Source organism: Cupriavidus numazuensis, from assembly GCF_905397435.1.
GTDB classification, from domain to species: Bacteria; Pseudomonadota; Gammaproteobacteria; order Burkholderiales; family Burkholderiaceae; genus Cupriavidus; species Cupriavidus numazuensis.
Map to the genome: position 1 here is coordinate 57,488 of NZ_CAJPVI010000023.1, position 56,637 is coordinate 114,124.

The following is a 56,637-nucleotide window of genomic DNA, read 5'->3' on the forward strand; positions in this document are numbered from 1 at the left end:
CTACCTGTGGCTGTCCAAAACGCACGAGACGGGTTTTGACAAGCTGTCGCTGCTGCCGCAACTCGCTCACGCCTACCAGCGCATTCTTTCCCGCCTGAAGGCCCGTGGCATCGAGTGGGTGCAGATTGACGAGCCCGCGCTGAGCCTCGATCTCGACGCGGCCTGGCTCGACGCCTATGACCAGGCCTACGCGACCTTGGCCCAGTCCGGCGTGAAACTGCTGCTGGCCACCTACTTTGACAGCGCCGCCGACCATACCGCGCGTGCCGTCGCACTGCCGGTGCAGGGCTTCCATATCGACGTGGTGCGCGCGCCGGCGCAGCTCGATGCATGGCGCCAGGCACTGCCGGCCGATGCCGTGCTGTCCGTTGGCGTGATCGACGGCCGCAACATCTGGCGCACCGACCTGCGCCGCGCACTCGATACGCTGAAGCCGCTGCATGCCGAGCTCGGCGATCGGCTGTGGCTGGCGCCGTCGTGCTCGCTGCTGCATGTGCCCGTATCGCTCGAGCATGAAGTCAAGCTCGACGCCGAGCTGAAGTCCTGGCTGGCCTTTGCCACCGAAAAGCTCGGCGAACTGCGTGTGCTGGCCACGGCGCTGAACCAGGGCGAGACGGCCGTGGCCGCGCAACTCGAGGCTTCCGATGCCGTGCAGGCGTCGCGCCGCCAATCGCGCCGCGTGGTCAATCCGCGTGTGCAACAGCGGCTGGCTGCGGTGACGCCTGACATGGCCGAGCGCGACAGCGCGTTCGATGTCCGCATCGAACGCCAGCGCGAGGCCCTGCAACTGCCGCTGCTCCCCACCACGACCATCGGTTCGTTCCCGCAGACCGCCGCTATCCGCCAGACCCGCGCGGCCTACAAGCGCGGGGATCTCGGCGCGCTCGACTACCTGCAGCGCATCCGAGGCGAAATCGAACTGGCCGTACGCAAGCAGGAAGCGCTGGGGCTGGACGTGCTGGTGCACGGCGAAGCCGAGCGCAACGACATGGTCGAATACTTCGGCGAGCAACTGTGCGGCTATGCATTCACCGAGAACGGCTGGGTGCAGAGCTACGGTTCGCGCTGCGTCAAGCCGCCTGTGATCTACGGCGACGTGTACCGTCCCGAGCCGATGACCGTGGACACCGCGCGCTATGCCCAGTCGCTGACCGAGCGCCCGATGAAGGGCATGCTGACCGGCCCGGTGACGATGCTGCAATGGTCGTTCGTACGCGACGACCAGCCGCGTGCCGACACCGCCCGCCAGCTTGCACTGGCCATCCGCGACGAGGTATGCGACCTGGAACAGGCCGGCATCCGCGTGATCCAGATCGACGAGCCGGCGCTGCGTGAAGGCTTGCCGCTGCGTCGCGCGGACTGGGACGCCTACCTGGCGTGGGCCGTCAATGCGTTCCGGCTGTCGGCCGCGGGCGTGGCGGACCAGACCCAGATCCACACCCATATGTGCTATGCCGAGTTCAACGACATCCTGCCGTCGATCGCGGCCATGGATGCGGACGTGATCACCATCGAGACGTCGCGCTCGGCCATGGAACTGCTCGAAGGCTTCGGTGATTTCGACTATCCGAACGAGATCGGCCCGGGTGTCTATGACATCCACTCGCCGCGCGTGCCGTCGGTGGAAGCGATGGAAAAGCTGCTGGACCGCGCCTGCGAGGTCGTGCCGCCGCAGCGCCTGTGGGTCAACCCGGACTGCGGCCTGAAGACCCGCGGCTGGGATGAGACCGAGGCCGCCCTGGCCAATATGGTGTCGGCCGCGCGCAAGCTGCGCGGGCGCCTGGCGGGTCAGGACACGTTGACGTGGAAGCGCGTGGCACGCCCGCAGGCGTCGCAAGCGGCACATCGGCACGGCGCCGATTGCGCCTGCAGCACCCGCGCCGCCTGAGGGCAGCCCCGGCCTGTGACCTGCGCGCCGCCCGTGCGGCGCTGTGTCACATAGCCGCGGCGTGCTGCGCTCCGTATCCTAGCCGGCGATCGAATTACACTCAGAGCACCGGCCCCTGCCAAAATGGGGCGCCGATGTGCCGGCAAAGGGAAATCATGAAACGAGCCAGACAGTGGCGGCGCGCCGCGGCGCTGCCAGCCGCCGCATTGACGGGCGCTGCCATCGCGCAGACCGCCCCCGCTACGGGGCCGGAACCTGTGACACTGCCGACCGTCACCGCCACGGCCAAAGCCGAAGGCTCGCTGACCGTGCCAGGCGTCGCCAAGCAACGGGAATCGCTGTACCAGTCGGCCGGTTCGGTCGGCTTCGTCGACGCCGAGAGCTACGCCAATACCTACGCCAGCAACCTGCGCGACGTTTTGAAGGATGCACCGGGCGTTTACGTACAGGAGCGCTACGGCCAGGAATTGCGCCTGTCCATCCGCGGCTCCGGCATCGCGCGCGGTTTCCACACGCGGGGACTGGAAATCCTGCAGGACGGCGTGCCCACCAATTTCGCCGACGGCAGCGGCGACTTCTACCAGATCGACCCGATCGGCCTGAACGCAGCGGAAGTCTACAAGGGCGGCAATGGCCTGGCCTATGGCAGCACGACGTTGGGCGGCGCGATCAACTTCACCACGCCCACAGCGTTCACCGCCGAAGCGCCAAACCAGGTGCGCGTCGACGGCGGCAGCTTCGGCACGGTCCGCGCGGCCGGCCAGGTCTCGCGCCAGAACGGCAACTTCGATTTCATGGCCAACCTGAGCGTTGACCACTCGGAAGGCTACCGCGACCATGAGCGCGGCCAGTACGAACAGCTCAACGCCAACTTCGGCTATCGCTTCAGCCCGACCGTCGAGACGCGTTTCTACGTCGGCGCCTATGTCGTCGACCAGTTGCTGCCCGGCACGCTGTCGCTGCAGGACGCGCTGAACAACCCGACCAAGGCCTCTGCCAGCGCGCTCGCCGGCGACCAGGCGCGCAATACGCGCACCGAGCGGCTGGCCAACGTCACCACGGTGAAGCTCGACAGCGGCCAGCTCGACTTTTCCACGTGGGTGATCCACAAGAACCTGTACCACCCGATCTTCCAGGTTATCGACCAGGACTACTGGACCTATGGCTTCGCGCCGCGCTACACGGGCACGCAGACCATTGGCGGCATGCGCAACCAGCTCATCGCCGGCGCAAGGTTCTTTGGCGGCAACAACGATGCGCGCCAGTACGTAAACGTCTCGGGCGACCGCGGCGCACAGACGCTCAATTCCCGGCAGGATGCCTACAACTACGAGGCTTACTTCGAAGATCGCCTCTACGTCCTGCCCACCGTGGCGGTGATGGCTGGCGCCAAGGCCTACTACAACCAGCGCCGCTACACGGACTATGGCGGCCTGCCAACCAATCCGGTGCCAAAGTCCGACGACACCACGTACAGCGGCGTGAACCCGAAGTTCGGCGTGCTTTGGGAGCCGGCCAAGGACATTCAGGCGTTTGCCGACATCACACGCAGTGCCGATGTGCCGGACTTCAGCGACCTGAACCAGACCATCAGCACCACGACCCAGTTTGTGCCGCTTTCCGCCCAGCATGGCTGGACGCTGGAACTCGGCACACGCGGACGGCGCGAGCGGCTCGGGTGGGATCTCACGCTGTACCGCTCGCTGGTGCGTGACCAGCTGCTGCAGTACACGACCAATCCCAACGTGCCGGCTGCCACATTCAATGCCAACCGCACTACGTTGCAGGGCGTTGAGCTGGGCCTGAGCGCCGACCTGCTGCAGAACGTCGCTACCACGGCCGACAAGGTCACGCTGTCGCAACTCTGGAACTACAGCGATTTCCGCTTCGACAACGACCCGCAGTATGGGAATAACCGCATCGCGGGCGTGCCCGAGCACGTGCTGCGTACCACGCTGGCCTACAGCCAGGCGTCAGGGCTGCGCATCGCAGGCACCATCGACTGGGTGCCGACCGGCGCCTACGTCGACTACGCGAACACGCTCAAGGTGCCGTCGTATGTGCTGTTCGGCGTGCAGGCTAGCTACGATTTCAAGCAAGGCCTGACGGTGTTCCTTGATGCGCGCAATCTTGGCAACAAGCGTTATGTGAGCGATTTCAGTACGGTTACCGATGCGCGTACTGCCAACACGGCGGTGTTCTATCCCGGGACCGGGCGGGCACTCTATGCTGGGGTGCGGTACAAGTTTTGATGGATTGCTGCGGTTATGGCAAGACAGAAGGTCGAAATTGAGGGGGTGTCGTTCTTGGCTGGCGGCGCTGTTTCGCCGGCATGGCCGGCGGGTTCTGGTTGAGGCCGAGGTGTCGCTCTTGGCGGGCGCCGCTGTTTCGCCGGCGTAGCCGGCGACCTACTCTTTTGTCCGAGCGACAAAAGAGTAGGCAGAAAAGCGCGTCGTTGCCGCTGGCCATCAATTCCACGGTGGCAGGGGTTCAAACGGCTTTGGACGCCTGCGATGGTGGTCGGCCGTTCCAACCTGCTACGCCATGTGAGTCAGAACCTGTGCCTGGCGCGGCACGGCTTTTGGACGATCCCCAAGACGGACTCGGGTACAGCGTTTCAATCAGGTCAGTGGTGGGACGCCTTCGGCTGCGCTGCGCGCACGTCGTAGTTGGGGTGCAAGCTCATCAGCGTCGTGGACGCCCGAGGTCCATTTCCTCTCTTTAATTCGCGCATGTCGCGTGGGCATCTTCACCGAGGCGTGGTTTGCCTTGGGCCTGCGTGCTCAGACTTGAGCTCTGCGCGTAGCGCAGCCGAAGGCGATTACACGATACCGGTAGTAGCAGGGGCCACAGACGCTTGCAGGGCTCGTTCAATCAGCGCTGTAATTCTGACCACCGTGGTGCCCCACGCGGCAGGCAGCGTGAAGAACTCTGAAGCCTATACCCGTACAACACCCCTGGCACACTACGATAAAAATTCGCCCCTTTGGGGCAACCTCTTGACGCGTTTTTGCCTACTTTTGCCGCTCGGGCAAAAGTAGGTCGCCGGCTACGCCGGCGAAACAGCAGCGTCTGCCAAGAACGATAACCCGCCTCAATTCGCCCGCTCAACCGGAGGCGGCATCCACGAGCCATCGAGCAGCGCCTGCTCCGGCCAGTACGCACGCAGGGTCATGTTGAGCCCGTCGGGCGGCGCAGGCAGCCAGTTGGCCATCTTGCCGCGTTCGGGGCGCGCATGCTGGATGTAGATGTCCAGCGAGCCATCGCGGTTGTAGCGCAGGCGGTCGCGGCTGCCGATCGCATAGCGGCCGATCGGGTTGTCGACGAACGCCTGACGCTGGTTGTACAGCGACAGCGACCAGAACGCCCTGGCAGGCGGCAACTGGTCCTTGGCGAAATGCAGGACGTAGCTTGTGCTGCCCTGCAGCGCCTTGCCGGAGGCATCGGTCCGGGTGGAGGCGTAAATCGCGTCTTCCGGCAGGTTGGCGCCAAGCCCGACCATGGCCGTGACCGCACGGCGGCCATAGTTGGTACCGTAATTGCCGAGGTCGCGGTGCATGACCCAGCCATTGCCCGCATCGGCGTTGCCCTTGCGGGCCGTGGCGGCAATCGCCTGCAGCGCTGCGGTGGCACCTTCCTGCACGGCACGCGCGGTGGCCGGTTCCATGACCGTGGTCTTGAACGGCACGCCCGGTTTCAGCCCCATGCGGCGGATCTTCTCGATCATGGCGGCGTCGGCCTCGGCGGGCGGATTGGCCGGCAGCAGGCTGGCAAAGCGGCTGAAGAAGGCCTGCGCGTCCATGGCCGCCACTTGCTCGACCGGCGGCGACTGCGTGTCCAGCGTCGCCGAGCGCGGTGCGGGCTTTTCAGGCGCCGCGCGTACGCCCATCTGCCATGCGGACAGCGGCGTGAGGCGGTACTGGTCCTGCAGGCGGTGCACGACCGGGAAATCCTTCTTGCCGTTGGCCTGGGTGCGGCCAATCAGCCAGACCATGGCCGTAGGCGACTTGATCTGCTTCATGCCCTTGGGCAGCGGCCCTTCCCAGCCCGGGCCCGTGATCACGAAGTTGCCGCGCTGCGTACCCGTGGTGCGCTTGCCGGGCGAGGCGAAGACATTGGTCCACGCATCCATCAACGGCATCAGGTAGTAGCGGCCGCGGGTATCGGGCACGGATAGCACCACCGGCTCCTTGGACAGGTCGAGCCAGGCCGACGAGTACAGCGTGTCGGCGTTCGGCGTGACCACGTCCGTGAAGGTCGCGTCCGGGAAGGTACGCTTGTGGCTGAAGGTGTTGGGGGGCGTGCGCAGGCTCATGAGCTCGCGCGTTACGTCCATCAGCACCAGCGGATAGGCATAGGTAAAGACTTCGGCGGACAGCGCCTTCATTGCCTGGTTCGACGGCGGTTGCACGACGGCAACAGGGGCCGTCACCGGTTCAGGCGTGGTGGAGCAGGCGCTCAGCAGCACGGCAAGTGCCGCGATGCCGGCCAGTTGGCGGATGGATGGATTCATGACCCCGTTTCCCTGATCTGTTTTTTTGCGGCCATTTATACGGGGTCTGCAGGTGGCATGGTGCCATGTTGCCCCGGAGGCGCATCTATTACGTCCGAATCATGTCCGCACCGCCGGGTGCGTGTCAATTCCTCTGAAGAAGGGCTTCGAGGGGAAGCGTACGAATCGGCGCCTTACGGGCCGCGCCGCCATCAGACTGTCTGCCTCTTGCAACAGCTTGCAGCGATGATTTCAGCGCGCAGCGCTCAGTAGCGCAGCTGTACGTCGTCCGCGCGGGCGGTGCGTCCGTTGTAGAGGCAGGTGAAGCGGAAGCCGATCGAGGCCTGGCTGCTGTCGGGCTCGAAGGTGCCCTCGCCCGTCACCATCGCCATGCCGCCCGGGCGCTGGTAAACCTGCTCGCGGTCTTCCAGAATGAAGAGGCTGCCGGGCTCGGGGTGCCCCTTCCTGACGTTGGCGGTGACGGCCTGCTCGCAGGCGTCGATCGCCACGCGCGGCGCGATCCTGGGCTCGGCGGGCGGGCGCGACACTGGCCTGGTCGCCTGCTGCGGCGGCGTTTCGCATGCGGTCAGCAGCAAAGCGAAGGCCAGGCAAAGGTACGAGGCTCGGGACAAGGAACATCCTCCTTCGTCATGTGCAGTACAGCAATCAGAGTAGGTCTTTCGGCAGGAAATGCCAAAGGCACTATTGTGCACTGCGCCACCGCCTGCGGAGATCCCCGAAGCAGAGCGAACCCCTCATCGCCGCTACACTATGGGCCGAAGAATGAAGAAGCGCAGCGCAGAACGCTGCACGAAACGTCGTACCCACGCCGGCACCAGACCGGTTCAGCCACACACTGCCGCGCGGCCCTGCCTCCGCGCGCTGACACAATGACAACGACAGAGACAACCACGAACCGACCTGCCAGTCCCTCCAAGTCCCTGCGCGCTGCCGCCAGCCTGCTGGTGGTGCGCGACGGTCCGCAGGGCATGGAAGTCCTGCTGGTGCGGCGCGTCGAGCGCGCCAACGACCGCAGCAGCGGCGCCTTCGTGTTCCCGGGCGGCACGCTCGACCCGGAACAGGACAAGGCGCTGCACATTCATGCTGCCGGCCTCGACGACACCGCCGCCAGCCAGCGCCTGAACCTGCCGTCCAACGGCCTCGACTTCTACCTGGCCGCCGTCCGCGAATGCTTCGAGGAGGCGGGCCTGCTACTGGCCTACCATCGCAACGGCGACCTGTTGGCCCCTGGCCATCTCGATGACGCCCAACTCGATTTCCTGCGCCAGGCCGTACAGCGCGGTGGCCCGGGTCTGGCACACGCATGCGCCGAACTGGGCCTGCGCCTGGCATCCGACCGCCTGGCCTACCACAGCTACTGGCTCACGCCGCCGGGCCTGCCCAAGCGCTTCGACACGCGCTTCTTTGTCGCGATTGCGCCTGCCGGCCAGATCGCCGTCCACGATGGCATGGAAATCGTCGAGCACCGCTGGATCCGTCCCGGCGAAGCCGCGGACCCGGCCAGCGGCCTGCCGATGATGCATGTCACGCGCCGCACGCTGCAGTCGATCGCGCATTTTGCAACGGCACAGGAATGCTTCGCCAGCACCTCGCTGCTGCGCGACATCGCGTGCATCATGCCCCGGCTGGCCAAGGGCGCGGCGGGCGTCCGCCCCGTCATGCCCAACGAATCGTGCTATGCCGAGATCGGCCGGATCGACCCGGAAGGCAAGACGCACGCGCGCTATGAACTGGCCCCAGGCGAGCCGGTGCAGCTGTCCGAACGCGTCTGGCGTGTCACGGCCAACAACGGCAGCGTCATGACCGGGCCGGGCACCAATACCTATCTGGTCGGTGGCGGTGCGCGCAATGAATGGGCCGTGATCGATCCGGGCCCTGACGATGCCGCGCATGTGCAGGCCGTGCTCGCCGCCGCGCCGGGCCCGATCCGCTGGATCCTGGCCACGCACACGCACATGGACCATTCGCCCGCCGCGCCCGCGCTGCAGGCGGCCACAGGCGCCACCGTGCTGGGCCGCGCCGCGCCGGCCACGCAATGGCAGGACATCGCCTTTGCGCCGGCCCGCGACCTGCAGCAGGGCGAGCGCATCGCCATCGGCGACGACTGCACGCTGCGCGTACTCCATACGCCGGGCCATGCGTCCAACCACCTGTGTTTCCTGCTCGAGGAAGAGAAGACGCTCTTCACCGGCGACCACGTCATGCAGGGCTCGACGGTCGTCATCTCTCCGCCCGACGGCGATATGCGCGCTTATCTGGATTCACTGGCCGCGTTGCAGGAAGAGGACCTCGAATGGCTGGCGCCGGGCCACGGCTTCCTGATCACCCGTCCGCAAGAGGCCATCCGCCTGCTTGTGCGCCACCGCCTGCACCGCGAAGCCAAGGTGCTCAGCGCGCTGCGCGATCTTGGCCCGGCCCCGATCGAGGCGCTGCTGCCACGCGTCTATGACGACGTGCCGGAGCGCATGTACCCGGTCGCCCAGCGCTCGCTGCATGCGCACCTGCTCAAGCTTGTCGCCGACGGCAAGGCGGTGGAAACAGACGGCCGCTGGCAAGCCGTCTAGCGTCGCTATGGTTAGGGCGTGGCTGCGGGCGGGCCTGCCTGCCACGTCCGCCGCAGCGTTCGCAGGTCGTCGGCAGATGCATCCGTGATGGCCAGGAAACGCATGCCGTCGGCATCCCAGCTTTCGAGCTGGTAGCCCTGCCGCGATCCCGATACCTTGGGCGGCAAGCCTGCCTGCCCCGGAACGAAAACGAAGATGTCGACGGGATGCCGGTTGCGCCGGTAGACCAGCACGGCCACCGGGCGCCCGTCCACGTAATCGAGCCTGCCTCCGGCCAGCACGAAACCCTGCGCGGTCAGGTCGCGCACCACGGGCGCATAGTCAAGCCGCCCGTTGAACCACGGCTTGACGGTGTGCTGGTCCAGCGATGCGACGTCCATGGCGCGGCCCGACAGCAACGCCCGTACATGGCTCGCCACCAGTTCGCGGGCCACGATGTCCGCGTTGTACCGGTAGCTGGCCAGTTGCCCGATGCCGAGGGCCACGGCAACCACCATCGCCAACGCCAGGCCCGCGCGTGCGGGAGTGCTCCAGGCGAGCCACTTGCCGAAGCCAGCCCATTTATCCCTGGTGGATTGCTGCGGCGGCGTGGGCAGGCTGGCCAGCAGCCGGGCCCGCAACTCGCCGTCCGCGCGATGATAGGTAGCGCCTTCGCGAACCGCGTTGCGCAGCGCCTGGATGCGGGCGATCTCCGCAGCGCAGACCGGGCAGGACGCCAGGTGCGGACCCAGCCGCGCCAGTTCGCCCGGGCCGAGTTCGCCGTCCGCGCTGGCATGCAGCAGCAGCCGTGCTTCATTGCAGTCCATTGCCCACCTCCCCGGCCGTTCCTGCCAGGCCATCGACCCTTGCCACGCCGCCTGAGGGCTGTCCGGCCCGCTCGACGCGCAGCGCACTCACCGCCGCCGCGAGTGCCTGCCGTGCGCGCGCAAGGCGCGACATGACTGTGCCAAGCGGAATCGCGGCAACCTGAGCGATGTCGCGGTAACACATGTCCTCCAGCTCGCGCAGCACGATCACTTCGCGCAGCGGCGCGGACAAGCGCGCGAGCGCTTCATGCACGAGACGAACGTCTTCCGCACGCAGGAGGCAGCACAGCGGCTCGCGGTCGGCGGCGTCCTGCCAGCCGGGCCAGGCCTGGGCAGCATCGACGCCGTCTTCGTACGACGCGGCATCGCGCGACGGCTGGTCGCGGTTCCAGGCGGAGAACCACGTGTTGCGCACGATGGCAAGCAGCCAGGGCCGCGGCCGGTCGCCGTGATAGCTGCCAAAGTAGGTGTAGGCGCGCAGTAGCGCCTCCTGCACCACGTCTTCCGCTTCGGCCGCGCTGCCGCTCAGCCATCGCGCGAGGTTGTAGGCCGCATCGAGGTGCGGCAGGACCAGCTCGGCAAACCGGCGGCGCTCGTCAGCGGCGTTCACGGCACTCCTTTGGCTTGATCGGACGGAGCACGCTCAGGGCCTCCGCACGTCGTGTTTACCGGCGTCCGCTCCAGTTTATTCCGCTGTCGCGGCAATGCCGTGCCGCCAGCTGGCCGCCAGCTCTTTCGCCGGAATAAAAGTGGTCGCCTCCCGGTAAGACAGGCAACCGGCCTCCACCGGTACGCCCACAGGAGAACACTATGTCAGCCATACCTTCGCCCGATCGCCGCGATTTCCTGCGTCTTGCCGCCGCGGCCGGCGGCGCCGTGCTCGCCTCGGCGCTGCCGGGCTGGGCCGCCTCGCCCGGCAAGGATTTCTACTTCGTGCAGCTGTCCGACCTGCACTGGGGCTTCCAGGGACCGCCCAATCCGGACGCGCGCGGCACGCTGCCGAAGGCCATCGCAGCGGTCAACGCGCTGCCCGCGCCGCCGGATTTCATCGTCTTCACGGGCGACCTGACCCACACCACCGACGACCCCGACGAGCGGCGCCGCCGCATGCGCGAAGTGAAAGCGCAGATCGACACGCTCCAGGTCAAGACGCGCTACCTGATGCCCGGCGAACACGATGCCAGCCTCGACCGCGGCGAGGCGTTCCAGGAGATCTTCGGCCCGACGCATTACAGCTTCGACCACCAGGGCGTGCATTTCGTCGCGCTCGACAACGTATCCGATCCCGCCGGCCGCGTCGGGGCGGCGCAGATCGACTGGCTGGCCTCGGACCTGGCGCGCCTGCCTCGCGAAGCGCCGATCGTGGTTTTCACGCACCGGCCCCTGTTCGATCTCTATCCGCAATGGGACTGGGCCACGCGCGACGGCGCCGACGTCCTGAAGCGCCTGGACCCTTACAGCAATGTCACCGTGTTCTATGGCCATATCCATCAGGAACACCATCACCAGACCGGCCAGATCGCCCATCACGCCGCACGCTCGCTGATGTTTCCGCTGCCGGCGCCGGCATCGCAGCCGCTGCGCCAGCCGGTGCCATGGGATGCCGAACACCCGTACCGGGGTCTGGGATGGCGCCAGGTGGCAGCCCGGCAAGCTCCGCCGCGGCTGGCCCTGGAAGAAAAGCCCGTCATCGCCTGAGCACGGCCAGCCCGGAGAACAATCATGATCCAGGAACGTCCCTTCCTTCCCGATCGCCGGCGCCATCTGGTGTGGCTCGCGGCCATGGCGGCCACGGCGCCGTTCTGGACGGCCTCGGCCGCCGTGCCGCGGCGCATCGCCGTCACGGCGCGCCGCTTTGTCTTTACACCGGACCGCATTGCCCTGCACAAGAACGAGTCGGTGATCCTTGCACTGACGGCACTCGACGTGGTGATGGGTTTCAGCGTGCCCGATCTCGGCATCCGCGTCGACCTGCCGCCGGGCAAGACCGTGGAAGTGCCCATCAATGCCGCCGCCGCGGGGTCGCACCTGTTCCTGTGCGACATCTTCTGCGGCTCGGGGCACGAGTCGATGAACGGGCAGATCGAGGTAACTTGAGGGTGGCGCCCCACTCCGCCTAGCATGAACGGTGTCGCCGGCCTTTCTGTCCGGCGTGAGGAGAGACCGCCATGCAGCAACCCGGCAGCAGCGACAAGGCCTTCACGGGCGCCATCCCCGAGCTTTATGAGCGCTACCTCGTGCCGATGATCTTTGCGCCGTATGCCGCTGACCTGGCACGCCGGGCCGCCGCCCTTCGGCCGGCCAGCGTGCTGGAAATCGCAGCCGGCACGGGCGCCCTGACGCGAGAACTGGCCCAAACACTGCACGCAGACGCGGAGATCGTCGCCACGGACCTGAACCCGCCCATGCTGGCGCGGGCTCAGGCCGTGGGCACCAGCCGCACGGTGAGCTGGCAGACCGCAGATGCCATGCAGTTGCCGTTTGATGACGGGCGTTTCAATCTCGTTGTCTGCCAGTTCGGCGCCATGTTCTTTCCGGACAAGGGCGCGGCATTCGCCGAAGCGCGCCGCGTGCTGGCGCCGGGTGGCACGCTGCTGTTCAACGTTTGGGACCGCATCGAGGATAACCACTTCGCGCATACCGTCACCCGGGCGCTGGCCGGACTGTTCCCCGATTCGCCGCCCGATTTCATGGCGCGCATCCCGCACGGCTACTACCGGCAAGCCGAGATCGCCGCGCACCTGCAGCAAGGTGGCTTCCGGTCGGAACCAGCGTTCGAGACACTGGCGGTCACAGGGACGGCCGCTTCCGCGCACATCGTGGCGGTGGCCTACTGCCAGGGGACGCCGCTGCGTGCGGACCTGGAATCCCGAGGTTCCGATGCCTTGCAGCGCGCTACCGAGGCCTCGGAGCAAGCCCTCGCGCAGGAATTCGGGACGGGGCCTGTCGCGGGCCGGTTACAGGCGCATGTGATCGCCGTCCAGTCCTGAACTCAGCCACGGGGGCGCCCGGCAAATGCCAGCGCTGATCGGGTGGCTCGTCAATTCGAAGAATTAGGGTCGTTACGGCAGACGATTCATGGCGCCGTGCATCCTCGATTTTTCGTAGAATCGGCCGCATGCTTCCTCCGCCGATTCCTGCCAACGAACCGCTTCGGCTTGCTACGCTGAAGTCCCTCGAGATCCTCGACACCGCTCCCGAAGAGCGCTTCGACCGCCTGACACGGCTCGCGCGGCGCCTGTTCGGGGTGCCCATTGCGGTGGTGAGTCTTGTCGACGCCAACCGGCAATGGTTCAAGTCGTGCGACGGCCTGCCGGACCGCGAAGCGCCGCGCAGCACATCGTTCTGCGGCCACGCCATTGTCAGCGACGACATCCTGCTGGTACCCGACGCACGGCTGGACGACCGCTTCCATGACAACCCGCTGGTCACCGGCGAGCCGATGATCCGCTTCTATGCCGGACGTCCGCTCGCCGCGGGCAACGGCGCCCGGCTCGGCACGCTGTGCCTGATCGATACCCGCCCGCGCGAGTTCGGCACAGAGGACTGCGCGCTGCTCCACGACCTGGCGCAGATGGCGGAGCAAGAGCTGGCGGCAGTCCAACTCGCCGGCATGGATGATCTGACCGGCCTGTCGAACCGGCGCGGCTTTTCGTCCATGGGGCAGCAGGCGCTCGCCACGTGTGCGCGCCAGGACCGGCCCGTCACGCTGCTGTACTTCGACATGGACGGCTTCAAGCCCGTCAACGACCGCTTCGGCCATGCCGAAGGCGACCGCGCGCTGACGGCCTTCGGCGGCCAGTTGCGCGACGCATTCCGGCAATGCGGCGTGGCCGCGCGTATCGGCGGCGACGAATTCGCGGTACTGGTGAGCGGCTCCAGCCCGGCCGACGAGGACGCCGCGCTGGCCCAGTTGCGCGATGGTGTCGGGCGCTGGAACGCCGCCAATTCGCTCGGCTATGCGCTTGGGTATTCCGTCGGCAGGGTCATGTTCGACGCTCAGCGTCATGCCGGCATCGACACCCTGATGGCCGAGGCGGACGCCGCCATGTACGCCGACAAAGTCCGCCGCCGCGGCAGTCGGCATTGATTCGGCAACCGATCCCCACCCTGGTAGGGACAACCCCCAATCAGGTGATGTGGGGTTAGGCTCTGTTTTTCATAATGTCCTCTTGACCGGTCATAGAGCCTTAGAGGCTTAGAGCCTTAGAGCCGGATCCAGAAGGGGTCAGACATGGAATACGTTACGTCGCTGGGCGCCTATATGGTCGCCTTCCTGGTTGCGTTACTGGTCGCCGCGCGCTGGCTGCTGAAGCATGACCCGGCCCTGCGCGCCGAACCGTTTCGGGATCCCGACAGCCCGACCTCCGCCCGGCCCGGCGACTGACCGCGGACGTTTCGGCGTCTGACCGGCCACCCCAACACGGCGACGCGCCACGGCGGGCGTGGTGGACTGGAGGGCCGGCCTTCCCGTACGCCGTATCATGGCGGATTGGCCTTCCTGCGGGCCCGCACCTGGATTTCCACTGATGTCCGTCCCTACCGCGCTGCTTGTCATCACCGCGGCCCTGAGCGCCATGATGCTGGCCATCGTCTGGTCACTGCGCCGCTGCGGGCTGCCCGGCGTGCCCGACTGGTGCAACGCGAACCTGGTGGTCACCCTCTCGCTGGTGCTGTTCGCGCTGCGTGGCTATGTCAACGACATTTTCTCGCTGGTCATGGCAAACGCCGCCCTGGCCGGTGCGCTGGCGCTGTTCTATGCCGGTTGCGTGCGCTTCTGTGGCGGCGAGCCACGCTGGGGCAGGCTGGCCGCGGGCCTGCTGGCCACCATGGGTGTGGTGGTGGTCTGGCGCTATGTCTTCGATGTCTTCACCACGCGGGTGGTCGCGGTCTCCGCCTTTCACGCGGTGCTGTGCGCGCTGACGGGCCTCACGCTGATCCGCTGGCGCCCGCATGGCCGTGCCGGCGGCTATCACCTGACCACCGCTGGCTTTGCGCTCTTCTTTGCTGCCTGCCACACCGTGCGCGGACTGCTGTCGGCGTTCTCGCTGATGGGCGATCCCTACAGCCTGCAGTCTCTCGGCCTCAACACCTTTTTCCTGACGCTGGGCGCCCTGGTCATGCCGGCCCTGACCATGGGCGCGGTGCTGATGATCCACGACACCATGGTGCGCAAGCTCGAGGCCATCGCCAATACCGACGGGCTGACCGGCGTGATGTCGCGCAAGGCGTGGGAGGATATGGCCAGCCGCGTGCTTGCAGCGACGGCCCGCGGTGGAATCCCGCCGGCACTTCTCATCATCGACATCGATCGCTTCAAGGGCGTCAATGACACCTACGGGCACGCTGCGGGGGATGCCGTCCTGAAGGGCTTCGCCAGCCTGGCGGGCGCGCAGGTCCGCGTCACCGATGGCCTGGGCCGGCTCGGCGGCGAGGAGTTTGCCGTCGTCCTGCCGGCCACGCGCGTCGCCGATGCCGTGCGCTTGGCGGAACGCATCCGCGCAGGTGCGGAGCAGCACGCGGTTCATATCGGAGAGCACGGCACGATGGTCCGCTACACCATCAGCGGCGGCGTGGCGTGCTTGCGCCCCGGCGAGACGCTGGCCCTGCTCAGCGCGCGCGCCGATGCCGCGCTGTACCGCGCCAAGCTGGACGGCCGCAACCGGATCGTGGTGCACGACGACGGGCCGGCCGCCGCAACGGTCCCGGCGCGCGAAGCGCTGCCCGCCTGAGTACCCGATCGCTCGGCGAACCAGCTCAGTCTTCCGCTGCCGCGCCGCGATAAGCGCCGGGACGCGACCCTGTCCAGCGCCGGAAAGCGCGGTGGAAGGCGCCGGGCTCGGCAAAGCCCAGTTCCGCCGCAATATCGGCCACAGGCCTGGTGGTACGGCTGAGCGCGTCGATCGCCAAATCGCGCCGGAGCTGGTCCTTGAGGTCCTGGTAGCTCGCGCCCTCGTCCATCAGGCGCCGGCGCAGTGACGATGCCGACAGGTTCAGGCTCTGCGCCAGCGATTCGAACGTGGGCCACTGCTCGGGCCGCTGGTTGCGCAGTTGGCGCCGCACGCGCGCGGCCACGCTGCTGCGGTCCGAATACTTGACCACGACATTGTGCGGTGCATCACGCAGGAATGTCTTCAGGCCGCGCTCGTCCACCCGCACGGCCTGGTCGAGCAAGTCCGCGTCGAACACCAGCGCGGTGGCCGGCTGCCCGAACGCGGTCTGGCGCGAATACATGACCCGGTACTCCTCGCTGTAAGGTGGCTCCGGATAGGTAAACGAGGCCAGCAGGATCGGTACGCGCCGGTGCAGCAGCCAGCTCATCAGGCCCTGCAGCATGATCAGCATGGTTTCCTGCGCGAATATGCCGGGCAGGCGCCCTTGCGCCGCGGATGGCGCCGTCAGCACCAGCGCCGCGCGGTCCTCGTGCCGTTCGACCCGGACGCCGATGTCGTCGAGCAGCAACCCCAGGTATCGCGCGACTCGCTCCAGCGCCTGCGCAAAGGTGCGGCTGGCCGCGACGGCATGGCACAGCATGGCGAAACTGCCGCATTTCATGCTGCGCGAATCCTGGCCGAAGAACTCGTCGTCGAGCGCGGCGGCCACGGCCATCCACAGGTCGCTGTAGCTCGACGTGGAGACGCGCGCCTGCGGCACCGACAGTAGCGCCGGCGCTATGCCGGCACTGCGCAGCACCGGCTCGGGATCCAGCCCGCGGGCCTGCAGCCCCGAGATGGCATGGTGGACAAAGCAAATCGCGACGCTGCCTTTTTCCATAGTCCGGCCAGGACCCGGCGGCCTCAGGCGAGCCGGGCGGATGGCATTCGAGTTCACAAAGAATGGCGGATTTTGGCATAGGAGCCGCGGCAGGCGGTTTCTACACTGCGCCTGTTCACCAGAAAACCATCCGAAGACCCCCTTTATCGCGCGCCGCGCCCCTGCCATGCACAGCGACTACACCGAAGAGCAAATCATGATCCGCGACTCCGCGCGCGCCTTTGCGAGCGAACGGCTCGCCGCTGGCGCCGCCGAGTGGGACCGCGCCGGCCGGCTGCCCGCAGAGGTGGTGGCGGAGATGGGCGCTCTCGGCCTGCTCGGCATGATCGTGCCCGAGGAATGGGGCGGCACCTACACCGATTACGTTGCCTACGCGCTCGCCATCGAGGAAATCGCTGCCGGTTGCGCCGCCTGCGCGACGCTCATGAGCGTGCACAACTCGGTCGGCTGCGGGCCGATCCTGCACTACGGCACCGAGGCGCAGAAACAGCGCTACCTGTCGCGCCTGGCGAGCGGCGACCTGATCGGCGCATTCTGCCTGACCGAACCGCAGGCCGGCTCCGAAGCCCACAACCTGCGCACGCGCGCCCGGCCCTCGGAGCGCGGCTGGGTGCTGAACGGCAGCAAGCAGTTCGTCACCAACGGTCAGCGCGCCGGCGTGGCGGTCGTCTTTGCCTCGACCGAGCCGGAACGCGGCAAGAAAGGGATCTCCGCATTCCTGGTGCCGACCGACACGCCAGGCTTCATCGTCCATGCGCCGGAGAAGAAGCTTGGCATCCGCGCGTCGGACACCTGCGCGATCACACTCGAAGACTGCGAAGTGCCGGCCGATGCGTTGCTTGGCGAGCCCGGCGAAGGTCTGCGCATCGCGCTGTCCAACCTTGAAGGCGGGCGCATCGGCATTGCGGCGCAGGCCATCGGCATCGCGCGCTCGGCATTCGAAGCCGCGTGCCGCTATGCGTCCGAGCGCATCCAGTTCGGCCGGCCGCTGCGCGAACACCCGCCCATCGCCAACATGCTTGCCGACATGGCGACCGAGCTGAACGCCGCGCGGCTGCTTGTGCATCGCGCCGCACGCATGCGTACGCAGGGGCTGCCGTGCCTGTCGGAGGCATCGCAGGCCAAGCTGTATGCGTCGGAACTCGCCGAACGCGTCTGTTCCAAGGCGCTGCAGATCCATGGGGGCTATGGCTACCTCGAGGACTACCCCGTCGAACGCCACTACCGCGACGCGCGCATCACCCAGATCTATGAAGGCACCAGCGAGATCCAGCGCATGCTGATCGCGCGCAGCCTGTAACACCCCGCCCTATTGAAGCTGCCTGACTTGCATCCCAATCCAGAACCGACCGGAGACATCATGAGTGCACTGCCCCAGACCGCCAACGCCGTTCCGTCCGTCCAGTTGCTGATCAACGGCGAATGGGTGGAGTCTTCCGCCACCGAATTCCGCGACGTAGTCAACCCCGCCACGCAGGAAGTGCTGGCGCGCGTACCGCTGGCCACCGCCAGCGAAGTCGCCGCGGCCGTGGACGCCGCCCACCGCGCGTTCGCCACCTGGCGCCATACGCCGATCGGCGCACGCCTGCGCATCATGCTGCGCTACCAGGCACTCATCCGCGAACACAGCAAGCGCATCGCCGCCATCTTGACGGCCGAGCAAGGCAAGACGCTGGCCGATGCCGAGGGCGATATCTTCCGCGGCCTGGAAGTGGTCGAGCATGCATGCTCGATCGGCACGCTGCAGCAGGGCGGCTTTGCCGAGAACGTGGCCGCCACGGTCGATACCTATACGCTGCAGCAGCCCATCGGCGTGTGCGCGGGCATTACGCCGTTCAACTTCCCGGCGATGATCCCGCTGTGGATGTTCCCGATGGCCATCGTCTGCGGCAATACCTTCGTGCTCAAGCCGTCGGAGCAGGATCCGCTGTCCACCATGGAACTGGTGAAACTGGCCGTGGAAGCCGGCGTGCCGCCGGGCGTGCTGAATCTGGTGCATGGCGCCAAGGACGTGGTCGATGCGCTGTGCACGCACCCCGATATCAAGGCCGTGTCCTTCGTCGGCTCGACCGCCGTGGGCACCCATGTCTACAACCTTGCCGGCGCGCACGGCAAGCGTGTGCAGTCGATGATGGGCGCGAAGAACCACGCCGTGGTGCTGCCCGACGCGCACAAGGAACAGACGCTGAATGCACTCGTCGGCGCGGGCTTCGGCGCTGCGGGCCAGCGCTGCATGGCGACCTCGGTCGTCGTGCTGGTGGGCGCAGCGCGCGAATGGGTGCCCGATCTCATCGCCAAGGCGAAGACGCTGAAGGTGGGCGCCGGTGCGGAAGCAGGCACCGATGTTGGCCCGGTGGTCTCCGTCGCGGCCAAGGAACGCATCCTCGGCCTGATCGCCTCCGGCGAGAAGGAAGGCGCCACGCTGGCGCTGGATGGCCGCAACGTGGAGGTCCCGGGCTACGCGCAAGGCAACTTCATCGGCCCAACCGTTTTCACCGATGTGACGACCGATATGTCGGTCTACACCAACGAGATCTTCGGCCCGGTGCTGGTGGTGATCGGCGTGGAGACGCTGGATGAGGCCATCGCGCTGGTCAACCGCAACCCGTTCGGCAATGGCACCGGCGTATTCACGCAGAGCGGCGCGGCGGCGCGCAAGTTCCAGAGCGAGATCGATGTCGGCCAGGTCGGCATCAACATCCCGATTCCGGTGCCCGTCCCCTACTTCAGCTTCACGGGTTCGCGCGGCTCCAAGCTCGGCGACCTCGGCCCGTACGGCAAGCAGGTGGTGCAGTTCTATACGCAGACCAAGACCGTGACGGCGCGCTGGTTCGACGATGCTACGGTGAATGACGGCGTGAACACCACCATCAGCCTGAAGTAAGCACCGTATAAGCCATATCAAGGAGACCAGACATGCATATCGCCTTCATCGGCCTTGGCAACATGGGCGCCCCGATGGCGCGCAACCTGCTCAAGGCCGGCCACACGTTGACCGTCTTCGATCTCAATGCCACCGCCGTGGCATCGCTGTGCGCCGAAGGCGCTGCCTCGGCCGATTCCGCGCGCAAGGCGGTGGCCGAGGCCGACTTCGTCATCACGATGCTGCCCGCCGCCGCGCATGTCCGGACGGCGTATCTCGGTGACGATGGCGTGCTTGCGGGGGTCCGCGCCGGCGTGCCGCTGGTGGACTCCAGCACGATCGATCCCGCTACGGTGCGCGAACTCGCTACCGCTGCGGCGGCGCACGGCAACGCGCTGGCCGATGCGCCGGTGTCCGGCGGCACCGGCGGTGCGCAGGCCGGCACCCTGACCTTCATGGTCGGCGCCACGCCAGAGCTGTTCGAGCAGGTCAAGCCCGTGCTGGCCAATATGGGCCGCAACCTGGTTCATTGCGGCGACACCGGCACTGGCCAGGTCGCCAAGATCTGCAACAACCTGATCCTCGGCATCTCGATGATCGGCGTGTCCGAAGCCATGGCGCTGGGCGTGCGCCTCGGCATCGACGCCAATGTGCTCGCGGGCATCGTCAATACGTCGACGGGCCGATGCTGGTCCTCCGACACCTACAACCCCCACCCCGGCGTGATAGAGACCGCTCCGTCGTCGCGCGGGTACACGGGCGGCTTCGGCGCCGACCTGATGCTCAAGGACCTGGGCCTCGCCGCCGACGCAGCGCGCAGCGTGAAGCAGCCGCTGTTCCTGGGCGCGCTGGCGCAGCAGATCTATCAGGCGATGAGCCAGGCCGGCGACGGCCAGCTCGATTTCTCCGGCGTAATCCGGCAATACCAGCCCAAGTCCGGGGCCTGACGGAGGCGACTGATGATTGAATTTGCCCTGGACGGGCATATCGCCCGTCTCACGCTGAGCCGCCCGCCGGCCAATGCGTTCACCGCGGAAGGCCTGCAGCAATTGCAGGACCTGATTGCGAAGATCGACGCCAATCCGGAAGTCCGCGCCGTCGTCGTCACCGGCGCGGGTGACCGCTTCTTCAGCGCCGGTGCCGACCTGAACGGCTTCGCCGAAGGCGACCGTGCCCATGCACGCGTGATGGCGCAGCGCTTCGGCAGTGCTTTTGAGGCGCTGCAGAATGCGCGGCCGCTCGTGATCGCCGCGATCAACGGCTATGCCATGGGTGGCGGACTGGAATGCGCGCTCGCCTGCGATGTGCGCATCGCCGAGGAGCAGGCGCAGATGGCATTGCCCGAAGCCGCCGTGGGGCTGCTGCCATGCGGCTGCGGCACGCAAACCCTGCCGTGGCTGGTCGGTGAAGGCTGGGCCAAGCGGATGATCCTGACCAATGAGCGCGTGGATGCGGCCACGGCGCTGCGCATCGGGCTGGTGGAAGAGGTGGTGCCGCGCGGCAAGGCGCTGGACACTGCACTGGCCATGGCCGAACGCGCGTGCGCTGTCAGCCCACGTGCAGCGGCGTACAGCAAGCAGCTTGTGCACCTGTCGCGCCAGGGCGTGCCGCGTCAGGCAGCGCTGGCGCTGGAGCGCGAACGCTTTGTCGACCTGTTCGACGGCGAGGACCAGCGCGAAGGCGTCAACGCCTTCCTGCAGAAGCGCGCGCCGCAGTGGCGCAATGCGTAGGAGCGCATCATGCGACTGACACCTGAAATCGCGCCGGGCAGTTCACCGGCCGACACCGAGCCCGAAGTCCTGTTCCAGGTCATCAACCGCGTGGGGCTGGTGACGCTGAACCGGCCGCGGCAGCTCAATGCGCTGTCCTACCCGATGATCGCGGCGCTGTCCGGACAGCTCGAAGCGTGGGCCGGGCAGGACGATATCGAGGCCGTGGTGCTGCGCGGCGCCGGACCCAAGGCCTTCTGCGCGGGCGGCGATATCCGTGCGCTGTATGACAGCCATCGCGACGACACGCCGCTGCAGCGGCAGTTCTTCATCGACGAATACCAGCTCGACTACCGGCTGCACCGCTATCCGAAGCCTGTGGTAGCGCTGATGGATGGCATCGTCATGGGCGGCGGCATGGGCCTGTCGCAGGCGGCGCACCTGCGCATCGTTACCGAGCGTTCGCGCGTGGCCATGCCGGAAACGGGGATCGGGTTGGTGCCCGATGTGGGCGCCAGTCATTTCCTGTCGAAAATGCCGGTCCAGCTTGCGCTGTATCTCGGCCTGACCGGGGTGACGATTGGCGCAGAAGATGCGCTGATGTGCGGGCTGGCCGACGTTGCGATCAACAGTGTCACGCTTGCCACGCTCGACGATGCGCTGGCCGGCATCCGCTGGAGCGGGCAACCGCTGGACGACGTGCGCCGCGCGCTGGTACGCGAACCGATCTGCAGCGCGGCCGATGCACCGCTGCTCGATGTGTTGCCGGCCCTGCTGCGGCATTTCCCTGCGGATGCGGGGCTTTCGGAAATCATCGCGAGCCTGTCCTGCCAGGACGATCCGCGCTACGCCGAATGGGCGACACGCACGGCGGAGACGCTGCGCAAGCGCTCGCCGCTGGCCGCCTGTGCCACACGCGAACTGCTGCTGCGTGGCCGCCGGCTCGATCTGGCCGATTGCTTTCGCATGGAGCTTGCCGTGGTGGTGCAGTCGTTCACCCGCGGAGACTTCATCGAAGGCGTGCGCGCGCTGATCGTCGACAAGGACAATATGCCGCAATGGCGTATTGGCAGCTACGATGCCGTGGATGCTGCAGCCGTAGAAGCGCTGTTTGCGCACTGGTGGCAGCCGGGCGCCGATCCGCTCCACATGCTGGGCTGATGGCCGGCGCCCGGACGCCGTTTTTGTCGGGACCTAGTGCCCGGCACTGCGAATCGAATCGGGCGAAAAATACGCCTCGTTGAACTGGGGGCTGCTGTTCAGGCGGACTGGCTTGCCTTCATTGGTCAGCCGGTCCGCCAGATACGAACCGGCGACCAGGTCGTGATAGAAGGCGGCCGCGGGATAGTAGCGCTTGATATCGTAGGCATAGAACGACGACTGCATATTGGTGCGCCACAACTGGCCGCGGGCGTCGTAGTTGTCCGCAAGCACGGCCATCCAGGTGTCCTCGTCCAGATACAGCACACGTTTGGCGTACTGATGCCGGAAGCCCTGCTTCAAGGTGGCTTCGAGGATCCAGACGCGGTGAAGCTCGTAGCGCACGTAGTCGGGACTGGGATGATTTGCGCTCAGCAATTCGGCGTACTTGACCGCGGGATCGGCCAGCTTGTAGTTGTGGTACGGAATGTAGATCTCCTTCTTGCCGACGATTTTCCACTCGTAGCGTTCGCCCGATCCATTGAACAGGCGATCGTCATCGACAGTCCGGAAGCCGCCCGGCCCCAGCGGCTGGTCAAACCCGAACTCGGGCGCCTGACGGACACGCCGGGTGCCCGGGTTGTACTGCCAGGTCCTGGCCGTATCGGAGCCTTCGCGATCCCAGAAGCTCTGGGAGACGATGATATTGCCGCGCTCTCGCAAAGGTAGTTCGGTCTCGACTCGCGCAAACGTGCGATCGATGAGCGGCGACCGTTTGTCGGAGCCGACGTTGTTGACGGGCGACCAGATGTCATATTTCCACTTGCCCCATGCCGTCTTGCCGTCGCGGTACACGACCGCCTGGTCGTAGACCGCCGCCTCTTCGGCGATGGCCGACGAAAAGCGAAGGTTCCACATCAGCTCCAGGCCATTCTTGGGCACGGGAAACGGCGCGGTGGGCGGATACTCCTTGAGGCCGTTGGCATCGGCCGTCATCTGCGTCTTCGGCGCAGAATCGTGGATGGCCTTGTAGATGGCGTCGCCATAGCGGAAATCACGATGGCTCGGATAGATCGTCATCCGGAAGGTCGCGGGATACAGCTTGAACATGGCGAGCTGGCCATCGCTCAGGTGAGCGCGGTACTGCTCCATGTTCTGGGCCGTGATTGTCGCGACAGGCTTTTCCGCAGCGTGGGAATCCGGATACGCCTCACCTGGACGGAACGCCGTGCCTGCCGGCGCGCCCTGCCACTTTCCGCTCCACGCCGGGATGGTGTTGTCCTTGTTCGCGGTGCGCTCCGCGCCCACAGGTGTCAGCGTGGTTTCGAGCCGCTTGATTTCGTCGGGCGTCATTGCCGCAAAAGCCGGCGCGCCTAGCTGTGCGGCGGTCACCAGGGCACCGGTCAGGGTGCGAAGCAGTATTGCCTTGTTCATGTGTCTCCTCTGTCTTCGATGGAAGTTATTTGCGGCGCACCCACGCTTCGGCTTCGGGAGGGCCCACTTGCAGCACAAGTTTCGCCGGTGCCTTTCCTGACTGGACCAGTTCGAGCGCCAGTGCGGCATCCTCAAGTGGCAGGCATTCGATGCGGGGTGGCCGGACTTTCCCGGTGCCGAGCAGCGCGGAAATCTCGCGCAACCGCGCGCCGCTTGGCATCCGGCTATACGCCAGCGCGGTACGCTTGCCGCGGCGGGCTGCCTCAGCCGCATCCGGGCCGCTGTCGCCACTGACCAGCGTCATGATGGCCACGAGGATGCCGCCTGGCTTCAGGAGATCCAGGCCATCCGGCAGCGTGCCGCATCCGACGGCGTCCAGGACAAGATCGACGCCGCCGACCGCCCAGTCCTGCACAGCGTTCGCGGTTCCGCCGCCGCGGTAGTCGAGCGGCATCTGGCAGCCAAGGAGCTTCAATTCGTCGCAGCGGCTTGCGCTGCAGGTGGCGGCCACTCTGGCGCCTGCAGCGCAAGCCAACTGGATGGCAAAGGTGCCAACAGCGCCGCCACCGCCGTGGACAAGTACTGTCTGGCCTGGCTTGAGTCCGCCTTCGTCAAACAGCCCAGCCCATGCTGCCAGCGCAGGCGTCGGGACCGCCGCCGCTTCGGCATACCCAAGGCACTCCGGAATCGCGACTACTGAATCCTGACTGACGGCCACATACTCGGCGTAGGAGCCCCATTTGCCGGCGCCAACGTCGGTCTGTGCGAACACGCGTTGGCCGGGAACCCATCCCGTTACGTCCTCCCCCACGGCCGCGACGACACCACTGACATCAAAGCCGATCACGAACGGAAAGCTGTAGTGCATGAAATGGCCGAGATACCCTTCGCGGCATTTCCAGTCGGCGGGATTGACGCCGGCACAGATCACACGGATCAGCACTTCACCGGCCGCGGGTTCGGGGACCGGGACGTTGGCAATCCTGAGCACATCGGGTCCGCCAGTGGCGTCGATGATGGCAGCGCGCATCAATGTCTCCACGATTCAGCCCTCCTGCAGATCTGAACGAAGCAGACCGGGATGCGCCCAGGCGGGAACAACGGGTGGCGGGAGCTTGCCAGCCCCATCGAGCCCAAAGACGTCCAGGCCAGCAGCCAGCGGGAAATGCAGGCTGTGGGCAATGCATCCCGTGCGTTGCCGGGCTGGTGTGCTGCACAGCGCGAGTGCCGTCTCCACCAGGTATTCCACCGGCTCGACGGGATAGCCATCCGGGATGAAACGCTCGCTGCCCGGCGTGCGGATTGCCGTGCTCGGTGCCACCGAGTTCACTGCAATATTGTCGGCTTGCAGTTCCGCGGCGAGTCCCTCCGTGAATCGGTTGATCGCGGCCTTGGCGGCTGCGTAGGCTGTGGCGCCTCCGCAGCGTTCAAACTCATGGAAAGGGCGCACAGGTGCCAGCGCGGTCACGGACCCGAGGTTGAGGATCCATCCTGCGCCACGTTCGCGCATCACGGGAATCGCCGCCTTGCTGAGCATGAACGGGACGCGCAGGTAGTGCGCCACCGTCCGGTCGAACACTTCCAGCGGCATGGATTCGATGCTGCTGTACTCCGCCGAGCCCGCGTTGTTGACCAGAATATCGAAGCCTCCGGCTGCCTGGACCGCTCGCGGGACGAGTGCGACGCATTGGGCCGGATCATCGAGGTCCACCTGCAGCGCCATCGCACTGCCACCTAGCCGCCGGATCAGTGCCACGGTCTCGCGCAGCGTCCCAGGGTCGTCGTCGGATTCGCCCGCTTGCCTGCCCGCGACAATCACCATGGCGCCTTCCGCCGCAAAACGCTGCGCGATGGCGCGACCGATTCCCCGGCTGGCACCGGTGACAAGTGCAATCTTTCCCTTCAGCATCTCGTGTCTCGTCATTACGTCTGGGTCTCCTTGCCGGTGTGGCCGGCAATCAGGCTTGTGGTGAGCGGGCAGAAGGCGTGGGAGATCGCCTCGACAGTCCAGTCGGGGCACTCGGGATCGAACCATCGGTCCACCCAGCCCCAATGAAACGGATGCATCAGATACTCGCCGAGCAGGTCGTCCACGCTGGCAAACTCCTGCTGCCAGACATGGGTCCAGGTATCGGCTGATACGACGCGAGCCAGTCGCCAGTTGAGAAGTCCCGGCATGTAATCGGGCATTCGCAGCAGGTCACTCTCCAGCGCACGGACGTGCTGCTCCGAGGCTTGCGGGCGCACCCGGAACATCAGCGTCCGCCAGATGCCATCGCGCAGTAGCGGGGCACGCTGACCACCGCCAATCTTGCGATATACGACACTGTCGACGTCTGCCAGACCTCGCAGCGCGGTGGCAAGGCTTATCTCGGGCGCATCGGCAAACGTGAGGTCGAGCGTATAGTCGCCGGCGCCAAAGCTTCCCGGCATGTTGCGTCCCAGCGCAACGTCAAGCGCACCGGGCAGTTCACTGACACGGGCCCGAAGCAGGCGCTCCTGGTCCTCTGCTGCCATGCCCGTGCAACTGGCGAGCCGGAGCTGCGCGGTCTCAAGCTGCATGTTCTTGCTCCTTTGGCCAGGGCAGCGCCACGGCAGCGTCGGACATCACATGCCGGTGGCGCGTTTGGCACAGCGCATCGACTTCAGACCAGAAAGCCATGGACGAAGCGTCGATGCTGGCGCGCATGGCGTAGTAGGCCGGCGCATCCGCCACTTGCCAGAGAAGCCGCAGCGTATTGGGCACGCCTTCGATGGCTACGGGCGGCGACATCCAACGGTGGAGAAGCTTCAGGCCCCTCGCCTCGCTCGTGGGCTGGTATGTGCGTTCCAGCAGGGCGAGCACGTCGGGCACGTGTCTGGGATCGAGCACGATCTCGTCGAGCACGTAGATCATCGCCGGCCCTCGCAAATAGGATGGGCGAGGCACCGGCGTTGCAATCCCGGTGTTCGCAGTCTGCAGCAGAGAAACGAGGTCATGGTTTGCCCCATGTATGCGTGTGGTTCGATGGATGGCACCCTTCCCGGTCCGGGGCTTCGCGCCTGCCTTGCGCCGGTGAAGTTCCGGGATGATTATGGGAGACCGTCCAGACACGCATCCCTACCCGGACCGTCAGGAATCCCTACCGAAGCAATCAGTCAGAACGTTCCATGAGTGCCACTTCAACGGGAAAGCCCGCTCCGACCGGCATGGCGCAGCGACTGCTGGAGGAACTGAAAAGGCAAGGCGCCGAGATGCCGCCTGCTACCAGTGCCGACGAACACGTGCGGCAGAACCAGTTCACGGCGCTCTATCGCGCTTCGATCGAACAACTCGAAACCCTGGTCGCCAAGGGGGACGGCCATCCCCCGATGCGCAAGCAGGAAGTGGATTTGCTGTGTCGCTGCGTACTGAGTTGCCAGACACTGCGGGAAGCGATTGGCTGCGCAGCGGATTTTTGCGCGATGCTGTATCCGCGCGCGGGTGTCCTGAGCCTCACGCAGCGTGGAGACAGAGCGGTGTTCCGCATGGATTCGTTGCGGCGCGTGAAGACGTCGGCGGCATGTCTGGTGGACCTGACGGGGCTCTTCTACTACATGCAGCTTTTTGGATGGCTGATCGGCCAGCCATTACGCCCGGACCATGTCTTTCTGGCGCATCCGCGGCGCGAAGATGCCATGCCGTTTCTCGGCATGTTCAATGCCACCGTGACCGCCGGTGCTCCGGCCTACGGGTTCGAGTTCGATCCGGCATTGCTGGACATGCGTGTGGTGAGACAGGCCGCAGAGTTGGGCGCCTTCCTCGAAGATTTTCCTTACCGCCTGGTGGGCGCGCCTTCGGAGGTGGTTTCGCTGAGCCAGCAAGCGCGCGGCGTGCTGCATGCCGCGCTGGCGCATGGGGCAAGGCTGCCCACGCTGGCAGAACTGGCCGCGCGCTTTGATATCAGTGAGCCGACCATGCGCCGCCGTCTTGCCGCGGACGGCAGCAGCTATCGCGCGCTATGCGAGCACTGCTTGCGGGAGCACGCCGAACATTGCCTGCGCATGACCAACTGGTCCATCGGGCGAATCGCCGCGCAACTTGGATTTTCCAGCGAAGAAGCATTCCGGCGGGCGTTCCTGCGGTGGACTGGCCACGCGCCAAGCCGGTTCCGACGCGAGGCGCGAGGTTAGCCCGCACGGCATGCGTGCGGGCGATCCAACATCCCGTTCAGCCCTTGCCCTTCTCTTTGCCGTGCCCGTCTGCGTGCTCTGATGCGGGCACCTTGACCAGTCCATCCGCACGGAACATCGCCTTGATGCCGCGCACGGCCTGGCGAATGCGCGCTTCGTTCTCGATCAGCGCAAAGCGCACGTACTCATCGCCGTAATCGCCAAAGCCGATTCCGGGCGAGACCGAAACCTTCGCCTTCGCCAGGAGCTGCTTGGCGAATTCCAGCGATCCCAGCGCGCGATAAGGCTCGGGAATGCGGGCCCAGATGTACATCGAGGCCTTTGGGATGTCGACCAGCCAGCCCGACTCGATCAGCCCTTTCGCGAGCACGTCGCGGCGCGACTGGTAGTGCGCGGCGATCTCCTTCACACATGCCTGGTCGCCTTCCAGCGCGGCAATCGCGGCAATCTGCACCGGCGTGAAGGTGCCGTAGTCGTGATAGCTCTTGATGCGTGTGAGCGCGGCCACGAGATCGGGATTGCCGACCATGAAGCCGATGCGCCAGCCCGCCATGTTGTAGCTCTTGGACAGCGTGAAGAATTCCACCGCGATGTCCTTGGCCCCAGGCACCTGCATGATCGACGGCGCCTTCCAGCCATCGAAGACGATGTCGGCATAAGCCAGGTCATGGACCACGAAGATATCGTGCTTGCGCGCCAGCGCGATCACGCGCTCGAAGAAATCGAGCTCCACGCATTGCGCGGTCGGGTTCGACGGGAACCCGAGCACGATCATCTTGGGCTTCGGGTAGCTGCCGCGGATCGTGCGTTCGAGCTCCGCGAAGAAATCGACGCCAGGCACCAGCGGCACCGAGCGGATATCCGCACCGGCGATCACCGCGCCGTAGATGTGAATCGGATAGCTCGGGTCTGGCACCAGCACGCTGTCGCCGCGGTCCAGCGTGGCGAGCATCAGGTGCGCGAGCCCCTCCTTGGAGCCGATCGTGACGATGGCCTCGGTATCGGGATCAATCTCCACGTCATAGCGTTCGCGGTACCAGTGCGAGATCGCGCGGCGCAGCCGCGGAATACCCTTCGACGCGGAGTAGCCATGTGTGTCGGGCCGCTGCGCGGCTTCCACCAGCTTGGCGACGATATGCGGCGGCGTGGCCCCGTCGGGGTTGCCCATGCTCATGTCGATGATGTCCTCGCCACGGCGGCGGGCGGCCATCTTCAACTCGGCGGTGATATTGAAAACGTACGGGGGAAGGCGATCGATGCGCGCAAAGCGGCGCTTGCCAGAGCTGGCAGTCATGAAGGAGTCCTTTACGTAAGCGCCCGGAACCGTCCGAGCGACGTCGGCAACCGCTGTCTCGGCTGCCGGGGAATGATCTTAGCGGGGATGGGGGGATTGCACAACGGGCTAATGGTGATGCCGCTTGGGTTACCAGATGGTCCTGACGTGCTTGTAGGCGCGCATCTTCTCGTCCCTGGTAATTAGGGGCACAGCCAGCTTGCGCGCGGTAGCGACAATCATGCGGTCCGCCGGATCTTTATGGAACTCGCCAGGCAGTTGGACCGATTTGATCGAGACGTCGACGTCCACGGGGTAGAACGTTACCGCTTCTATTTGCGCGACGGTGTCGAGCCAACTTTCGACGTCCATCGACAGCACCAGCTTTTCGCGCTCCACCAGCATGGCAATTTCCCATGCAGAGATTGCAGACACGACTATCTGTCCCTCGTTGCATTCACGGTGGATGGTGGATTTCGCCGTCGCACTCAGTTCGTCGCTTCCGCTCGCCCACCAGACCAGCGTATGTGTGTCCAACACGATCACTGGCCGGCCTCCCACTCCACGTCAACCGGCTCGGTAGGGTCGTCATAGCGAACGACCGTGCCTGCCAATACGTCGAGCGGGTCGCGATCAAGAGTTCGGAAAGGGCGGATTTCCAGTGTGGGCTTGCCGTGATCCGTGACGATCACGTGTTCGCCTGATGACTCGACTTGCCGAAAGTACTCGAGTGCCCTTGCTTTGAACTCCGTTTTGGAAACTTGGGTGCCTGGCATCTCAAATCCTGTTGGTAGGTACACGTTGATCTTCGCACCCAAAAATGACTATGTCAAATAGTCATTTTCCGAAATGTACCCGGAATCTCTTACAGCAACTTCCCACCCGGCGGACTACTTGGCCGGTCCGCCGGCAAATGCCGAATAATGCAGTCGATCGCCCCCGTATCCGTCTTCCCCGCACCGAGTGCCCCGCTCACCGACGTCCGGTATTGCGCCGGACTGATCCGCTTGTAATAAAGCCGCGAGGTTTGGTCCAGCCAGTAGACGTAGTCGTCGTCACCCGAATTGCCGTTGTCGCGGAGCCACTGGCTGATGTTGTTGTTGCCGATGACCATATTCGGGCAGGCCGTCTTCAGGGAATCCAGGTACGCATTGAAGCCCTTGGCTTCGAAATTACGCACCGAGTCGGGCGCGCAGGCGGCCAGCGTCATGGCGACGCCTGCCGCAGCGGCAGCTTGAAACCTTCTCCAGCCTGAAGTGGTGTCCGGCACGGCAGCCTCCGTGAAAGTTGCGCTGCCGTCATCTTAGGCCATTCAAGGCCAGCTCAGTCGTCGAGCGTCTCGTGCACGGCTGCCGCGCCCCGCTTCCAGTAGCTCGAAGCGCGGATACGCTTCTTGTCGATGCCGCGTTCCGTCACGAGATACTGGCGCACCGACTTCATCGCCGCCGATTCGCCGGCGGCCCAGACATAGCCTTCGCCGCGCGGCAGCGCGATACCGCGCAGGGCGGGTTCCAGCAGGCTGCCCTCCGGTGCGTCGCCGCGATGCAGCCAGTGCACCTGCACGTTCGCCTGGCTCGGCAGCGGAATTTCGGCATCGGCTTCCGGTACCTCGATCACAACCAGCGCCCGGGTATCGGGTCCCAGTTCCTCCAGCCGGCGGCCGATGGCAGGCAAGGCGGTCTCGTCGCCCACGAGCAGATGCCAGTCGAACGCGGTGGGTACCACGAAGGATCCGCGCGGACCGCCAACGCCCAGGTACTGGCCCGGCTGCGCTTGTGCGGCCCAGGTCGACGCAGGGCCGTCGCCATGGAGCACGAATTCGATATCGAGTTCCTGCGCCGCAGCGTCGTAGTGGCGCGGCGTATAGTCGCGCGCCGGTGGCCGCGGCTGGTCCTCGGCAAAGACCACGCCGTTGGGGCCGACTTCAGGCATGACAGGCTTGTCGGCGCCAGCTTGCGGGAAAAAGACCTTGACGTGGTCATCGAACGAAGCGGAGATAAAGTCGGCAAGGTCGGGGCCCTGGAGCGTCACGCGCAGCAACTGCGGCGAGACATGCCGAGTGCGGACGACCTGCAGCATCCGCATCTTCAGCGGATGGCGGACGCGCTGGACGGTCAGGTCGCGGGTGGAATGGCTGGTATCTGTCGGTATCGTCATGGAATTCCTCATGTGAGGGGCGCCAGATGCGCCCAGGGCGGACGCGAAGGTCAACGCCACGGATCAGTCCTTCGGGCCGGCTTCGATCTCGGCCGTGGCCCGCGCCAGGATGTCGGCAATGCGCCGCTGTTCGTCCGGAGAAGCGTCACTGCGCAGTGCCAGCGCACGCTTGAGTGCGACGCGCGCCTGCACGAACTCCGGCGCCCATCCGCCCTGCTCCGGCTCTACCTGTGGCTCACCGGCCATGGCGCGGCGGATCCAGTCCATCTTGCGTGCCGCATGTCGCAGGCGCCCGAGCATCAGATCGAGCCGGTCCTTGTTGGCGGCCAGATAAGTGCGGCCGGCGTCGGAGAGGTGGTAACGCTTCTTGTTGCCCTCGGTATCCACCGTGGCGTGGCCTACTTCTTCGAGATATGTCAGCGCCGGGTACACCATGCCGGGGCTCGGCTTGTAGAACCCGCTGGTTCGCGTCTCGAGGGCCTTGATCAGTTCGTAGCCATGGCTGGGCTTTTCCTCCAGCAAGGCCAGCAGCAGCAGTTGCAGGTCTTCGGCACTGAACTTGCGGCCCCGCCGCCAGCCCTCGCCGTCAAAGTCGCTGGGGCCACCAAAGCCGTCGCCGCCGTCCGGGCCGCCCCAGGAGCCACCGCGATGGTGGCGCCCGATGGCATGGCGAAAGAAGTGGTGAGAGAGCCTCATACCGAACCGGCGGCCGAGGCCGGCGTGCTCGAATGAGGCAAATGAAGCAAAGGGATGTCGCACGAACGCCTCCGATATATCTTAAAACATATCTTAAGATATATATCTGAGACCGCGAAGTCAAGGTTGGCCTGCCGCCGGATTGTCCGGGGCAGGTCTCGGCGCTATTTCATCCGGTACCAGTGGAAGCCATCCGGCCCGGTTTCCCGCACCGCTTCCCCGCGGTGCATCAGGTAGTTCAGGTGCGCGATGCTCTCCCCCGTGGCCATGCCAAGCAGGCCCGGACCGTCAATGGGGCGCGAAAACAGTTGCCCGAACACATCCACGGCGCGCCGTGGTTCCACGATTGCCTCACGCAACCGGTCCAGCGCCTGGTGCTGACTGCGCGACAGGTAGTCGAGCCGCGCATGCAGGCCGCGGAACGGCTCGTTGTGTGCGGGCAGCACGAGCACATCGTCCGGCACCTCGCGCCGGATCTTGTCCAGCGAGTCCAGCCAGTCCCCCATCGGGTCGGCCTCCGGCTCGGTCGGGAATACCGAGACGTTGGACGAAATGCGCGGCAGCACCTGGTCGCCGGAAATCAGCACTTTGAGCGCCGGGCAGTACAGGCACGCATGCTCCGGAGAATGGCCGGTGCCGACAACCACGCGCCATTCGTGCTCGCCAATGCGCAGCACGTCGCCGTCCGTCAGGCGCTGGAAGCTTTCCGGCAGCGCATGCACGTACTTGCCAAAGCCGCCAAAGCGCGTCCGGTAGACCTCGATATCGTCCTCGGTCCAGCCGGCCCGCCGGTAGAAGTCGACGGCCTCCGGCGGCGCCGCACGGCCGGTATCGGCGGCCAGCACGCGGCACATCAGGTATTCCATCGACGTCATCCACAGCCGGCAGCCGAACTTGCGCGTGAGCCAGCCGGCCATGCCGATGTGATCGGGATGCATGTGGGTGACAAAGAGCCGCGTCAGGCCGCCACCGGCCAGCGCGCCGCCTTCGCCGAACAGCGTGCGCCAGGCCGCCGCGGTTTCGGGCGTCTGCAGGCCCGAATCCACGGCTGCCCAGCCGGCACCGTCGCGGATGGCCCAGAGATTGATGTGATTGAGTCCCAGCGGCATCGGCATGCGCAGCCAGCGCACGCCGGGCGCGACTTCATGCGCTTCGCCGGGTGCGGGCGCGTCGCCGCAGGGATAGTCGAGGATGGGTTTTTCGAGAGGAGGCTGCGTGTTTGGGGCTTGCTGGCTCATGCTTTCTCGGCCTTGTCTGTGTAGGGCTGTCCGCCCGGGTGCCCGCCTGCGCGGGGCCCCGGGTCTCTGATCCAGCAGACACCTTAGCCGAGTTGCACCATTCGTGTCACGCACCAGCGCGGGGGGCTAGCGTCCCTGCGCCGGCAATACCTTGCCCGGATTGAGCAGGTTACGCGGGTCCAGCGCCTGCTTTACCTGCCACATCAGTTCGATTTCCACGGGCGACTTGAACTGTGCGAGGTCGTCGCGCTTGACCACGCCGATGCCGTGTTCGGCCGAGATCGATCCGTTCTCGGCATGCGCCATCGTATCGACCAGGCCGGAGATGCGCGCGTACCACTGCGCGAGGAACTCCTTCGCCGGCCGGTCCTTGGGCCTCAGCGGATTGAAGTGGACGTTGCCGTCGCCCATATGACCGTAGATCACCATGCGCGCATCCGGCTCAAGCGCCAGTACCCGCTCGGATGCCTCTTCCACAAACGCTGCAATGCGTGACAACGGCACCGACACATCGCACTTGATGCTGCCCCCGGCACGGGTCTGCGCATCGGAAATCTCTTCGCGGATACGCCAGAACGTCTGCGCATCGGACAGGCTCGCAGCCACCGCGGCGTCCTGCACGAGCCCCTGGCCGAAGCCCGATTCCAGGATCTCCATCAGCGTGGCGTTGAGGCTTTCCGCATCGGTGCCCGAGGTCAGCTCGATCAGGACCATCCAGTCGTGCATCTCCGGCAGCGGCGACGGGACATTGCCGAGGTATTCGAGCACGAGTTCCAGCGCCGGGCGCGAAATCAGCTCGAACGCCGTGACCGCCTGCCCGGATAGCCGTTTGGCTTCGCCCAGCAGCTGCACCGCCGCCGCGGGGCCCGGCACGGCGACGAAAGCCACCGCCGTGCTGCGCGGCTGCGGCATCAGCTTGAGCACCGCGCCGGTGATGATGCCCAGCGTGCCCTCCGCGCCGATGAACAGGTGCTTCAGGTCATAGCCGGTATTGTCCTTGCGCAGGCCGCGCAGCGACGAATAGATGCGCCCGTCCGGCAGTACGGCTTCGATGCCCAGCACCAGGTCACGCATGTTGCCGTAGCGCAGCACCGCTGTGCCCCCGGCATTGGTGGAAAGGTTGCCGCCGATCTGGCACGAGCCTTCCGAGCCAATGCGCAGCGGGAACAGGCGCTGTTCGGCTTCCGCCGCGCTGCGTGCCGCGCTGAGCGTGACGCCGGCCTGCACGGCCATCGTGTCGTTGACGGCATCGATGGCCAAGACGCGGTTCATGCGGCGCAGGTTGATGACCACAGCCGCGCCGGTGTCGTCAGGCACTGCACCGCCCATGAGCGACGTGTTGCCGCCCTGCGGCACCACCGGCACCCCATTCGCGTAGCACCACTGCATGACCTGGCTGACCTCTTCCGTCGATGCAGGCAGCACCACGACCTGTGCCTTGCCACGGTAGATGCCGCGATAGTCGGTGACGAAAGGCTGCATGTCGGCATCGCCGCTCAGGCAGGCGTGTTCGCCGACGATGGCCTGCATCGCGCGCAGGGTGGTTTCAGGATTCGGGGCTTGGACTTCGGCTTGCATGTTCGCTCGGACTCCGGTTTCGGTGTTCAGTACGCGGCGGAAGGTGCGCCGCTAGCGCTGGCGGCTTGCTGCGGCTTGAATTCCGCGGCAAGTCGACGCGCTGCGTTGGCGTACATCGTCACATCCACACCGGTCGCCACGAATGTGCAGCCCAGATCCAGGTAGCGGCGCGCCAGCGTCGGGTCCGAGGTCAGCGTGCCGGCGGCCTTGCCGCTGGCGACAATGGTCCGCATCGCGCCTTCGATGGCCGCCTGCACCTCGGGGTGCCCCGGCTTGCCGCGATAGCCCATCGACGCGGCCAGGTCTGCCGGTCCGATGAACACGCCGTCGACACCGTCGACCGCGCAGATCGCCTCAAGGTTCGCCAGCGCCGTCACGCTTTCCGCCTGTACCAGCAGGCAGATCTCGTCATTGGCCACATCGAGGTAGTCCGTGCGGCTGCTCCACCGCGACGCACGCCCTACCGCACTGCCAACGCCGCGAATGCCCTGCGGCGGGTAGCGCGTGGAGCTGACCAGTGAGGCCGCCTGCTCGGCCGTATCGACCATCGGCACCAGCAGGTTCTTCGCCCCGATATCGAGCAACTGCTTGATCAGCGCTACCTCGCCCGCCAGCGCGCGCACCACGGGCTGCGCCGGGTAAGGCGCAACGGCCTGCAGCGCCTGCAACGTCGTGCGCAGGTCATTCGGCGCGTGTTCGCCGTCGATCAGGAGCCAGTCGAAGCCGGTGGTGGCGGACACCTCGGCCAGGTAAGGAGTCGCCATCGAGAGCCAGAGGCCGATCTGCGCCTGGCGGGCCGCCAGGGCGGCCTTGAACGGGTTGTGTGCGGGCATGGTGTTGTCTTGCCTTCTGTGAATGCGGAAATGCTGCCGCTCAGCCGAGCTGGCCCTGGCAAAGGTACTTGGTATGCATGTAGTCGTCCAGCCCGTGGCGGGAACCTTCGCGCCCGTAGCCGGATTCCTTCACGCCGCCGAATGGCGCGGCTTCGGCGGCAATGGCGCCTTCGTTGATGCCGACCATTCCTGTTTCCAGTGCCTGCGCCACGCGCCAGATGCGGCGCACGTCATTCGAATAGAAGTACGCGGCGAGCCCGAACGGGGTGTCGTTCGCATCGCGGATCACCTCGGCCTCGTCGCGGAACTTGAACACCGGCGCCACGGGCCCGAAGGTCTCCTCGCAGGAGAGTTCCATGGCGGGCGTTGCGTCGATCAGCACGGTCGGTGCGTAGTAGTGCGGGCCGTCGGCCGTGCGAACACGCCGCCCGCCGGTCACCACGCGGGCGCCCTTCGCTACCGCATCCTCGACATGCCGCGCAATCTTGTCGACGGCGCGCGCGTTAATCATCGGCCCGATCTGCGCGTTCTCGTCCGTGGCAGGCGCCACATGCAGCGCACCGACGCGGCGCGCCAGGCGTTCGACAAAGTCGTCGTGCACGCTCTCATGCACGTAGACGCGGTTCGGGCACACGCAGGTCTGGCCGCCGTTGCGGAACTTGGACGCCATCAGGCCATCGACGGCGGCGTCCAGGTCAGCATCCTCGAACACGATGAACGGCGCATTCCCGCCCAGTTCCAGTGACAGCTTCTTGAGCGTGCCGGCGGATTCGCGCGCCAGGTGCTTGCCCACCGGCGTGGAACCGGTGAACGTGATCTTGCGCACGCGGCTGTCGGCGAGCCACGCATCGACCACGTTGGGCGTGCTTTCGCGCGAAGCCGTAACGATGTTGAGTACGCCTGCCGGCAGGCCAGCCTGCTCTGCCAGCCAGACCAGTGCGAGCGCGGTCAGCGGCGTGTCTTCAGCCGGCTTGGCCACGACCGTGCAACCTGCGGCCAGCGCTGGCGCAATCTTGCGCGCGATCATCGCGAGCGGGAAATTCCACGGCGTAATGGCGGCCACCACGCCAACCGGCTCCTTCAGCACCAGCAGCTTGCGGCCCGGCACGGCCTCCGCGACGATATCGCCGCAGATACGCGTAGCCTCTTCGGCAAACCACTCCACGTACGAAGCGCCATACAGGACTTCCCCGCGCGCCTCCTTCAGCGGCTTGCCCTGCTCGGTCGAGATAATGTGCGCCAGGTCTTCCTGGTTCGCGAGGATCAGTGCATGCCAGCGCTTGATCAGCTGCGCGCGCTCGCGCGCCGGACGGGCGCTCCACGCCGGAAACGCATCGGCAGCGGCATCGGCCGCGCGTCCCGCATCGTCATCGTCGCTGTCGGGCACATGGGCAAACACCTCGCCCGTGGCCGGGTTGGTGACGGCAAAGCGGCGGCCCAGGCCGGCATCGCGCCATTGCTGGTTGATGAAATTCTGGCTGCGCAGCAGCGCGGCGTTGGCAAGATTCAAGGACATGGGAACGTACGAAAGGAGTGCGATGAAGGCGGGAACGCGGTCAGCTCACGATGCCAAGATGCCAGGGCACGAACTCGTTGTCGCCCAGGCCCAGCAGTTCGCTTCGGGTCGGCTCGCCGGATGCCGCCTGCAGGATATGTTCGAAGATGCGCTGCCCCATCTGCTCGATCGTCAACTCGCCATCGACCACCAGACCGCAATTGATGTCCATGTCATCGCGCAGGCGGTCGTACATCGGCGTGTTCGACGCGAGCTTGATGGTCGGGGCCGGCTTGGAGCCGAACATTGAGCCACGGCCGGTGGTGAAGCAGATCAGGTTGGCGCCGCTGGCGATCTGGCCGGTCACGGCTACCGGGTCGTAGCCAGGAGAGTCCATGAAGACGAAGCCCGCCTTGTCGATGGGTTCGGCATACTCGTACACCGCCTGCAGCGGCGTGGTGCCGCCCTTCATGGCCGATCCCAGCGACTTCTCGAAGATGTTTGCCAGGCCGCCCTGCTGGTTGCCATGGCCGACCACGCCGTTGAACTGCGCGTTGTGACCGGCGGTATAGCGTTCCCACCACGCCAGCCGGTCCAGCAGTTTCTGGCCGACTTCTGGCGTTACCGCGCGCCGCGTCAGCATGAACTCCACGCCGTGGATTTCCGGCGTCTCCGACAGGATCGCGGTGCCGCCATGCCGTACCAGGAGGTCCATGGCCGCACCGAGCGCAGGATTCGCGCTGATGCCCGAGAACCCGTCCGATCCCCCGCATTCGAGGCCGATCTTCAGGTGGCTGGCCGGCACGCGTTCGCGCACAGCGAGGTTCGCGGCGGGCAGCATCGATTCGACTCCACGAATGCCTGCCTGGATCGTTTCACGCGTGCCGCCGGTGTCCTGCATCACCAGCGTGTGCATGGCCGCGCCGGGTTCCAGCCCCTGCGATTCCACCAGTCCCGCCACCTGGTTGCGCTCGCAGCCCAGTCCCACGATCAGCACGCCCGCGAGGTTGGGATGCCGCGCATACCCGGCCAGCGTCCGGCGCAGCACGTCGAAATGCTCGCTCGGCGACGACATGCCGCAGCCGCTGGTCTGGGCGAAGGCGACCACGCCATCCACGTTCGGATAAGCCGCCAGCCGCTCCGGCGTGAAATGCGCGGCAATCTGGCGGATCACCGTGGACGAACAATTCACGGACGACAGGAGGCCGATGAAATTGCGCGTGCCCACGCGGCCGTCCGGGCGCACGAAACCCATGAACGTGGCCCGCTCCGCTTCCGGTACGTAGTCCACCGCGCGAACGTCCTGGCAAAAGGCCGGATCGCGGTAGAAGTCCACCAGTTTCAGGTTATGCGAATGCACGTGATCGCCGGCCGCGATATCGCGCGAGGCGACGCCGATCACGGTGTCGTACTTGCGTATCGGCGTGCCACTGGCAATCGCGCTGGCCGCGATCTTGTGCCCGGCCGGGACCTGGGCGCGCACGCGCAGTGCGGGATCGGACAGTTGCTGCCCGAGCGCGAGATCGCCCCTGGCGATCAGCACGTTATCGTTGGCATGCAGGCGGATGACGGGGTTCGTTTTCACTTGGGGATCAACCTTGCTGCAGCAGTTCCTTGAGCCTCAGCTTCTGGATCAGCTGGGTTTCCTGGTCATAGACCGTCGCGACGTACTTCTTGTACTCTGGCCCGTCCAGGTACATCACGGGTGCGTCGAGACGTGCCGCGACCTGTTTAAATTCCGCGCTCGCCACCGCGGTGCGGAACGCATCGCGCAGCTTCTTTTCCACCGCAGCCGGCAGGCCCTTGGGCGCACCGATACCGTTGGGCGCCTCGACCACCACGTTGTAGCCAAGCTCTTTCAGCGTCGGCGTGTCCTTGAAGCGCGTGGCACGCTGTTCGCCCCACGTCGCCAGCAGGCGCAGCTTGCCGGCCTCGACATGCGGGGCCCACGAACTGGAGTCGGCCAGCAGGTCCACCTGCCCGGCCAGCACATCCTGCAAGGCCGCTGCACCGCCCTTGTAGGCGATGGCGTTGAACTTCACGCCGGCCGCCAGCGCGAACTGTTCCATGCCAACGTGCGTGGCGCCGCCGATGCCGGCGTGCGCGTAGGTCAGCCTGCCCGGATTGGCCTTGGCCGCCGCCACCACATCTTGCAGCGTCTTGAAGCGCGAGTTCGTCGGCACCGCGATGCCGAAGGTCTGGCCGGATGTACGGGCGATGTAGGTCAGTTCGGTACGCGGATCCAGCTGCAGCATGCCGAGCTGCGAGAAGCGCGTGACCGAGATCGGGATCTGGCCGATGGTGTAGCCATCAGGATTCGCCCGTGCCAGCGCCTTGGTGCCGATCATGCCGGAAGCGCCGGCACGGTTCTCGACCACGATCGACTGCTTGAGGATGCCGGACGCTACCTGGCACAGGGCCCGCATCGACTGGTCCGCCGTGCCGCCCACCGGCCACGGGCAGATGAACGTGATGGGGCGATCGGGATACTCCGCCGTCGCGGCGCGGCTGATACCGGGCAGGATGATGCCGGCGGTACCCGCGGCAGCGGCCGCTGCCCCTCTGATGAGCAGTTGGCGGCGCTTCGGATTGAAGGGGAGTCCTTGGGTCATGTGAGGTGTCTCCGTTGTTATGGGACGGTCAGGCCGTCGAGCTATACCGGCATTGTGTGCCCGCCCAACATAACAATCCAATCAGAACTTGGCATTGCTTCATGATGATTTCGTTATGTAGACTCCGGGCATGGCCAATATCGACCGCGCGCTGCGCTCCAACATCAAGCTGCGCCACCTGCAACTGCTGGTGGCGCTCGACGAATTCCGGCACCTGGGCCGCACGGCCGAGTTCCTGTCCGTGAGCCAGCCCGCCGTTTCGCGCGTGCTCACCGAAGTCGAAAAGATGCTTGGCCTGACGCTGTTCACGCGTTCCACGCGCGGCACCGAGCCCACCGCGGCCGGCGAATCGCTGGTGCGCTTTGCACGCTCGGTGCTCGCGCAATACGAGCAGACGCGCGACGAGATCGCCGCGGTGGAAAGCGGCGCGTCGGGGCGAATCCGCGTCGGCTCGATGGGCGCGGCGCTGCCGGCATTGCTGGCGCACGCGGTTGGCATGCTCAAGGATCGTTCGCCCCGTGCCACCGTGCTGGTCGAGGAAGGCGACCTCACCCACCTGCTGCCCAAGCTGCGCCTGAGCGAACTAGACCTGATCGTCGGCCGCCTGGAACCTGGCTACGCCGCGCCCGACTTGCTTGCGGAAGCGTTGTACGACGATCCGATGGTAGTCGTGGTCAGGCGCGGCCACCGCCTTACACGCAAGGCCAGCCCCGGCTGGCGCGACCTGGCCGAGCTGCCGTGCGTGTTCCCGCCGCCGTGGGCCTCGCTGCGGGTGAAGATCGAACAGGCCTTCTACCAGCACGGACTGCATCCGCCGCAGGACGTCATCGAATCGTCGTCGTATCTTGCACTGACCACGTTTGCCACCCGACGCGATGCAGCGGGCTTCATGGCACAGTCCGCCGCACGCGCGCTGGAAGCCGAAGGCCGCCTGCGGATCGTCGCCATGGACGTGCCCGTCGAACTGCCCCCGGTCGGCGTCATGACGTTGCGCGAACGGCCGCTGACGAGCAGTGCCCTGCAGATGGTCGACTACCTCAGGCGTGCGGCGGCCGAGCTGAAAGTGATCTGACGCCTGGGAACGGCTGCCAGCCGGCATAAAGCGGCTACCATACCGGGGCATTCCGGTTCACGAAGAGACATCATGACTACCCCACAGGAATCCACAAACAACATGGGCGAGGGCTGGCCACATCCCTCCGACCGCACCAGCGGGACCGACGATGCCCGCGTCGATGACATCATTCCGCTGCCCCCGCCCGAGCACCTGATCCGGTTCTTCCCGATTGCCGGGACACCGGTCGAATCGCTTGTCACGGCAACGCGGCAAAGCATTTCCCGGATCCTTCACGGCCAGGACGACCGCCTGCTCGTGATCATGGGACCGTGCTCGATCCACGATCCGCGCGCCGCGCTCGACTACGCACAGCGCTTGATGGCACAGCGCGTGCGCTACGCGGATACGCTGGAAATTGTGATGCGTGTGTACTTCGAGAAGCCTCGCACCACCGTGGGCTGGAAAGGCCTGATCAACGATCCGTATCTTGACGAAAGCTACCGGATCGACGAGGGCCTTCGGATGGCGCGCCATCTGCTGCTCGACATCAACCGCCTGGGGCTCCCGGCGGCCGGCGAGTTCCTGGATGTCATCTCGCCGCAGTACATCGGCGACCTGATCAGTTGGGGCGCGATCGGAGCCCGCACGACGGAAAGCCAGGTGCACCGCGAACTGGCATCTGGCACCTCGGCGCCGATCGGGTTCAAGAACGGCACCGACGGCAATATCAAGATCGCCATCGATGCGATCCAGGCCGCCTCCCGTCCGCATCACTTTCTTGGCGTCCACAAGAACGGGCAGGTGGCAACCGTGCACACCCGAGGCAACCCCGACTGCCACGTCATTCTGCGCGGCGGCAAGGTGCCGAACTATGATGCTGATTCCGTGGCAGCCGCCTGCAAGGATCTCGACGCGGCCGGGCTCGACCGCCGGCTGATGGTCGATTGCAGCCATGCCAACAGCAGCAAGCAGCACCTGCGACAGATCGACGTTGCACGCGACGTAGCGGAGCAGGTCAGCGGCGGCAGCCGGTCGGTGTTTGGCGTGATGGTCGAGAGCCATCTGATCGGCGGTGCACAGAAATTCACGCCGGGGCAGCACAACCCGTCGGAACTGACGTACGGGCAGAGCATTACCGACGCCTGCATCGGCTGGGACGACTCCCTCGCGGTGCTCGACACGCTGGCCGAGGCGGTCGCCGCGCGAAGGCAGGAAAGCTGAGCCGAATGTTCCGGTATTTCCGGGCGCTTGCCGCCCCGGAAAGCCCGAAAACCGCCCGCGCCCTACACCCCACCCGTCATCAGTGCTCGATCAGGCTGATGCTGCACCGCACCATCGAGTTACACTTCATGTTTGGCTCCGGCCGGGCGGGAAGATGCGCGAATATTGCCACTTTCCTCCCCGGCCCGGGACTCCCTTGCATGATTTGCACCGGAAAACTGAAATCCCTGTCCGAAGACGAAGAGACACAGAAACATGAGCGCTGACAACCAATTGCAGTTCACCGTGGAACGTCACCCCAACCCCACGCCGGCCGACAAGATCGCGGCTGCGCTGGTCGACCCCGCCTTCGGACGCGTATTTACCGACCACATGGTCACGATCCGCTGGACCGAAGGGCGCGGTTGGCATGACGCCAAGGTCGAAGCGCGCCGCCCGTTCCAGATCGACCCGGCCTGCGCCGTCCTGCACTATGCGCAGGAAATCTTCGAAGGCATGAAGGCCTACCGCGGCGCCGACGGCAAGATCTCGCTGTTCCGCCCGCAGGAAAACGCCAAGCGCTTCCGTGCCTCCGCCGCTCGCATGTCGATGGCCGACCTGCCCGAAGCCGACTTCCTGCGTGCTGTGGAAGCGCTCGTCGATATCGACCGCGACTGGATCCCCGGCGGCGACGGCAGCCTGTACCTGCGCCCGTTCATGTTTGCCGTGGAGAACTTCCTCGGCGTGCGCGCCGCGAACGAATACGTGTTCTGCGTGATCGCCTGCCCGGTCGGCCCGTATTTCAAGGGCGGCAAGTCGGCGGTGACGGTGTGGGTGTCGGACCAGTACACGCGCGCCGCGCCCGGTGGCACCGGTGCGGCCAAGTGCGGCGGCAACTATGCAGCCAGCCTGATCGCGCAGACCGAAGCCGCACAGAAGGGCTGCGACCAGGTGGTCTTCCTGGACGCCGCGGAACACCGCTGGATCGAGGAACTCGGCGGCATGAACGTGTTCTTCGTGATGGACGACGGTTCGCTGCTGACGCCGCCGCTGTCCGGCACGATCCTGCCCGGCATCACGCGCGCTTCGGTGATCGAACTGGCCCGCCGTGAAGGCATCAAGGTGTCGGAAACCCCGTACTCGTTCGACGCATGGCAAGCCGATGCAGCGAGCGGCCGCGTCAAGGAAACGTTCGCCTGCGGCACCGCCGCCGTGGTGACGGCCATCGGCACGGTGCGCCATGCCGGCGGGGAATTCAACATCGGCGATGGCGGCGAAGGCGAAGTCACGAAGCGCCTGCGCGCGCTGCTGACGGGCATCCAGCGCGGCAAGGAAGCGGATACCTTCGGCTGGGTTCACCACATCGCCTGAAGCCCGTACCCTGCCCGACCGCCATACCCCCGGACCCACCGGGGGTCATGGCCGCACCAGCAATCCCGGCAGCGAGGACGCAAGCAGTACCACGCCTGATGCCGTCAGCAGCGTGAGCACGATCTTGCGGAACGTCGCCTCGCTAATGCCCAGGTACACACGCGTGCCGAGCACCGTTGGCACCAGCATCGCCGGGGCTACTACCAGGAACATTGGCAGCATCTCGCGCGTCACGATCCCCTTGCCCACATAGGTCGCCATCGTCACCGCAAGCGTGGCCAGATTGAAGTTCTGGATCACCGCGCGCTGCTCATCCTTGTCGAAGCCGCGCAGCGTGCACCACAGTGTGGGAATGACGCCGGTAAAGCCGCCGATCCCACCCATCACACCGCCTGCAGCCCCTGCCACGCCATCGGCCAGGCGCCCGCCATGCGTAATCGCAGGCAGCCGCCGCGCCATCAGCATCACCGGACACCATAGCGTCAGGAAAGCCCCGAACACTGCCTTGAACAGTTGCGCATTAAGTGCCGGCAGGATTGCCACGCCAATCGGAATGCCAACCAGTCCTCCGGCCACGAACGGCCACAAGCGCCTCAGCGACAGCCCGCGCCGCACCGAAAACGCCGCCAGCAGTTGACCCGTCAGCGCACCGAACACCGTCATCGCCGATGCCATGCGCGGCTCGATGGTCCAGGCCCAGAACGACATCGCCACCATGCCGAAGGCAAAGCCGGAAAGGCCCTGCACGAAGCCGGCGACGGCTGCGCCGAGGATGACGATGATGAGGGTGGAGTCCATGCGGAAGAGATGGCGTGCAGCGAGAACGGAGGGAAGCCTCGCATACTACTTGGCACCGCGTTCGCTCGGCAATGGTCGTGCGGGTCCCAGCCGGAATTGACGCACCTCGCTCTCACGCTTGTTTGCCCCCTCTCCCGCAAGCGGGAGAGGGGGCGCCCAGTCAGCAAGTTTGTGTGCCTATGCTCTGCGACTCAAAAAATCGGATGACCCGCTCAATCGCCGCGCGCGCTTCAGCCGGGTTTTCATTAAACCAGGTGCCCAATCCATGTGGCGCGTCAGCAATGACGGTTTTCTGAAACCGTACGACGTCCACGCTCTCTTCGATCATCGCCAGCACGCCCCCCGGAATCACATCGTCACGCTCCGCCGCAACAAGGCAGACCTGGCCTTGGAACTTGCCAAGCAACGCAGGCCCTTCGGACCGCCGCCAGCTCTCCGGCGTGCGGATGACTGCAGTGAAATCGGGGCCCAGATGCGTGGCAATTGCCTCCGGCGCATAGAGTGCGGGATTCACAAGGCAGATGCCCGCGATTTGCAGCGAACATTGCCGCGTAAGTTCAACCGCAACCTGCCCGCTCATGCTCAGTCCGAAGACATACAGCGATTGCAAATGGCCGAGAAAGGCCTGTGCCACCGAACGAGCTTCCGCAACGCGCTTCGCAATGGATGGGGGCTTGTAGCACGTGCTGGCGCCGTGGCAGGAAAAATCAGGGGCGACCGTCTCGATACCATGCGAGGCAATGCACTCACAGATAGCGCGGCATCGCTCCTTGGTCGAACTGCCAGCGCCGTGAAGCACGAGCGCGCCCTGTGGCCCGGCGTCTGAGGTGGGCATATAGCGCGAGACCGCAAGGACTTCGTCATTGCACTGGTGCCAGTGCAATCGGTGGATATGCGCTTGCATATTTTTATTAGGAGCCAATATCGGTGACGCTGCAATCCGGCGCGCCCGTCTCCAAGAGGAAGGGCGTCATGCCTGCAACCATGGTTCCCGCGGATTCTGAACGATAGTGTTTGAGAATGAAATGGAACAACGATGGAACATTTATGCGGGTAAAGACCATCAGCCCCCCTGTTCCCTGTCATCCAGAATGGCCGCGTGCCACCCCGCTGTCATTTCCATCTGATACGGTCTTTTTTTTCATTTGTGGTTCTGTTTTTCGCGAGACCTGGCTATTAGCATCAATTCGTCCGGAAAAGGCCCGATGTGACCCACCCGCTGCGACGATATGTCGCCGCACCCACTTCCGCCTTTGCCGGCACATGGCGACGCATGCGGCGTACACTACGCTTACCGCACGCGCCAACGGCCCGCGCCCCTGGCGCGCCTGCCGGCACGCCCGCCACGCCTGACCGGCATGGCAGCGCAGTCGACGGCGTGCGATGGGCCAGCGCCACGGAGAACAAGACATGTTTGGCTTCACCGCGCTAGAACTCGCCCGTATCCAATTCGGTTTTACCGTTTCCTTTCACATCATCTTTCCCGCCATCACGATCGGGCTGGCCGCGTATCTCGCGGTGCTCGAAGGTTGCTGGCTACGGACGCAGCGCCCGGTCTACCGGGACCTGTACCACTTCTGGTCGAAGATCTTCGCGGTCAATTTCGGCATGGGGGTGGTGTCGGGGCTGGTCATGGCCTACCAGTTCGGCACCAACTGGAGCTTCTTCTCCGAGTTCGCGGGCAGCATTACCGGCCCGCTGCTGACCTACGAGGTGCTGACGGCCTTCTTCCTTGAGGCAGGCTTCCTCGGCGTGATGCTGTTCGGCTGGAACCGCGTCGGACCGGGGCTGCATTTCTTCGCGACTGTCATGGTCGCGCTGGGCACGCTGATCTCGGCAACCTGGATCCTCGCCTCCAACAGCTGGATGCAGACGCCGCAGGGCTTCGAGATCATCAATGGCCGCGTCGTGCCGACGGACTGGTTCAAGGTCATCTTCAACCCGTCGTTCCCCTACCGCCTGGTGCATATGAGCGTGGCGGCATTCCTGTCCACCGCGCTGTTTGTGGGTGCTTCCGCAGCCTGGCACCTGCTGCGCGGGCGCGACAATCCAGCCCTCCGCAAGATGCTGTCGATGGCGATGTGGATGCTGCTGATCGTCGCGCCGATCCAGGCCGTCATCGGCGACATGCACGGCCTGAACACGCTGAAGCACCAGCCGGCCAAGATCGCCGCGATGGAAGGCCACTGGGAGACGGAGCATGGCGACCAGGGCTTTCCGCTGCTGCTGTTTGGGCTGCCGGATATGGAGCGTGAGGAAACCCGCTTTGCCATCGGCATACCGCGCCTGGGCAGCCTGATTCTCACGCACAGCCTCGATGGCCAGATCAAGGGCCTGAAGGAGTTCGCGCCGGAAGACCGGCCCAATGCCACGATCCTGTTCTGGTCGTTCCGGGTGATGGTCGGCCTCGGTGTGCTGATGATCCTGCTGGGCCTGTGGAGCCTGCTGCTAAGGCGCGGCGAACGGCTGTTCCAGTCGCGGGCCTTCCTGCGCGTGGCGATGTGGATGGGGCCGACCGGCTTGATCGCGCTCCTGGCGGGCTGGTACACGACGGAGATCGGGCGGCAGCCATGGGTGGTCTACGGGCTGCAGCGCACCGCCGATGCCGTCACCCCGCACAACGTGCCCGAGCTCGCGCTTACGCTTGGTCTGTTCATCGTCGCCTACTTCTTCGTGTTCGGCGTCGGCATTGCCTACATGCTGCGGCTAGTGCGCAAGGGCCCGGTGATTGACGAAGGCAAGCACGAGCCCCAGGGCGGCCCTGGCCGCGGCCACACCCCCGCACGCCCGATTTCCGCCGTCGAGGACGATGATGTGATGGCGCCCAATCAACCCGCTCGCAGCAGGAGCTGACACCATGGGCATCGACCTTTCCCTCCTCTGGATCCTCATCATCTTCTTCGGCGTGATGATGTACGTCGTGATGGACGGTTTCGATCTCGGCATCGGCATGCTGTTCCCGTTCGTGCCGGACCGCCATGACCGTGACGTGATGATGAACACCGTGGCCCCTGTCTGGGACGGCAACGAAACGTGGCTTGTGCTCGGCGGTGCCGGGCTGCTGGCAGCGTTCCCGCTCGCCTACTCGGTGGTGCTGAGCGCGCTCTACCTGCCGCTCATGCTCATGCTGCTGGGCCTGATTTTCCGCGGCGTGGCGTTCGAGTTCCGCTTCAAGGCCAATGACCGCGAACGGCCGGTGTGGGATGCCTCCTTCATCGGCGGCTCGCTTACGGCATCGTTCTTCCAGGGCGTGGCGCTGGGCGCGTATATCGACGGCATCCGCATGGAAGGCCACCGCTTCGCCGGCGGTCCGCTGGACTGGCTCGCGCCGTTCCCGCTGTTCTGCGGCGTTGGCCTCGTGGTCGCCTATACGGTGCTGGGCAGCACGTGGCTGATCATGAAGACCGAGGGCGAACTGCACCAACGCATGGTGCGGCTGGCCGGCACGCTGGGCTGGCTGTTGCTCGCGGTCATCGCGGCCATCAGCCTGTGGACGCCGCTCACGCACCCGGAAATTGCCGAGCGCTGGTTCCGCCTGCCGAACCTGATCTTGTTCTCGCCGGTCCCGCTGCTGGTCGTGCTGTGTGTGCTCGGACTGATGCGCGCACTGCGGCGAACGCCGAACATGGCACCGTTCCTCTATGCGCTCGGGCTTGTCTTCCTCGGTTATACGGGGCTTGCGATCAGCGTGTGGCCCAATATCATCCCGCCCGGCATTTCGATCTGGGATGCCGCGGCGCCGCCGCAGAGCCAGGGCTTTGCGCTGGTGGGCGCGCTGTTCATCATCCCGTTCATCCTGATGTACACGGTGTGGGCCTACTACGTCTTCCGCGGCAAGGTCCGCCACGGCGAGGGGTACCACTGATGATGCCCCGCCCCGTCAGGCTGCCGCTCTGGCTCCGGCGCGTCGGCTGGCTTGTGCTGATCTGGGCCGCCAGCGTGGCAGCCCTGGGCGCCGCGGCCTGGCTGCTGCGCCTGCTGATGGCCGGAGCCGGCTTCCACCGCTGACCCGCTGCGGCGGCAGGGCCGGCTGTCTTGCGCCGGCCTTGTCTGCAATGCCTTCAAGAATCCGAATGCCGCCATCAGGATTCTTTGCCTCCCTGTCACTGCCGTGACAACCCCTGCTCTTACTCTGCCATCACTTCGCGGGGCTTGCCCTGCGCACAACAAGGCAAACAGACAGGGGAATGACAGATGGCATGGATTCTTGCTCGGCCGGCGCGTGGCAGATACGCCCTCAGCCTGGCCATGGCCGGCGTGGCCGCCGCCGCGCTGACCGCATGCGGCGGAGACGATGCGCAGCCACCGGCGGCCAGTCCGTCCGATTCAGGCAACAAGACCAATCCCGCGCCGGCGGCCAGCAAGGTGCTGCTGATTGGCGTGGACGGCGCCACCTATGAGCAGGTGCAGAGCGCCATCCTGCGGCGCGAGCTGCCCAACCTCGCACAGCTGAACCTCGTACCTGCCGCGACTGGCGGCATGCCGGGCACCGTCACTGCCCAGCCACCGCTCGATGCGCCGAGCTGGGCGACGGTGCTCACCGGCACCTGGGCCAACCGGCATGGCGTGACCGACGACACGGGTTCGGTCGCACCGCAGGCGCCGAGCATGTTCCGCTATTTCCGTGCCGGCGCGAAGGCCGGCACGCAGCTTGGCAGCGCGGTCAGTTCGGCTGTCGTACCGCCGCTGCTCGCGGCTGAGCGCGACGCCGGCAACCTCGACACGCTGGTCGACTGCGCAAGCGCCGACAGTTGCGTGACGCAGAACAGCGTGAAACTGGTGCAATCCGGCTACGGGCTGGTCTTCGCGCAGTACAGCGCCCCGGCGCTGGCTGCCGAGGCTGACGGCTTCAGCGCGGGCACCTATGCCACGGCATTGACAGGCTTCGACCAGGCGCTGGGCCAGCTTCTGGCGGCAGTAGCCGAACGCCGCAAGGCGCAGCCGAACGAGGACTGGCTCGTGATGGTGACGACCAGCCACGGGCTCGATGCCACGGGTGCCACCACGTCCTTGCCGACGATCGAGAACCGCACGGCCTTCATCGCCATGAACAAGCCGCTCAATGCGGCATTGGCCAGCACCGGCACGGCCGCTCCGATCACGCCGGCGGACTTGTCTGCTCTGTCGACCGAGGCCGACATCGCACCGACGCTGCTGGCGCACGTCGGCATCGCCGTCGATGCTGCCGCCAACCGGTTCGACGGCATGCCGCTGAACGGTGCCAGTGCCGGCGTACGCGGTATCCGCATGGCGGTAGGCCGCTACAACGATTCGATCGAACTGACGTGGCAGAACGCTTCGGCATCCGCAGGCGAAACGCTCGTGCTGCGCGATGGCGTGCAAATCGCGAAGCTGCCCGCGAGCGCCACGCAGTATGCCGACAATGCGTTCGACATGCCCACCGGCCTGTACCGCTTCAACTACACGCTGGTGCGCAACGGCGTGCCAGTGTCCTACCAGGCGCAGATCAACTACGTGAAACCGGTGCCGCTCGCGACCACGCTGCGCGACAACCTGGCCGCCTACTTCAGCCTGGACGCCAAGCCGCCGGTCGACGCCAAGGGCGGCGCTACGCTCGGCCCGTGGCTGCCGCCCACGGACGGTGGCACGCTCGTCGACGACAATTTCGGCGCCAAGGGCCTGCGCGTCGATTCCAACGTCGACGCCTACCAGCTCGTGCAGAACGGCGCGGACATCGCGCAGAGCCCGCGATTCACCATCGGCCTGTGGTTCCGCACGGATTGCACGCAGGGCAACGGCACGGGGGAACCGATCCTTTCCAACAAGAACTACACGTCGGGCGCCAACCCCGGCATCGCGCTCGGCCTGTTCGGAACCTGCGAAATCCGCTTCAACATCGGCAGCGGCGGCGGCAAGCGCGATGACATCAATGGCATGAAGGTCTCGGCCAACCAGTGGGCCTACCTCGCGCTGTCCGTCGATGCCGTGGCGAAGAAGTTCAGCGCCTACGTCATCGACCCGGTGCTGGGCCTGCAGAAGGTCGAGAACAAGGCAATCGCGGCGACCGACGTGACCAAGCTCAACGGGCTCGCCACCAAGGTCTGGGGCCTCAATGACGATGCCACCCACAACTACGTGGCCAACAACGCCGGATCGCTCAAGGGCGTGATGGCCTTCAACGACCTGGCGATGTGGACGCGGGTGCTGACGCTGGACGAACTCAAGTCCATCACCGCGTCGCGCCAGCCGCTGTCCAGCCTCAACCCTTGAACCCGTGCACCGGTCCGTCCACGGCCCACGCATTCCGGAGATCCTTACCATGACCCGAATCCTGCGCACAGCCCCGCGTTCGCACTGGATTGCCACCCTGCTGATGTGCGCTGCGCTGTCCGCCTGCGGCGGCGGCGACGACAACGCATCCGGCGGTTCACAGGCGCCGGCCGGCACCCAGACGCCGGTCAGCGGCGAAGGCGCGATCAACCAGCCGCCTGCCGTCAAGCCCGCCATCCGTTGCGCGCCCTGAGCGGCGGCAAGCAAGCCGACTATCCTGAACCTATCCGGCCACAGAACGACATGAACGCCAACAGCAGACGCAGTTTCCTCAAGCTCGCCGGCAGCAGCGCCGCGGCCGCCGCCGCGCTGGCCGCCTTCCCGCCGGCCATCCGCCGCGCGCTGGCCATCCCGGCCAACAACGCGACGGGCTCTATCCGCGACGTGGAGCACGTCGTGATCCTGATGCAGGAAAACCGCTCGTTCGATCACTACTTCGGCACGCTGCGCGGCGTGCGCGGCTTCGGTGACCGCTTCCCGATTCCGCTCGCGGGCGGTCTCAACGTCTGGCAGCAGACCTATGCCAGCGGCACGGCGCGCACGGTGCTCCCCTACCACCTGGACAGCACCGCAGGCAATGCGCAGCGCGTCAGCGGCACGCCGCACACCTACCCCGATGCACAGAACGCCTGGGACCTGGGCCGCATGAACAAATGGCCCACATACAAGAACACGCAGTCGATGGGCTATTACACCGAAGCCGAACTGGACTTCCAGTTCGCGCTGGCCAATGCCTTCACGATCTGCGATGCCTACCATTGCGGCTTCCACGGCGGCACCAACCCGAACCGCCTGTTCCACTGGACCGGCACCAACGACCCGTCCGGCACGCACGGCGGCCCGGTGATCGACAACAGCGGCGATTCGTTCACGGGCTCGAACACGCCCTATACGTGGACGACGTATCCGGAGCGCCTGGAAGCCGCCGGCGTGAGCTGGAAGGTCTACCAGAACATGCCGGACAACTACACCGACAACCCGCTGGCCGGCTTCAAACAGTACCGCGATGCGAACCTCGCACGCGGCAACGCGGCCAATGGCAGCCCGTATCCGGCGTATGCCAGCAGCGACGACGCCATCAACCCGCTGATCAAGGGCATCTCCAACACCATGCCGGATGCGGGCTTCCTGCAGGCGCTGCGCGATGACATCGCTGCGGGCAAGCTGCCGCAGGTGACGTGGATCGTGGCGCCGGCAACCTACTCCGAGCACCCCGGGCCTTCCAGCCCGGTGCAAGGCGCCTGGTATACGCAAGAGGTACTGAACGCGCTGACCGCAAACCCGGCCGTGTGGAGCAAGACCGTGCTGCTCGTCAACTTCGACGAGAACGATGGATTCTTCGACCACGTGCCGCCGCCGTGCGCGCCTGCTTACGAGAACGGCGTGCTCGCCGGTGCCTCGACGGTCGCCACCGAGGGTGAATACCACACGGACCAGAAGCCCTATGGCCCGGGACCACGTGTGCCGATGTATGTGATTTCGCCGTGGAGCCGCGGCGGATGGGTCAATTCGCAGGTGTTCGACCATACCTCGGTGCTGCGCTTCCTGGAGGCGCGCTTCGGTGTGGCGGAGACCAACGTTACGGCATACCGGCGCGCAGTCGCTGGTGATCTGACTTCGGCCTTCAACTTCGTCAACCCGAATTCGGGCACGCTGCCGACGTTGCCGAGCCGCGACAAGACCGGCGCCGACGCCATTCGCACCGCGCAGGGCGTGCTGCCTCAAGTGCCGCTGCCCTCCACTGCTGCGCAGCAGTTGCCGCAGCAGGACAAAGGCACGCGCCCCTCGCGCGCGCTGCCGTACGAGCTTCACGTCAGCGCACGCGAAGACGCCGCCGGGCGCCTGGTGTGGCTGCTGTTCAGCAACACCGGCAAGCAAGCCGCGGTGTTCCATGTGTATGACCGCCTGCACCTGGACCGCGTACCACGCCGCTACCTCGTCGAGCCCGGCAAGGAACTCAATGGGAGCTGGGATGCCTTCGCCAGCGACAGCGGCAAGTACGACCTCTGGGTGCTCGGCCCGAACGGCTTCCACCGCGCCTTCAGCGGCGACGTGAGCGCCGTCACGACAGCCTATGCCAGCGCACCGGAGATCCGCGTCTGCTACGACATCGCCAATGCCGCCGTCTACCTGACCATGATCAACACCGGCAGCGCCGCATGCACCTTCACGGTCCAGCCCAACGCGTACCGCACGGACGGCCCGTGGACGTACGACATCCCCGCTGGCAAACAGCTCGAGCAGCACTGGCCCGTGGGCCTGCAGGGCAACTGGTATGACTTCACGGTGAGCACGGCGCAGGGCGGCTTCAAGCGGCGCTTTGCGGGCCGCCTGGAAACCGGCGCTGACAGCGTATCCGATCCGGCGATGGGTACCTGATCCGACCAGAACTCAGGGAAAGCGTAGCGGTACTGTCACATTGCACCGCTAGACTGCGCGCTCGTCCGGTGCCTGCGCGCCCGCTACCTTTCCCTGCCCCTATCCCATGCTCGGCGATCTTCTCACGACCTTTTTTGAAGTAGCTCGCCAGGGCAGCATTACCACGGCCGCGAGGCAGCTAGGCGTCAGCCAGCCCACCGTCACGGCACGCATCCGCCAGCTCGAGGATGTCTATGGCGTGGAGCTGTTCTATCGCCGTGCGAGCCGGGTCGACCTGAGCGATGTCGGTGTCGCGCTGATGCCGGTGGTGGAGCAGCTGATGCAACAGGAAAGCAATGCCGACTATCTTCTGCGCAATGCCGGGAACCTGCGTTTCGGCAATCTGCGCATCGGCGCGACCGGCCCGTACTACATCCTGCGTAGCGTCGCCGCGTTCCGGCAGCGCTATCCGGCCGTCGAAGTCAGCATCGAGATCGGCAATTCGCAGCAGATGATCGAGGCGCTGCTGGAATACCGTATCGACGCCGCGGTGTCCTCGCACGCCGTGGACGACAACCGGCTCGCGCGTATCCGGCTGGCCAGCGATCCGATGGTGCTGGTCGTGCATCCGGAGCACCCGTTCGCGCGGATGCCACATGTCGATATCACCCGCCTTGCCGAATGCCACCTGCTCGTGCGGGAGCTTGGGTCGATGACGCGGCAGGCCACCGAGGCTGCGCTCGCAGCATGCGGCCAGGAACTGCCGCGCCATATGGTCATCGGCAGCCGCGAGGCCATCTACGAAGCGATCCGCCAGAACATTGGCGCGAGCGTGGTACCCGCGGGCGAAGTCCCGCGCGATCCTGCGCTGCGCATTGTGCCGTTCGCGCAGCGCCCGCCCGTCATCCACGAGTACCTTTACTGCCTGGAAAGCCGGCGGCATACGCGGCTGGTCGGTGCCCTGCTCGAATGCGTGGAATCGCTGGCGCCTGACCAGCAGGCTCAGGCTGCCTGAGCGATGCAGGGCACGCCCTGCCCGGCCCGCGCGTGGCCGCGACGCCGCCCAGCGCCTATATTGGTGCCATGAGCGAGCGCACCGCTTTTGCCGAATACGATCAGTTGCTGAGCCTGCTGGACGCAGGCAGCCGTGTGCTGGATGCGCGCGCGGTATGCGAAGCCACGGTGCAGGGCCATCGCTTTTCGGTCTATGCCGCCACCGTGGGAGCCAAAGCTGCGGATGCGCCGGCCATCGGCATTTTCGGGGGCATCCACGGCCTGGAGCGGATCGGCACGCAGCTTGTGCTCGACTATCTGCGCTCGCTGCTTTGCCGGCTGGAATGGGACGAGCTGCTGCACGAAGAACTGCAGTCGGTGCGCCTGGTGTTCATGCCCATCGTCAACCCGGGCGGCATGTGGGCCGCCACGCGCGCCAACCCGAACGGTGTCGACCTGATGCGCAATGCGCCGCAAGACGCCGATGCGCGCGTGCCGTTTTTGGCGGGCGGCCAGCGCATCGGGGCGTGGCTGCCGTGGTTCCGTGGCCGCGCCGGGCACCCGATGGAAGCCGAAAGCCAGGCGCTGCTGGACGTGGTACGAAGCGAACTGCTGACGCGCCCGCTGAGCTTCGCGGTGGATTGCCATTCCGGCTATGGCTGGCGCGACAGCATCTGGTTTCCGTATGCGCGCACGCACCGTCCCATGCCGCACCTGCCCGAGATGTACCTGCTCAAGACCATGTTCGAACAGGCCCACCCGCACCATGGCTACGCGTTCGAGCCGCAAAGCCACCAGTACCTGCTGCACGGCGACCTGTGGGACTACGCGTACGACCTGACACCCCCGCAGAACCTGTTCCTGCCGATGACGCTGGAACTCGGTTCCTGGCTGTGGATCAAGAAGAACCCGCGGCAGTTGTTCTCGCGCGACGGCATCTTCAACCCGATCAAGGCACATCGCACCGCACGCGTACTGCGCCGGCATGTGAGCCTGTTCGATTTCCTGGGCCGCATTGCCTTTGCGCCGCAGCGCTGGCTGCCGACCGGCGAGCGACGCGCGATGCTGCAGGAACAGGCGCGGGCGCACTGGAACCAGCGGCCAGCACCATGACGGACTGGGTTTTCCTCCGAGGGTTGACGCGTGAAAGCCGGCACTGGGGCGCGCTGTCCACGCGTTGGCAGGCAGCAGGGCTTGGCACGCCGCTGTTGGTTGATCTGCCGGGGAATGGCACCTTGTGCCATGAGGAATCGCCCGCGACCGTATCGGGCTTCGTGGCTTCAGTCCGGCACAGTTTGCGACAGGCGGGACAGCGGCGGCCTGTGCGTGTGCTCGCGATGTCGCTGGGCGCCATGGTTGCTGCGGAATGGGCGCGACAGCAGCCCGACGAAGTGGCGGCGCTGGTGCTGATCAACACGAGCATGCGGCCCTTCAGCACCATCACCCAGCGCCTGCAGCCCGCCAACTGGCCCGATTTGCTGCGCATGGCTGGCGTATGGGAGAACCGTGGTTATTGCGAGGGCACCATCCACCGGATGACGTGTGCGAGAGTGGACACGCGGGAGGCCGACCTTGAGGCGTGGAAGCAGATCGCGACGAGCGCACCGGTCAGCCGGCGCTCGGCCCTGCGGCAACTGCTGGCGGCGGCGCGTTACCGCGCTGACCGTATAGCGCCCTGCCCGTCCACGCTCCTGATTGCCTCCGACGCCGACAGGCTGGTTGACTCCGTCTGTTCAGCGCAGCTCGCACGGGCCTGGAACGTCCCGCTGCTGCGGCACCCGTGGGCTGGCCACGACCTGCCGCACGATGACCCGGATTGGCTTTGCGACGTGGTGGCGCACCAGCTCACTGCTGAGGCATGACCCCGATCAGCATGGCAGCGGCGGACTCCAGCCTCTCGGCGGTGCCACACAGCCGGGCGGCCATCAACCCGTTCTGCAGCGAGCCATAGACGACCTGGGCCAATTGCGCGGGTGGCACCGGATAAGGCTTGTCGCGCAGCGGCTGGGCGCGCTCGAACAAGCCTGTCAGCCATTGCTCTTGCATGCGCACGTAGTCGCGCATGGTGGCGCGCACGGGTTCCGACAGGGACAGCACATCGGCGGATAGCATCCCCACCAGACAGGCCTGGTCCGTGCCGGAGCCCGCATGCAGGGGCGCCAGGTATTGCCGCGCCTGTTCGAGCGGGGGCAGGCTGGTATCGATCGCGCGGATGCGCTCCTGCGTACGAGCGCTGTACTCGCGTACCGCTTCAAGGACCAGGTCATCCTTGGACGGAAAATAGTAATGAATGCTCGAGGTCTTGACGCCGACCAGCTCGGCCAGGTCGCGGTAGCTGAAACCGTTGAACCCCCGGCGGCGAATCAGCACCAGCGTGTGCTCGAGCAATTGTTCGCGTACGGATTGTGTTTTCATGGTTTCAGTCCCTCTGCAATGTCTGCTGCCACTCAGGCCGGCAGCGTTTGCGCGACCAGCGTGATGAGTGAACCGCTGACGAGGCAGAGCCCCACCCATCCGACCAGTACCAGTGCGCTGTCACGCAAATTCATGATGTTCCCCTGCAACCGGGCAACCCGTGCCCGGCGTTGAAATCCGGCGGCCGGCCATCAGCCGGCCGTCCGTGTCAGGCTCAGGCCAGCGCGCCGTCGGTGTACGGGTCGACCTTGCCGAGCTTGGCGCCGTCGGTGTACGGATCCACCGTACGGGCCGGCGATTGCGACACGCCACGCGTATCCAGGCCTGCTACGGTGCGGGCACCGTCGGTGTAGGGGTCGACCTTGCCGAGCTTCGCCCCATCCGTGTACGGGTCAACGGCACGGGCCGGCGATTGCGACACGCCACGCA

At 65.9% G+C, this 56,637-nt stretch carries 52 protein-coding genes and 1 pseudogene (2 of these 53 only partly in view); 27 read left to right on the forward strand and 26 right to left on the reverse strand.

Annotated elements, in window-relative coordinates:
- Both metE and KHO41_RS19005 read left to right on the forward strand, forming a co-directional pair.
- On the forward strand, positions 1-1,888 hold the 3' portion of the coding sequence (gene metE / locus KHO41_RS19000) for a 5-methyltetrahydropteroyltriglutamate--homocysteine S-methyltransferase (protein WP_211954832.1). The gene continues 482 nt to the left of window position 1, outside the view; only the last 1,888 of its 2,370 coding nucleotides appear in the window; its start codon lies off the left edge, out of view; it ends in the stop codon at positions 1,886-1,888.
- Between the two features lie 155 nt (positions 1,889-2,043).
- Positions 2,044-4,140, forward strand: coding sequence for a TonB-dependent receptor family protein (locus KHO41_RS19005; RefSeq protein WP_211954833.1), 2,097 nt, complete (start codon positions 2,044-2,046; stop codon positions 4,138-4,140).
- Between the two features lie 842 nt (positions 4,141-4,982).
- On the opposite strand, the gene KHO41_RS19010 is transcribed toward KHO41_RS19005, so the two are convergent.
- Positions 4,983-6,401, reverse strand: coding sequence for a DUF1254 domain-containing protein (locus tag KHO41_RS19010; protein WP_211954834.1), 1,419 nt, complete (start codon positions 6,399-6,401; stop codon positions 4,983-4,985).
- Positions 6,402-6,646: 245 nt separating this feature from the next.
- On the reverse strand, positions 6,647-7,012 hold the full coding sequence (locus KHO41_RS19015; protein ID WP_211954835.1) for a short-chain fatty acid transporter: 366 nt from the start codon (positions 7,010-7,012) through the stop codon (positions 6,647-6,649).
- A 258-nt stretch (positions 7,013-7,270) separates the two neighbouring features.
- On the opposite strand from KHO41_RS19015, the gene KHO41_RS19020 reads away from it, so the two are divergent.
- The gene (locus KHO41_RS19020) at positions 7,271-8,965 is read left to right on the forward strand and encodes an MBL fold metallo-hydrolase (protein ID WP_211954836.1); all 1,695 of its coding nucleotides are present in this window, start codon (positions 7,271-7,273) and stop codon (positions 8,963-8,965) included.
- 11 nt (positions 8,966-8,976) lie between these two features.
- Here KHO41_RS19020 and KHO41_RS19025 read toward each other — a convergent pair whose 3' ends face one another.
- Together KHO41_RS19025 and KHO41_RS19030 are read right to left on the reverse strand one after the other, a co-directional pair.
- Positions 8,977-9,771, reverse strand: a complete 795-nt coding sequence (locus KHO41_RS19025) for an anti-sigma factor family protein (RefSeq protein WP_211954837.1) — start codon at positions 9,769-9,771, stop codon at positions 8,977-8,979.
- On the reverse strand, positions 9,758-10,381 hold the full coding sequence (locus KHO41_RS19030) for an RNA polymerase sigma factor (RefSeq protein ID WP_211954838.1): 624 nt from the start codon (positions 10,379-10,381) through the stop codon (positions 9,758-9,760). The genes KHO41_RS19025 and KHO41_RS19030 overlap by 14 nt, the downstream gene beginning before the upstream one ends.
- Before the next feature lie 200 nt (positions 10,382-10,581).
- Here KHO41_RS19030 and KHO41_RS19035 point away from each other — a divergent pair, with 200 nt between their 5' ends.
- From KHO41_RS19035 to KHO41_RS19060, 6 genes are all read left to right on the forward strand, one after another.
- On the forward strand, positions 10,582-11,469 hold the full coding sequence (locus KHO41_RS19035; RefSeq protein WP_211954839.1) for a metallophosphoesterase family protein: 888 nt from the start codon (positions 10,582-10,584) through the stop codon (positions 11,467-11,469).
- 24 nt (positions 11,470-11,493) lie between these two features.
- On the forward strand, positions 11,494-11,868 hold the full coding sequence (locus tag KHO41_RS19040; protein ID WP_211954840.1) for a cupredoxin domain-containing protein: 375 nt from the start codon (positions 11,494-11,496) through the stop codon (positions 11,866-11,868).
- Between the two features lie 71 nt (positions 11,869-11,939).
- Positions 11,940-12,761, forward strand: a complete 822-nt coding sequence (locus KHO41_RS19045) for a class I SAM-dependent methyltransferase (RefSeq protein ID WP_211954841.1) — start codon at positions 11,940-11,942, stop codon at positions 12,759-12,761.
- A gap of 128 nt (positions 12,762-12,889) precedes the next feature.
- On the forward strand, positions 12,890-13,861 hold the full coding sequence (locus tag KHO41_RS19050; protein ID WP_211954842.1) for a GGDEF domain-containing protein: 972 nt from the start codon (positions 12,890-12,892) through the stop codon (positions 13,859-13,861).
- Between the two features lie 144 nt (positions 13,862-14,005).
- The gene (locus KHO41_RS19055; RefSeq protein ID WP_211954843.1) at positions 14,006-14,158 is read left to right on the forward strand and encodes a hypothetical protein; all 153 of its coding nucleotides are present in this window, start codon (positions 14,006-14,008) and stop codon (positions 14,156-14,158) included.
- A gap of 142 nt (positions 14,159-14,300) precedes the next feature.
- Complete coding sequence (locus tag KHO41_RS19060; RefSeq protein ID WP_211954844.1) at positions 14,301-15,503, forward strand: GGDEF domain-containing protein; 1,203 nt, start codon at positions 14,301-14,303, stop codon at positions 15,501-15,503.
- A gap of 25 nt (positions 15,504-15,528) precedes the next feature.
- Here the strand turns inward: KHO41_RS19060 and KHO41_RS19065 are convergent, their stop codons facing one another.
- Positions 15,529-16,545: an AraC family transcriptional regulator gene (locus tag KHO41_RS19065; protein ID WP_211954845.1), complete on the reverse strand. Its 1,017-nt coding sequence runs from the start codon at positions 16,543-16,545 to the stop codon at positions 15,529-15,531.
- A 166-nt stretch (positions 16,546-16,711) separates the two neighbouring features.
- Between KHO41_RS19065 and KHO41_RS19070 the strand changes: the two genes are divergently transcribed.
- The 5 genes from KHO41_RS19070 to KHO41_RS19090 are packed head-to-tail and all read left to right on the forward strand — an operon-like array spanning position 16,712 to position 22,278.
- Entirely contained in the window at positions 16,712-17,845 is a 1,134-nt protein-coding gene (locus KHO41_RS19070; RefSeq protein WP_211954846.1) for an acyl-CoA dehydrogenase family protein, read from the forward strand.
- Positions 17,846-17,905: 60 nt separating this feature from the next.
- Positions 17,906-19,429 carry a CoA-acylating methylmalonate-semialdehyde dehydrogenase gene (locus tag KHO41_RS19075; RefSeq protein WP_211954847.1) on the forward strand — a complete coding sequence of 508 codons (1,524 nt, stop codon included), beginning with the start codon at positions 17,906-17,908 and terminating at the stop codon, positions 19,427-19,429.
- 32 nt (positions 19,430-19,461) lie between these two features.
- Entirely contained in the window at positions 19,462-20,355 is an 894-nt protein-coding gene (gene mmsB / locus KHO41_RS19080; RefSeq protein WP_211954848.1) for a 3-hydroxyisobutyrate dehydrogenase, read from the forward strand.
- A gap of 12 nt (positions 20,356-20,367) precedes the next feature.
- Entirely contained in the window at positions 20,368-21,138 is a 771-nt protein-coding gene (locus tag KHO41_RS19085; protein WP_211954849.1) for an enoyl-CoA hydratase, read from the forward strand.
- A gap of 9 nt (positions 21,139-21,147) precedes the next feature.
- Positions 21,148-22,278: an enoyl-CoA hydratase/isomerase family protein gene (locus KHO41_RS19090; protein WP_211954850.1), complete on the forward strand. Its 1,131-nt coding sequence runs from the start codon at positions 21,148-21,150 to the stop codon at positions 22,276-22,278.
- Positions 22,279-22,311: 33 nt separating this feature from the next.
- On the opposite strand, the gene KHO41_RS19095 is transcribed toward KHO41_RS19090, so the two are convergent.
- From KHO41_RS19095 to KHO41_RS19115, 5 genes are read right to left on the reverse strand one after another with little or no spacing between them, the layout of a single operon-like run.
- Positions 22,312-23,691 (reverse strand): DUF1329 domain-containing protein, encoded by a 1,380-nt coding sequence (locus KHO41_RS19095; protein ID WP_211954851.1) that lies wholly within the window; start codon positions 23,689-23,691, stop codon positions 22,312-22,314.
- A gap of 25 nt (positions 23,692-23,716) precedes the next feature.
- A complete protein-coding gene (locus KHO41_RS19100) occupies positions 23,717-24,721 on the reverse strand; it encodes an NADP-dependent oxidoreductase (protein ID WP_211954852.1) in 1,005 nt (334 codons plus the stop codon).
- A gap of 15 nt (positions 24,722-24,736) precedes the next feature.
- On the reverse strand, positions 24,737-25,615 hold the full coding sequence (locus tag KHO41_RS19105) for an SDR family NAD(P)-dependent oxidoreductase (RefSeq protein ID WP_211954853.1): 879 nt from the start codon (positions 25,613-25,615) through the stop codon (positions 24,737-24,739).
- Complete coding sequence (locus KHO41_RS19110) at positions 25,615-26,253, reverse strand: Dabb family protein (protein WP_211954854.1); 639 nt, start codon at positions 26,251-26,253, stop codon at positions 25,615-25,617. Before KHO41_RS19110 ends, KHO41_RS19105 begins: the two co-directional genes overlap by 1 nt.
- Complete coding sequence (locus KHO41_RS19115) at positions 26,243-26,587, reverse strand: hypothetical protein (RefSeq protein ID WP_211954855.1); 345 nt, start codon at positions 26,585-26,587, stop codon at positions 26,243-26,245. Before KHO41_RS19115 ends, KHO41_RS19110 begins: the two co-directional genes overlap by 11 nt.
- Before the next feature lie 254 nt (positions 26,588-26,841).
- Here KHO41_RS19115 and KHO41_RS19120 point away from each other — a divergent pair, with 254 nt between their 5' ends.
- Positions 26,842-27,843, forward strand: a complete 1,002-nt coding sequence (locus KHO41_RS19120) for a helix-turn-helix domain-containing protein (RefSeq protein WP_244873899.1) — start codon at positions 26,842-26,844, stop codon at positions 27,841-27,843.
- Between the two features lie 37 nt (positions 27,844-27,880).
- On the opposite strand, the gene alaC is transcribed toward KHO41_RS19120, so the two are convergent.
- From alaC to KHO41_RS19180, 12 genes are all read right to left on the reverse strand, one after another.
- A complete protein-coding gene (gene alaC / locus KHO41_RS19125; protein ID WP_211954856.1) occupies positions 27,881-29,137 on the reverse strand; it encodes an alanine transaminase in 1,257 nt (418 codons plus the stop codon).
- A gap of 129 nt (positions 29,138-29,266) precedes the next feature.
- On the reverse strand, positions 29,267-29,662 hold the full coding sequence (locus tag KHO41_RS19130) for a type II toxin-antitoxin system VapC family toxin (RefSeq protein ID WP_211954857.1): 396 nt from the start codon (positions 29,660-29,662) through the stop codon (positions 29,267-29,269).
- The gene (locus KHO41_RS19135; RefSeq protein WP_211954858.1) at positions 29,659-29,892 is read right to left on the reverse strand and encodes a type II toxin-antitoxin system Phd/YefM family antitoxin; all 234 of its coding nucleotides are present in this window, start codon (positions 29,890-29,892) and stop codon (positions 29,659-29,661) included. The genes KHO41_RS19130 and KHO41_RS19135 overlap by 4 nt, the downstream gene beginning before the upstream one ends.
- An 89-nt stretch (positions 29,893-29,981) precedes the next feature.
- On the reverse strand, positions 29,982-30,326 hold the full coding sequence (locus KHO41_RS19140) for a hypothetical protein (RefSeq protein WP_211954859.1): 345 nt from the start codon (positions 30,324-30,326) through the stop codon (positions 29,982-29,984).
- A gap of 113 nt (positions 30,327-30,439) precedes the next feature.
- Entirely contained in the window at positions 30,440-31,273 is an 834-nt protein-coding gene (locus tag KHO41_RS19145; protein WP_244873900.1) for a siderophore-interacting protein, read from the reverse strand.
- A gap of 63 nt (positions 31,274-31,336) precedes the next feature.
- Positions 31,337-31,969 (reverse strand): PadR family transcriptional regulator, encoded by a 633-nt coding sequence (locus tag KHO41_RS19150; RefSeq protein ID WP_244873901.1) that lies wholly within the window; start codon positions 31,967-31,969, stop codon positions 31,337-31,339.
- A 164-nt stretch (positions 31,970-32,133) separates the two neighbouring features.
- Positions 32,134-33,207: an MBL fold metallo-hydrolase gene (locus tag KHO41_RS19155; RefSeq protein WP_211954862.1), complete on the reverse strand. Its 1,074-nt coding sequence runs from the start codon at positions 33,205-33,207 to the stop codon at positions 32,134-32,136.
- A gap of 126 nt (positions 33,208-33,333) precedes the next feature.
- Positions 33,334-34,737, reverse strand: a complete 1,404-nt coding sequence (locus tag KHO41_RS19160) for an FAD-binding oxidoreductase (RefSeq protein ID WP_376989643.1) — start codon at positions 34,735-34,737, stop codon at positions 33,334-33,336.
- Positions 34,738-34,811: 74 nt separating this feature from the next.
- A complete protein-coding gene (gene hpaI, locus KHO41_RS19165; protein ID WP_211954864.1) occupies positions 34,812-35,618 on the reverse strand; it encodes a 4-hydroxy-2-oxoheptanedioate aldolase in 807 nt (268 codons plus the stop codon).
- A gap of 40 nt (positions 35,619-35,658) precedes the next feature.
- Positions 35,659-37,134, reverse strand: coding sequence for an NAD-dependent succinate-semialdehyde dehydrogenase (locus tag KHO41_RS19170; RefSeq protein WP_211954865.1), 1,476 nt, complete (start codon positions 37,132-37,134; stop codon positions 35,659-35,661).
- A 40-nt stretch (positions 37,135-37,174) separates the two neighbouring features.
- Entirely contained in the window at positions 37,175-38,698 is a 1,524-nt protein-coding gene (locus KHO41_RS19175) for a UxaA family hydrolase (protein WP_211954866.1), read from the reverse strand.
- A gap of 7 nt (positions 38,699-38,705) precedes the next feature.
- Entirely contained in the window at positions 38,706-39,725 is a 1,020-nt protein-coding gene (locus KHO41_RS19180; RefSeq protein WP_211954867.1) for a tripartite tricarboxylate transporter substrate binding protein, read from the reverse strand.
- 130 nt (positions 39,726-39,855) lie between these two features.
- On the opposite strand from KHO41_RS19180, the gene KHO41_RS19185 reads away from it, so the two are divergent.
- The 3 genes from KHO41_RS19185 to KHO41_RS19195 all read left to right on the forward strand — a co-directional run bounded on the left by KHO41_RS19185 (position 39,856) and on the right by KHO41_RS19195 (position 43,353).
- On the forward strand, positions 39,856-40,797 hold the full coding sequence (locus KHO41_RS19185) for a LysR substrate-binding domain-containing protein (RefSeq protein WP_211954868.1): 942 nt from the start codon (positions 39,856-39,858) through the stop codon (positions 40,795-40,797).
- Positions 40,798-40,869: 72 nt separating this feature from the next.
- Positions 40,870-42,003: a 3-deoxy-7-phosphoheptulonate synthase gene (locus tag KHO41_RS19190; RefSeq protein ID WP_280519705.1), complete on the forward strand. Its 1,134-nt coding sequence runs from the start codon at positions 40,870-40,872 to the stop codon at positions 42,001-42,003.
- Between the two features lie 255 nt (positions 42,004-42,258).
- Entirely contained in the window at positions 42,259-43,353 is a 1,095-nt protein-coding gene (locus tag KHO41_RS19195) for a branched-chain amino acid aminotransferase (protein WP_211954869.1), read from the forward strand.
- A gap of 45 nt (positions 43,354-43,398) precedes the next feature.
- On the opposite strand, the gene KHO41_RS19200 is transcribed toward KHO41_RS19195, so the two are convergent.
- On the reverse strand, positions 43,399-44,151 hold the full coding sequence (locus KHO41_RS19200) for a sulfite exporter TauE/SafE family protein (protein WP_211954870.1): 753 nt from the start codon (positions 44,149-44,151) through the stop codon (positions 43,399-43,401).
- A gap of 160 nt (positions 44,152-44,311) precedes the next feature.
- Positions 44,312-45,055 carry an alpha/beta hydrolase gene (locus KHO41_RS19205; RefSeq protein WP_211954871.1) on the reverse strand — a complete coding sequence of 248 codons (744 nt, stop codon included), beginning with the start codon at positions 45,053-45,055 and terminating at the stop codon, positions 44,312-44,314.
- A gap of 506 nt (positions 45,056-45,561) precedes the next feature.
- Between KHO41_RS19205 and KHO41_RS19210 the strand changes: the two genes are divergently transcribed.
- From KHO41_RS19210 to KHO41_RS19250, 9 genes are all read left to right on the forward strand, one after another.
- Complete coding sequence (locus KHO41_RS19210; protein ID WP_211954872.1) at positions 45,562-47,004, forward strand: cytochrome ubiquinol oxidase subunit I; 1,443 nt, start codon at positions 45,562-45,564, stop codon at positions 47,002-47,004.
- Between the two features lie 4 nt (positions 47,005-47,008).
- Positions 47,009-48,016 carry a cytochrome d ubiquinol oxidase subunit II gene (gene cydB / locus KHO41_RS19215; protein ID WP_211954873.1) on the forward strand — a complete coding sequence of 336 codons (1,008 nt, stop codon included), beginning with the start codon at positions 47,009-47,011 and terminating at the stop codon, positions 48,014-48,016.
- A 2-nt stretch (positions 48,017-48,018) separates the two neighbouring features.
- Complete coding sequence (locus KHO41_RS19220; RefSeq protein WP_211954895.1) at positions 48,019-48,159, forward strand: DUF2474 family protein; 141 nt, start codon at positions 48,019-48,021, stop codon at positions 48,157-48,159.
- 186 nt (positions 48,160-48,345) lie between these two features.
- On the forward strand, positions 48,346-50,382 hold the full coding sequence (locus KHO41_RS19225) for a LamG-like jellyroll fold domain-containing protein (protein WP_211954874.1): 2,037 nt from the start codon (positions 48,346-48,348) through the stop codon (positions 50,380-50,382).
- 49 nt (positions 50,383-50,431) lie between these two features.
- Entirely contained in the window at positions 50,432-50,635 is a 204-nt protein-coding gene (locus KHO41_RS19230) for a hypothetical protein (RefSeq protein ID WP_211954875.1), read from the forward strand.
- 50 nt (positions 50,636-50,685) lie between these two features.
- Complete coding sequence (locus tag KHO41_RS19235) at positions 50,686-52,821, forward strand: phosphocholine-specific phospholipase C (RefSeq protein ID WP_211954876.1); 2,136 nt, start codon at positions 50,686-50,688, stop codon at positions 52,819-52,821.
- Between the two features lie 106 nt (positions 52,822-52,927).
- Positions 52,928-53,815, forward strand: coding sequence for a LysR substrate-binding domain-containing protein (locus tag KHO41_RS19240; RefSeq protein WP_211954877.1), 888 nt, complete (start codon positions 52,928-52,930; stop codon positions 53,813-53,815).
- A 68-nt stretch (positions 53,816-53,883) separates the two neighbouring features.
- Positions 53,884-54,906 (forward strand): M14 family zinc carboxypeptidase, encoded by a 1,023-nt coding sequence (locus KHO41_RS19245; RefSeq protein ID WP_211954878.1) that lies wholly within the window; start codon positions 53,884-53,886, stop codon positions 54,904-54,906.
- Positions 54,903-55,655 (forward strand): alpha/beta fold hydrolase, encoded by a 753-nt coding sequence (locus KHO41_RS19250; protein ID WP_211954879.1) that lies wholly within the window; start codon positions 54,903-54,905, stop codon positions 55,653-55,655. The genes KHO41_RS19245 and KHO41_RS19250 overlap by 4 nt, the downstream gene beginning before the upstream one ends.
- On the opposite strand, the gene KHO41_RS19255 is transcribed toward KHO41_RS19250, so the two are convergent.
- Together KHO41_RS19255 and KHO41_RS19260 are read right to left on the reverse strand one after the other, a co-directional pair.
- Positions 55,639-56,208: a TetR/AcrR family transcriptional regulator gene (locus KHO41_RS19255; protein WP_211954880.1), complete on the reverse strand. Its 570-nt coding sequence runs from the start codon at positions 56,206-56,208 to the stop codon at positions 55,639-55,641. The two genes, KHO41_RS19250 and KHO41_RS19255, sit on opposite strands and share 17 nt — an antisense overlap.
- A 337-nt stretch (positions 56,209-56,545) precedes the next feature.
- Positions 56,546-56,637, reverse strand: a pseudogene (locus KHO41_RS19260) (copper resistance protein CopQ) (its annotated part continues 487 nt past the right edge of the window); the annotation flags it as partial.

Coding starts and splice junctions, on each gene's coding strand:
- KHO41_RS19005 (WP_211954833.1), top strand. CDS start 2,044: ATGAAACGAGCCAGACAGTGGCGGCGCGCCGCGGCGCTGCCAGCCGCC.
- KHO41_RS19010 (WP_211954834.1), bottom strand. CDS start 6,401: ATGAATCCATCCATCCGCCAACTGGCCGGCATCGCGGCACTTGCCGTG.
- KHO41_RS19020 (WP_211954836.1), top strand. CDS start 7,271: ATGACAACGACAGAGACAACCACGAACCGACCTGCCAGTCCCTCCAAG.
- KHO41_RS19025 (WP_211954837.1), bottom strand. CDS start 9,771: ATGGACTGCAATGAAGCACGGCTGCTGCTGCATGCCAGCGCGGACGGC.
- KHO41_RS19035 (WP_211954839.1), top strand. CDS start 10,582: ATGTCAGCCATACCTTCGCCCGATCGCCGCGATTTCCTGCGTCTTGCC.
- KHO41_RS19040 (WP_211954840.1), top strand. CDS start 11,494: ATGATCCAGGAACGTCCCTTCCTTCCCGATCGCCGGCGCCATCTGGTG.
- KHO41_RS19045 (WP_211954841.1), top strand. CDS start 11,940: ATGCAGCAACCCGGCAGCAGCGACAAGGCCTTCACGGGCGCCATCCCC.
- KHO41_RS19050 (WP_211954842.1), top strand. CDS start 12,890: ATGCTTCCTCCGCCGATTCCTGCCAACGAACCGCTTCGGCTTGCTACG.
- KHO41_RS19055 (WP_211954843.1), top strand. CDS start 14,006: ATGGAATACGTTACGTCGCTGGGCGCCTATATGGTCGCCTTCCTGGTT.
- KHO41_RS19060 (WP_211954844.1), top strand. CDS start 14,301: ATGTCCGTCCCTACCGCGCTGCTTGTCATCACCGCGGCCCTGAGCGCC.
- KHO41_RS19065 (WP_211954845.1), bottom strand. CDS start 16,545: ATGGAAAAAGGCAGCGTCGCGATTTGCTTTGTCCACCATGCCATCTCG.
- KHO41_RS19070 (WP_211954846.1), top strand. CDS start 16,712: ATGCACAGCGACTACACCGAAGAGCAAATCATGATCCGCGACTCCGCG.
- KHO41_RS19075 (WP_211954847.1), top strand. CDS start 17,906: ATGAGTGCACTGCCCCAGACCGCCAACGCCGTTCCGTCCGTCCAGTTG.
- mmsB (WP_211954848.1), top strand. CDS start 19,462: ATGCATATCGCCTTCATCGGCCTTGGCAACATGGGCGCCCCGATGGCG.
- KHO41_RS19085 (WP_211954849.1), top strand. CDS start 20,368: ATGATTGAATTTGCCCTGGACGGGCATATCGCCCGTCTCACGCTGAGC.
- KHO41_RS19090 (WP_211954850.1), top strand. CDS start 21,148: ATGCGACTGACACCTGAAATCGCGCCGGGCAGTTCACCGGCCGACACC.
- KHO41_RS19095 (WP_211954851.1), bottom strand. CDS start 23,691: ATGAACAAGGCAATACTGCTTCGCACCCTGACCGGTGCCCTGGTGACC.
- KHO41_RS19100 (WP_211954852.1), bottom strand. CDS start 24,721: ATGCGCGCTGCCATCATCGACGCCACTGGCGGACCCGATGTGCTCAGG.
- KHO41_RS19105 (WP_211954853.1), bottom strand. CDS start 25,615: ATGACGAGACACGAGATGCTGAAGGGAAAGATTGCACTTGTCACCGGT.
- KHO41_RS19110 (WP_211954854.1), bottom strand. CDS start 26,253: ATGCAGCTTGAGACCGCGCAGCTCCGGCTCGCCAGTTGCACGGGCATG.
- KHO41_RS19115 (WP_211954855.1), bottom strand. CDS start 26,587: ATGATCTACGTGCTCGACGAGATCGTGCTCGATCCCAGACACGTGCCC.
- KHO41_RS19120 (WP_244873899.1), top strand. CDS start 26,842: ATGAGTGCCACTTCAACGGGAAAGCCCGCTCCGACCGGCATGGCGCAG.
- alaC (WP_211954856.1), bottom strand. CDS start 29,137: ATGACTGCCAGCTCTGGCAAGCGCCGCTTTGCGCGCATCGATCGCCTT.
- KHO41_RS19135 (WP_211954858.1), bottom strand. CDS start 29,892: ATGCCAGGCACCCAAGTTTCCAAAACGGAGTTCAAAGCAAGGGCACTC.
- KHO41_RS19140 (WP_211954859.1), bottom strand. CDS start 30,326: ATGACGCTGGCCGCCTGCGCGCCCGACTCGGTGCGTAATTTCGAAGCC.
- KHO41_RS19145 (WP_244873900.1), bottom strand. CDS start 31,273: ATGACGATACCGACAGATACCAGCCATTCCACCCGCGACCTGACCGTC.
- KHO41_RS19150 (WP_244873901.1), bottom strand. CDS start 31,969: ATGAGGCTCTCTCACCACTTCTTTCGCCATGCCATCGGGCGCCACCAT.
- KHO41_RS19155 (WP_211954862.1), bottom strand. CDS start 33,207: ATGAGCCAGCAAGCCCCAAACACGCAGCCTCCTCTCGAAAAACCCATC.
- KHO41_RS19160 (WP_376989643.1), bottom strand. CDS start 34,737: ATGCAGGCCATCGTCGGCGAACACGCCTGCCTGAGCGGCGATGCCGAC.
- hpaI (WP_211954864.1), bottom strand. CDS start 35,618: ATGCCCGCACACAACCCGTTCAAGGCCGCCCTGGCGGCCCGCCAGGCG.
- KHO41_RS19170 (WP_211954865.1), bottom strand. CDS start 37,134: ATGTCCTTGAATCTTGCCAACGCCGCGCTGCTGCGCAGCCAGAATTTC.
- KHO41_RS19180 (WP_211954867.1), bottom strand. CDS start 39,725: ATGACCCAAGGACTCCCCTTCAATCCGAAGCGCCGCCAACTGCTCATC.
- KHO41_RS19185 (WP_211954868.1), top strand. CDS start 39,856: ATGGCCAATATCGACCGCGCGCTGCGCTCCAACATCAAGCTGCGCCAC.
- KHO41_RS19190 (WP_280519705.1), top strand. CDS start 40,870: ATGACTACCCCACAGGAATCCACAAACAACATGGGCGAGGGCTGGCCA.
- KHO41_RS19195 (WP_211954869.1), top strand. CDS start 42,259: ATGAGCGCTGACAACCAATTGCAGTTCACCGTGGAACGTCACCCCAAC.
- KHO41_RS19200 (WP_211954870.1), bottom strand. CDS start 44,151: ATGGACTCCACCCTCATCATCGTCATCCTCGGCGCAGCCGTCGCCGGC.
- KHO41_RS19205 (WP_211954871.1), bottom strand. CDS start 45,055: ATGCAAGCGCATATCCACCGATTGCACTGGCACCAGTGCAATGACGAA.
- KHO41_RS19210 (WP_211954872.1), top strand. CDS start 45,562: ATGTTTGGCTTCACCGCGCTAGAACTCGCCCGTATCCAATTCGGTTTT.
- cydB (WP_211954873.1), top strand. CDS start 47,009: ATGGGCATCGACCTTTCCCTCCTCTGGATCCTCATCATCTTCTTCGGC.
- KHO41_RS19220 (WP_211954895.1), top strand. CDS start 48,019: ATGCCCCGCCCCGTCAGGCTGCCGCTCTGGCTCCGGCGCGTCGGCTGG.
- KHO41_RS19225 (WP_211954874.1), top strand. CDS start 48,346: ATGGCATGGATTCTTGCTCGGCCGGCGCGTGGCAGATACGCCCTCAGC.
- KHO41_RS19230 (WP_211954875.1), top strand. CDS start 50,432: ATGACCCGAATCCTGCGCACAGCCCCGCGTTCGCACTGGATTGCCACC.
- KHO41_RS19235 (WP_211954876.1), top strand. CDS start 50,686: ATGAACGCCAACAGCAGACGCAGTTTCCTCAAGCTCGCCGGCAGCAGC.
- KHO41_RS19240 (WP_211954877.1), top strand. CDS start 52,928: ATGCTCGGCGATCTTCTCACGACCTTTTTTGAAGTAGCTCGCCAGGGC.
- KHO41_RS19245 (WP_211954878.1), top strand. CDS start 53,884: ATGAGCGAGCGCACCGCTTTTGCCGAATACGATCAGTTGCTGAGCCTG.
- KHO41_RS19250 (WP_211954879.1), top strand. CDS start 54,903: ATGACGGACTGGGTTTTCCTCCGAGGGTTGACGCGTGAAAGCCGGCAC.
- KHO41_RS19255 (WP_211954880.1), bottom strand. CDS start 56,208: ATGAAAACACAATCCGTACGCGAACAATTGCTCGAGCACACGCTGGTG.